The 44,990-nt window shown below is 33.2% G+C and carries 36 protein-coding genes and 2 tRNA genes; 13 read left to right on the forward strand and 25 right to left on the reverse strand.

The features are described 5' to 3' along the window. Positions 1 to 69: 69 nt before the first annotated feature. The 8 genes from NU08_RS20910 to NU08_RS20945 form a co-directional block, all read right to left on the reverse strand. Positions 70 to 996 (reverse strand): magnesium transporter CorA family protein, encoded by a 927-nt coding sequence (locus NU08_RS20910; RefSeq protein ID WP_129748988.1) that lies wholly within the window; start codon positions 994 to 996, stop codon positions 70 to 72. Positions 997 to 1,393: 397 nt separating this feature from the next. Continuing rightward, positions 1,394 to 2,281, reverse strand: coding sequence for a bifunctional 5,10-methylenetetrahydrofolate dehydrogenase/5,10-methenyltetrahydrofolate cyclohydrolase (locus NU08_RS20915; protein ID WP_119792934.1), 888 nt, complete (start codon positions 2,279 to 2,281; stop codon positions 1,394 to 1,396). 129 nt (positions 2,282 to 2,410) lie between these two features. Then, positions 2,411 to 3,775, reverse strand: coding sequence for a signal recognition particle protein (gene ffh, locus NU08_RS20920; protein ID WP_129748989.1), 1,365 nt, complete (start codon positions 3,773 to 3,775; stop codon positions 2,411 to 2,413). A gap of 312 nt (positions 3,776 to 4,087) precedes the next feature. Further along, on the reverse strand, positions 4,088 to 5,770 hold the full coding sequence (locus tag NU08_RS20925) for an MBOAT family O-acyltransferase (protein WP_129748990.1): 1,683 nt from the start codon (positions 5,768 to 5,770) through the stop codon (positions 4,088 to 4,090). Position 5,771: 1 nt separating this feature from the next. Next, the gene (locus NU08_RS20930; protein ID WP_129748991.1) at positions 5,772 to 7,193 is read right to left on the reverse strand and encodes a GDSL-type esterase/lipase family protein; all 1,422 of its coding nucleotides are present in this window, start codon (positions 7,191 to 7,193) and stop codon (positions 5,772 to 5,774) included. Beyond that, on the reverse strand, positions 7,190 to 8,668 hold the full coding sequence (locus NU08_RS20935; protein ID WP_129748992.1) for an SGNH/GDSL hydrolase family protein: 1,479 nt from the start codon (positions 8,666 to 8,668) through the stop codon (positions 7,190 to 7,192). The genes NU08_RS20930 and NU08_RS20935 overlap by 4 nt, the downstream gene beginning before the upstream one ends. A 273-nt stretch (positions 8,669 to 8,941) precedes the next feature. After that, positions 8,942 to 9,571, reverse strand: coding sequence for an HmuY family protein (locus NU08_RS20940; RefSeq protein WP_129748993.1), 630 nt, complete (start codon positions 9,569 to 9,571; stop codon positions 8,942 to 8,944). A gap of 28 nt (positions 9,572 to 9,599) precedes the next feature. Further along, a complete protein-coding gene (locus NU08_RS20945) occupies positions 9,600 to 11,666 on the reverse strand; it encodes a TonB-dependent receptor plug domain-containing protein (RefSeq protein WP_129748994.1) in 2,067 nt (688 codons plus the stop codon). A 102-nt stretch (positions 11,667 to 11,768) separates the two neighbouring features. Here NU08_RS20945 and NU08_RS20950 point away from each other — a divergent pair, with 102 nt between their 5' ends. Continuing rightward, positions 11,769 to 12,671 carry a DUF6607 family protein gene (locus NU08_RS20950; protein ID WP_129748995.1) on the forward strand — a complete coding sequence of 301 codons (903 nt, stop codon included), beginning with the start codon at positions 11,769 to 11,771 and terminating at the stop codon, positions 12,669 to 12,671. Between the two features lie 135 nt (positions 12,672 to 12,806). Here the strand turns inward: NU08_RS20950 and NU08_RS20955 are convergent, their stop codons facing one another. The 3 genes from NU08_RS20955 to argS form a co-directional block, all read right to left on the reverse strand. Further along, positions 12,807 to 14,249 carry a RagB/SusD family nutrient uptake outer membrane protein gene (locus NU08_RS20955; protein WP_129748996.1) on the reverse strand — a complete coding sequence of 481 codons (1,443 nt, stop codon included), beginning with the start codon at positions 14,247 to 14,249 and terminating at the stop codon, positions 12,807 to 12,809. A 3-nt stretch (positions 14,250 to 14,252) separates the two neighbouring features. Further along, a complete protein-coding gene (locus NU08_RS20960) occupies positions 14,253 to 17,444 on the reverse strand; it encodes a SusC/RagA family TonB-linked outer membrane protein (RefSeq protein ID WP_129748997.1) in 3,192 nt (1,063 codons plus the stop codon). Positions 17,445 to 17,878: 434 nt separating this feature from the next. Then, a complete protein-coding gene (gene argS, locus NU08_RS20965; RefSeq protein ID WP_129748998.1) occupies positions 17,879 to 19,657 on the reverse strand; it encodes an arginine--tRNA ligase in 1,779 nt (592 codons plus the stop codon). 333 nt (positions 19,658 to 19,990) lie between these two features. Between argS and NU08_RS20970 the strand changes: the two genes are divergently transcribed. After that, positions 19,991 to 22,411: a TonB-dependent receptor domain-containing protein gene (locus tag NU08_RS20970; RefSeq protein ID WP_129748999.1), complete on the forward strand. Its 2,421-nt coding sequence runs from the start codon at positions 19,991 to 19,993 to the stop codon at positions 22,409 to 22,411. A 97-nt stretch (positions 22,412 to 22,508) separates the two neighbouring features. On the opposite strand, the gene NU08_RS20975 is transcribed toward NU08_RS20970, so the two are convergent. The 3 genes from NU08_RS20975 to NU08_RS20985 form a co-directional block, all read right to left on the reverse strand. After that, a complete protein-coding gene (locus NU08_RS20975; RefSeq protein ID WP_129749000.1) occupies positions 22,509 to 23,180 on the reverse strand; it encodes a copper homeostasis protein CutC in 672 nt (223 codons plus the stop codon). Between the two features lie 179 nt (positions 23,181 to 23,359). Further along, entirely contained in the window at positions 23,360 to 23,683 is a 324-nt protein-coding gene (locus tag NU08_RS20980; RefSeq protein ID WP_129749001.1) for a GIY-YIG nuclease family protein, read from the reverse strand. A gap of 357 nt (positions 23,684 to 24,040) precedes the next feature. Beyond that, complete coding sequence (locus NU08_RS20985) at positions 24,041 to 25,048, reverse strand: 3-oxoacyl-ACP synthase III family protein (protein WP_129749002.1); 1,008 nt, start codon at positions 25,046 to 25,048, stop codon at positions 24,041 to 24,043. Positions 25,049 to 25,310: 262 nt separating this feature from the next. On the opposite strand from NU08_RS20985, the gene NU08_RS20990 reads away from it, so the two are divergent. After that, the gene (locus NU08_RS20990) at positions 25,311 to 27,722 is read left to right on the forward strand and encodes an alpha/beta hydrolase family protein (RefSeq protein ID WP_129749003.1); all 2,412 of its coding nucleotides are present in this window, start codon (positions 25,311 to 25,313) and stop codon (positions 27,720 to 27,722) included. 108 nt (positions 27,723 to 27,830) lie between these two features. On the opposite strand, the gene NU08_RS20995 is transcribed toward NU08_RS20990, so the two are convergent. From NU08_RS20995 to NU08_RS21005, 3 genes are all read right to left on the reverse strand, one after another. After that, positions 27,831 to 28,781 carry an ABC transporter ATP-binding protein gene (locus NU08_RS20995; RefSeq protein ID WP_008464491.1) on the reverse strand — a complete coding sequence of 317 codons (951 nt, stop codon included), beginning with the start codon at positions 28,779 to 28,781 and terminating at the stop codon, positions 27,831 to 27,833. Between the two features lie 107 nt (positions 28,782 to 28,888). Beyond that, positions 28,889 to 29,584, reverse strand: a complete 696-nt coding sequence (locus NU08_RS21000; protein WP_008464490.1) for an OmpA family protein — start codon at positions 29,582 to 29,584, stop codon at positions 28,889 to 28,891. 19 nt (positions 29,585 to 29,603) lie between these two features. Next, complete coding sequence (locus NU08_RS21005) at positions 29,604 to 30,110, reverse strand: lipocalin family protein (RefSeq protein WP_165352497.1); 507 nt, start codon at positions 30,108 to 30,110, stop codon at positions 29,604 to 29,606. A gap of 203 nt (positions 30,111 to 30,313) precedes the next feature. Between NU08_RS21005 and htpG the strand changes: the two genes are divergently transcribed. From htpG to NU08_RS21025, 4 genes are all read left to right on the forward strand, one after another. Then, a complete protein-coding gene (htpG, locus tag NU08_RS21010) occupies positions 30,314 to 32,197 on the forward strand; it encodes a molecular chaperone HtpG (RefSeq protein WP_129749004.1) in 1,884 nt (627 codons plus the stop codon). A 168-nt stretch (positions 32,198 to 32,365) separates the two neighbouring features. After that, positions 32,366 to 33,631 (forward strand): patatin-like phospholipase family protein, encoded by a 1,266-nt coding sequence (locus NU08_RS21015; RefSeq protein ID WP_129749005.1) that lies wholly within the window; start codon positions 32,366 to 32,368, stop codon positions 33,629 to 33,631. A 148-nt stretch (positions 33,632 to 33,779) separates the two neighbouring features. Beyond that, on the forward strand, positions 33,780 to 34,610 hold the full coding sequence (locus NU08_RS21020; RefSeq protein ID WP_129749006.1) for a hypothetical protein: 831 nt from the start codon (positions 33,780 to 33,782) through the stop codon (positions 34,608 to 34,610). A 132-nt stretch (positions 34,611 to 34,742) separates the two neighbouring features. Beyond that, a complete protein-coding gene (locus NU08_RS21025; protein WP_129749007.1) occupies positions 34,743 to 35,510 on the forward strand; it encodes a DUF4369 domain-containing protein in 768 nt (255 codons plus the stop codon). A 275-nt stretch (positions 35,511 to 35,785) separates the two neighbouring features. Here the strand turns inward: NU08_RS21025 and NU08_RS21030 are convergent. The 7 genes from NU08_RS21030 to idi all read right to left on the reverse strand — a co-directional run bounded on the left by NU08_RS21030 (position 35,786) and on the right by idi (position 38,895). Continuing rightward, a tRNA-Thr gene (locus NU08_RS21030) sits at positions 35,786 to 35,859 on the reverse strand. Between the two features lie 111 nt (positions 35,860 to 35,970). Then, positions 35,971 to 36,044, reverse strand: a tRNA-Thr gene (locus NU08_RS21035). A 76-nt stretch (positions 36,045 to 36,120) separates the two neighbouring features. After that, complete coding sequence (locus NU08_RS21040) at positions 36,121 to 36,387, reverse strand: hypothetical protein (protein WP_119792966.1); 267 nt, start codon at positions 36,385 to 36,387, stop codon at positions 36,121 to 36,123. 57 nt (positions 36,388 to 36,444) lie between these two features. Beyond that, the gene (locus NU08_RS21045) at positions 36,445 to 37,413 is read right to left on the reverse strand and encodes a type I phosphomannose isomerase catalytic subunit (RefSeq protein ID WP_129749008.1); all 969 of its coding nucleotides are present in this window, start codon (positions 37,411 to 37,413) and stop codon (positions 36,445 to 36,447) included. A gap of 60 nt (positions 37,414 to 37,473) precedes the next feature. Then, a complete protein-coding gene (locus tag NU08_RS21050) occupies positions 37,474 to 37,932 on the reverse strand; it encodes a peroxiredoxin (RefSeq protein ID WP_129749009.1) in 459 nt (152 codons plus the stop codon). Between the two features lie 3 nt (positions 37,933 to 37,935). After that, the gene (locus tag NU08_RS21055) at positions 37,936 to 38,346 is read right to left on the reverse strand and encodes a 6-carboxytetrahydropterin synthase (protein WP_066033610.1); all 411 of its coding nucleotides are present in this window, start codon (positions 38,344 to 38,346) and stop codon (positions 37,936 to 37,938) included. A gap of 21 nt (positions 38,347 to 38,367) precedes the next feature. Next, complete coding sequence (gene idi, locus NU08_RS21060; RefSeq protein WP_129749010.1) at positions 38,368 to 38,895, reverse strand: isopentenyl-diphosphate Delta-isomerase; 528 nt, start codon at positions 38,893 to 38,895, stop codon at positions 38,368 to 38,370. A gap of 294 nt (positions 38,896 to 39,189) precedes the next feature. Here idi and msrB point away from each other — a divergent pair, with 294 nt between their 5' ends. The 5 genes from msrB (at position 39,190) to NU08_RS21085 (ending at position 42,713) form a co-directional block, all read left to right on the forward strand. Beyond that, entirely contained in the window at positions 39,190 to 39,744 is a 555-nt protein-coding gene (gene msrB, locus NU08_RS21065; protein ID WP_129749011.1) for a peptide-methionine (R)-S-oxide reductase MsrB, read from the forward strand. A 7-nt stretch (positions 39,745 to 39,751) separates the two neighbouring features. After that, complete coding sequence (gene msrA / locus NU08_RS21070) at positions 39,752 to 40,357, forward strand: peptide-methionine (S)-S-oxide reductase MsrA (protein WP_202393946.1); 606 nt, start codon at positions 39,752 to 39,754, stop codon at positions 40,355 to 40,357. 185 nt (positions 40,358 to 40,542) lie between these two features. After that, positions 40,543 to 40,995 (forward strand): carboxymuconolactone decarboxylase family protein, encoded by a 453-nt coding sequence (locus NU08_RS21075; RefSeq protein WP_129749012.1) that lies wholly within the window; start codon positions 40,543 to 40,545, stop codon positions 40,993 to 40,995. An 83-nt stretch (positions 40,996 to 41,078) separates the two neighbouring features. Then, a complete protein-coding gene (locus tag NU08_RS21080; protein ID WP_129749013.1) occupies positions 41,079 to 41,417 on the forward strand; it encodes a YciI family protein in 339 nt (112 codons plus the stop codon). A 63-nt stretch (positions 41,418 to 41,480) separates the two neighbouring features. Then, positions 41,481 to 42,713 carry an RNA polymerase sigma factor gene (locus tag NU08_RS21085; RefSeq protein ID WP_129749014.1) on the forward strand — a complete coding sequence of 411 codons (1,233 nt, stop codon included), beginning with the start codon at positions 41,481 to 41,483 and terminating at the stop codon, positions 42,711 to 42,713. Positions 42,714 to 42,787: 74 nt separating this feature from the next. Here NU08_RS21085 and NU08_RS21090 read toward each other — a convergent pair whose 3' ends face one another. Continuing rightward, positions 42,788 to 43,225 carry an META domain-containing protein gene (locus NU08_RS21090; RefSeq protein ID WP_129749015.1) on the reverse strand — a complete coding sequence of 146 codons (438 nt, stop codon included), beginning with the start codon at positions 43,223 to 43,225 and terminating at the stop codon, positions 42,788 to 42,790. Positions 43,226 to 43,484: 259 nt separating this feature from the next. Here NU08_RS21090 and NU08_RS21095 point away from each other — a divergent pair, with 259 nt between their 5' ends. Further along, entirely contained in the window at positions 43,485 to 44,888 is a 1,404-nt protein-coding gene (locus NU08_RS21095; RefSeq protein WP_129749016.1) for an aminopeptidase P N-terminal domain-containing protein, read from the forward strand. The last annotated feature ends 102 nt before the right edge of the window (positions 44,889 to 44,990 follow it).

A 44,990-nucleotide genomic window follows, 5' to 3' on the forward strand; every position in this document is an offset into this window, starting at 1 on the left:
TTAATTTTAAATTTGTCTAAACTTTTGGGTGCAGTCTATAACGAACAGGCTTTTTAATGTTTTAAAGTTTTAGAACCATCTTCTGCGTTTGAACAAAAAAACTCCAAAAGTGGATAGAATTATGGAGACTAAAAGCAGAATCCAGATTCCGTATTTGCTTTCTTCTAATCCGTTTGGGACGTTCATTCCGTACAAACTGGCGATTACGGTTGGAATCATCAAAATGATTGAAATTGATGTCATTTGCTTCATGATATTATTCATGTTGTTTGAAATTACCGAAGCGTAAGCATCCATCATTCCTGTTAAGATGTTGTTGTAAATGTTGGCTGTGTCTTGCGCCTGATTTAATTCGATTTCAACATCCTCTAATAATTCTGGATCGTAACTCGCTTTGTGCGCTTTTAGATTTTTGATTCTTTGAAATAAAACGTCATTTGCTTTTAGTGACGTGATGAAGAACACAAAGCATTTTTCGATTTGTAGCAAGGCTTGCAATTCTTCGTTTTTAATCGATTTCTCTAAATTATCTTCTGCTAATTTTATTTTCTGGTTGATTTGTTTTAGATATTTCAAATACCATACGCTTGAAGACAAAAGCAATCTTAAAACTAAATTGAAATTATCTTCTATGTCGATGTTTTTGCGCTGTGAATAAGCCACAAAATCTTTTATGATTTCTGTTTTATAAAAACTGATGGTAACACAGATATCGTCTTTAAAAATGATTCCGAGCGGAACGGTATGAAATGGAATTTTGACATCGCCGCTTTTAATGGGAATGCGCATAATAATCAAAGTCCAGCCGTCTTCGATTTCGATACGAGGTCTTTCGTCGATATCCTCAATATCATTGTAAAAAGCTTCAGGAACCTGAAGTTCTTCTAATAAATAATTTTTATCTGATTCTGTTGGAGATTCGATGTGAATCCAGCAATTTGAAGTCCATTTTTGGATTTCTACTAATCCGTTGTTGTTTGTGTAAAAGGCTTTCATTTCAAAATACAGGTTTTTAGCGCAGCATTTTGAAATTTCAAAAGCTGCTTAATTTAATACTAACGAATAATAATAATCGTCCATTTGGAGAAGTGTTATTTTTTAAAGTGCTGCAAAAGTATCCTTTATTTTCAAGAACCGAAACTTTAAACTATTAATTATATATTAAAATGACTGTTTCTGTTAGATTTTTAAATACATAGAAACATAGATATTCTAAATGTAGAAAAGGCGTTTCACTTTTTGTAAATAAACATAGCTTGGCTATGTGAGAGAAATTTGTTTCTCTTTTATATTCTTTTTAGAAACCAATTCTATGTTTCTATGTGTTAGAAAATTTAAAACAATAAAAAAAGCCTGCTCGACAGAACAGGCTTTCATAATATTTAAAAAGAAATTATTGATTTCTTGCGCTTCTCATTTTTCTTGCTAAAAGTGTATTTTTAAGTAACATTGCAATTGTCATTGGTCCTACTCCACCTGGAACAGGCGTAATGAACGATGCTTTTTTGCTTACGCCATCAAAATCAACATCTCCCTTGATAACGTATCCTTTTGGATTTGATGCATCATCTACACGAGTAATTCCAACGTCGATAACGGTTACTCCTTCTTTTACCATATCTGCTTTTAAGAATTCTGGAACTCCTAAAGCTGTGATAATGATATCTGCGTTTTTAGTGAATTCTGCTAAGTCTTTAGTACGACTATGAGTCAAAGTAACTGTAGAATCTCCTGGATTTCCTTTACGGCTCATTAAGATGCTCATCGGACGTCCTACGATGTGACTTCTACCAATTACAACGGTATGTTTTCCTGAAGTTTCAACTTTGTAACGTTCTAACAATTCCATAATCCCGAATGGTGTTGCTGGAATAAAACTTTCCATTTCAAGAGCCATTCTTCCAAAGTTAGTTGGATGAAATCCGTCAACATCTTTATCAGGATCGATTGCTAATAAAATCTTCTGCTCATCGATATGTTTTGGCAAAGGCAACTGAACGATATATCCATCAAGGTTATCATCTTCGTTCAATTCTTTGATTTTTGCTAAAAGTTCGTCTTCTGTAATAGTTTCTGGTAAAGCAACTAAAGTTGAATCAAAACCGATTTCTTGGCATGATTTTACTTTACTTCCTACGTAAGTTAAACTTGCTCCGTTGTTTCCCACTAAAACTGCTGCTAAATGAGGTACTTTTCCTCCAGCTGCTTTTATAGATTGAACCTCGATTGCAATTTCATTTTTAATGTCGTTAGATGTTTTTTTACCGTCTAGTAGTTGCATGTGTTGTGTTTATTTTGTTTCAGGTTTCAAGTTTCATGTTACTGTTGAAACTTACTATTTATGTAATTAAAAAAGTTTCAAGTTTTGGCCTCTTAACTTGAAACCTTAAACTTGAAACTTTTTCTTATTTTATCTCGGCATTCCTCCTGGCATACCACCCGGCATCCCTTTCATACCTCCCATCATTTTCATCAGATTTTTTCCGCCTGGGCCTTGCATCATCTTCATCATCTTGCTCATTTGGTCAAACTGCTTCATCAGCTGATTTACCTGCTCGACTTTTGTTCCCGAACCTTTAGCGATTCTGGCTTTTCTTTTTACGTCGATAATGGCTGGTTTGCTTCTTTCAGCTGGCGTCATCGAATAAATGATCGCTTCGATATGTTTGAAAGCATCATCTTCGATTTCTACATCTTTCATGGCTTTTGAAGCTCCTGGTATCATTCCAACCAAGTCTTTCATATTACCCATTTTCTTTACTTGCTGAATCTGCGTTAAGAAGTCATCAAAACCAAATTCGTTTTTAGCGATTTTCTTTTGAAGTTTTCTTGCTTCTTCTTCATCAAATTGCTCTTGAGCTCTTTCAACAAGAGACACAACGTCTCCCATTCCTAAGATACGCTCAGCCATACGTTCTGGATAGAAAACATCAATTGCTTCCATTTTCTCTCCAGTACCAACAAATTTGATTGGTTTATTTACAATCGATTTAATCGAAAGTGCAGCTCCACCACGAGTATCACCATCTAATTTCGTTAAGATAACTCCATCAAAGTTTAAGATATCGTTGAAAGCTTTTGCTGTATTTACAGCATCTTGTCCTGTCATAGAGTCTACAACGAACAATGTTTCTTGTGGCTGAATTGCTTTGTGTACACGTGCAATTTCGTCCATCATTTCCTGATCTACTGCCAAACGTCCAGCTGTATCGACGATAACAACATTGAATCCGTTTGCTTTAGCATGTTTAATTGCATTTTGTGCAATTTCTACAGGATTTTTATTTTCTGGTTCTGAGTAAACCTCAACACCTATTTGATCTCCCACAACATGAAGCTGATTAATCGCCGCCGGACGGTAGATATCACATGCTACAAGAAGTGGTTTCTTGTTTTTCTTTGTTTTTAAGTAGTTGGCTAATTTCCCTGAGAAAGTAGTTTTACCAGAACCTTGAAGTCCTGACATCAAAATAACAGTTGGATTTCCTGATAAGTTAACACCAGCAACATCTCCTCCCATTAATTCAGTCAACTCATCTTTTACCAGTTTAACTAATAATTGTCCTGGCTGTAAGGTTGTCAATACGTCCTGTCCAATTGCTTTGTCTTTTACTCTTGCTGTAAAATCTTTAGCAATTTTAAAGTTAACATCGGCATCAAGTAAGGCACGACGAACTTCTTTTAAGGTATCGGCTACGTTTACTTCTGTAATTTTACCGTGTCCTTTTAATATATGGAACGCTTTATCTAACTTATCACTTAAATTATCAAACATATCTTTTTGTTTATTTGAAGTGCAAAGATAATCTAATTAGATATTTCAGGCAATTTATTTTTTAAGGTTCAAAGTGGCAAAGCAACAAAGGCGCAAAGTTTTTTCTTTGCTGTTAATTACACCGATTTCACTGATTATTTCTCTCGCAGATTTAGCAGATGATTCAGATTTCTATTTTAAATAATTAAAAATTAAAATCTGCAGAATCTGCGCGAAATAAATCTTTTTAATCCTTTTAATCAGTGGCTATAAAAAAGGCGCAAAGAATAAAACCTTTGCGCCTTTGTAACTATGTTCCTTTGAATCTTTATTTTAGAATTGAAAGTAAATGAAAGGCTGTGAACCTGCTACTGCTGTTGCGTAAACAATCCAGTAAACGAATCCTAAAATTATTGCTTTTACTAATAATGGTGTTTTGTCGAAAACAGATTTCATTCCGTTTGTGAAATTTTCTGGTAAGAAATGCCAAACGTAACCAAACAACATTAATCCGAATACATTTTTGTAACCTAGAATAATTGTTTTCCAAAGTTCTGGTTCGAATGTTAATTGTCCGATGTTATTAATTACTTGTAATGCTGTTTCAAAATCTCTTGCTCTGAAGAAAATCCAACAGAAAACTACAAAATGAAATGTAATTACGATTGAGAAAAATCTCCATAAGAAATTCGGGCTTTTATCTTTTTTAGAAGGAAAGAATTCCATGAAAATTTTATGAACCGCTAAAGCTAATCCGTGAAGTGCTCCCCAAACTATAAACTGCGCTCCTGCTCCGTGCCACAATCCTCCTAAAAGCATTGTAGTAAACAAGTTGAAATTGGTTACTAAAGTCTGTTTTATTTTGCTTGACAGTAAAAACGACAAAGCGAAAATTAAAATACTGATTCCTGCAATAACAAGTGGAATTACACTTTCATTATAACAAGACATTCCCCAAAGCAATAATCCGAAGAAGAATAAACTTGGAAATAAATATCCTGCAAAAGATCCATTACGATTTCCTCCAATAGAAATATATAAAAAGTCTTTTAACCAAGTCGAAAGCGAAATGTGCCATCTTCTCCAGAAATCGGTAATCGAAGTTGATTTATACGGTGTTCTAAAGTTGACAGGCAATTTAAATCCAAGCAATAATGCAATACCAATTGCCATATCTGAATATCCTGAGAAATCGCAGTAGATCTGAATCGCGTATCCGTAAGACGCCATTAAGTTTTCAAAAGAAGTATAACTCATTGGCGTATCAAAAACACGATCAACAAAGTTTACAGATATGTAGTTTGAAATTACCGTTTTCTTTATCAAACCTCCAATAATCAAAAACAAAGCATTGTTTACGTCTTGTTTCGTCAGATTCAATTTTTGGTAAATCTGAGGAAGAAAATCTTTTGCACGTACAATTGGCCCAGCAACTAACTGTGGAAAAAACGAAACGAAGAATAAATATTCAATGTAATTTTTTGTCGGTTTGATTTCTTCTCTGTAAATCTCAATAATATAACTCATCGACTGAAAAGTGTAGAACGAAATTCCAACAGGAAGAAAAACATTATGAAGTGCAAAATTACCATGAAACATGTCATTGTAAGTCACAATCAAAAAGTTCATGTATTTGAAATAGCCCAAAAGTGCCAAATTCAAAATAACACTTATCACCAAGTAAAATTTCTTAACGCTGTCTCTGCTTTCTCTGTAAATAATCTGGCTCAAACCATAATCTACTACTGATGAAAGCAATAAAAGCAGAAAGTAAATTCCGCTTGATTTATAGTAAAAGAATAATGAGAAGAGAATAACATATGTTAATCTCAAATAAAATGTTTTGCGTAAAAAACCATACACAAAATAGAAAACCAGAAATAAACCTAAGAATAAACCGGTATTGAATAAAAGTTTTTCGTCTTCATTATAAACGAACCAACTTTTAACTTGTTCTATTGTAATTGCACCAAAATTTTGAATGAACCAATTATTAATGCTCTCTATTGTCGTCAACTTACTTCTTTAATTTAAAATTATCGTATGATCTTAAAATCGCTTGAGTGAACAAATCTCCTTGTTTCTCGTATCCTTTTTTTGAATAATGAACCCAATCTGGTCCAATTAGCCCTTGTACTTTTAATTGTCTGATTCCGCTCATACCTCCAAATTCGTCGTACAAATCCCAAACGGCAAGACCGTCTTTTTGGGCTATATCTATAATTTGTCTCGCGTAATTATCAATGTAGTGATTTGGCTTTCGTCTTAACAATGATGGCGGAGGTGTCATTACAATTATGGGAGCGTCTATTTTTTGTGCTCTTACATTATTGATAAACTCTCGCAATTCTTTGATATAACTTTCTGGATCTAAGTGATCATAGCTTTCATTTGTTCCTAGTGAAAAAACCAGCAAATCGGGATGCAACGATTTCAATTGTTCAAAGAATAATGGATATTTATTGTAATCTGAATATTTAGCACCGTTTACTCCAATTCCGCTATAAATAATTCCTGGAGCATCTTTTTCTAAAACAATTCCATTTAGTTCATAATCTTTTGCTTCTTTGTTTGGAATCAAGAAAATTCGACTTAAAGCGTTTTCTGAATTGTAATAATGACTAAACGAATCTGATTCTATTGCTAACGGAACAAATTCTGACATTGAAATGGTCTTTGCTCTTGTCTCGTTTGTGGCAATTTTTAATGTTCTTCCTGCACGAATATTATTCCCTTTTAAACGATTGTCTCTTTTAATTTCAGCAACCGAAACATTGTATTTATCTGCAATTGTTCCAAGCACTTCGCCTTTTTTAATCTTATGGGTAATAACTCTTCGCTCGGTTGTCTGAATAGAATTGATTTTAGACGAAATTGCTAAATCGAACATATTCTGATTCTGAGGCGTAATAATTTTTATTGTATTGAATTTATACGCTGGATCTTTTACATTCATCTCCATTACAAATCCGCCAGAATCTCGCCAAAGCCCAATTCCGCTTATCCCAATCGGACATTGTTTAAATGGGTGAATATTTCTATAGCTTTCCCAAGTCCTGTTCGATTTAAAACGTTCGTTGTAAGACCCGTTTGTTTTGGCCAACTGATAAGGAAATACTAAACCGCGCCCCGCATTTCCAAACCTCTGCTGCAGTTTTTTTCTGATTTCATTGGTCATCAAGTCGCCTTGAATATGTGAATCGCCAATATGCACAATATTGATTTTTTGATTCTTCTGATCTTCATTTTTTTCCAGTTTCTCAAAAAAATCGCTTATCGCTTTTGCGTTATAAATCTGGCCATCAGAAGGAGCATCAATTGCTGCTGTATCCACTTTTTGAATCATACTTTCGTGTGTTGGCTGTACATCTGTTTTAGGAGTTTTTTCATTTGTTGTAAAAAAAAGACAACAAAAGAAAACCATAAGTTTATTTATCATACACTATCTTTTGTTACTGAAATGGAATCGGGTCTGGCTCTTTTTACTGGTTTTGACTTAGTTCCTTCAGCATCTCTTTTTTGTCTGAGTACTTTATATTCTTCGTAACCTTTATTCAATTGTTCGTAAAGCAAATTACCAATTGCTTTTGCACCGCGCTGGTTAAAGTGCGTATAATCTTTATTTGCTTTTGCTGGAGTCTCATCGACCCATTTTATCATAGAACCGTCTCCACCCATCAAAGTATATAAGTTTACAAACCCTGCATGAGTTTCTAAAGCATAATGTTTTTGTGCTTTCATTAAAGGAACTACCGCTGAATCGGTTTTCATCTCCAAATCATATTTTGTCGATTTATCAGCAGTTGAAACTATTAAAATTGAAACACCGGGGAAAGATTCTTTAATTTTATTAACGGTTTTTGTCATTCCTTTTTCGTACCAAGAATAATTTTTGGTTCCGTAATTTAAAACGTTAGTTCCATAATGAAGAATAATTAAATCGTATTTCAAACTATTGTTGAAAGCTCTCATTACATCGGCATTAAACATAGAAATTGGAAGTCCTGAATTTCCTCGCTGAGAGAAATTATCTACATGAACTCCGCTTCCGTTATCAAAATTAAATCCGTAAATCGGAATAGAATCTGCTTGAACAAAATTTGCCTTAAAGGCTTTTAAACTTCCTGATGAAACTTTCAATGTATTAACTAGACTATTTGGAGAAAGGCTTTTCTTAAGCGTATCTTTTCCTATAATGAAATTTACTTTTCCAACTTTAGAAGAACGTCCATAAAATAATGTGGCATTATCTAAAGAAGTCGAATATTTGTTCAATCCTGCTTCGTACTGAACCCAAGTTGGATTAGATTTATCATTTGCAAAAAACACATGCCCATTAACTCCGAAAGGACTTGTTGGTCTTTTTACATTTAAGTAAGATTGCGTTTTCCAGTTTTTAGAATAAGTTGATTTTACAGAACCTCTCGAAGCAGCAGATTCTGAAGTGATAGGAACAAATCCAACTCCATTTCCTCCAAAACGTTCCTGATAATTAGTACGAACATCTTGAACGATTAAATCGCCATCAGTCATAGAATCTCCGTAGTAAGCAATTCTAACTTTGTTCTGCGGATTTTTCTCTAACTGATACAATTTTTCATAGAAAGAAATCAGGTATTGATATCCTTTATAATTTTCGAATGTCTCAGCAGGAAATTCGATTCCTTCGGTTTCATCAAAAACAATTTTCTGCTGATTCAGCTCTTTTTCACTTTCAGCAATACTGTCCTTATCTAAAGAAAGAGAATCTTGGGCAACAGATTCTAAAAGTAAACTGTCTATTAATATATTTTTAGAATCTAACTTACTCTCAGAAAATATTTTGTCTGGAAGGATTTGTTTGAATCCAATAAAAGCCACCAATGCCAAAGCTACGATAGCAAAAGACTGAAAAAAATAAGACTTTGTATTCACTTAAATAATTATAATAAAGTATGAAGGACTGCATTCAAAAACTAAACCAATTAATAACGGCTTAGTTACTGCAGAAAAAATTTGTGCAAAGATAGAATAACATTTTGTTTCTATTTCATTTTAACAGGAAAGTAGAACAAAAAAAAGAGGTTAGAAAAATTCTAACCTCCTTATCAAAAAAAAAATAAAAAAAACAAAGCTAATGATTGACTAGATTTTTGATGTTTTTAAAAGTACCCTATATAAAAAATCTATTCGAGATTATTAGTTTTATTAGAATGTAGTAGTGCTATTTGCCTGGTAAGCGAAATTAAAAGTGTAGTATCTTGCTACAGCAGTGTTTGGGTCTGGTGTTACAGGTGCATCTTTATAGTAGCTTAAAAATTCCACTTTTGCATATTTCCCATCGTGAGTTTTGATAACAAATACTCTTCCTGCTTTTGCAGAAACAATATGAGTTGCTCCGTTATAATCGTACCAAGCATTATCTCCTGAAGAAGGGAATGCAGAAGCACCGCTAGCATCCTGAGCAAAAGTCGATGCTGCTGGAAAAGCTGTTACGTTTGCAAAAATACCTGAAACAACACTTACTGCGCCTTGTCCTTTTCTTTCTGGTTCTCCTGTATCAGTAGCGCTAATTTTTGATCCTCCATTAACAATAACTGATGTACCACGGAAAGCGATATCCCAACTATCGTCCGTTACAATTTTATTTTGGGAAAAACTGAATTTTGCAAATTCACCGCCAACTGGCTGTCCTTGTCCTCCAGTTTGCGGAGCATAAACATTAGAAACTTTTGTAGTTGCTACTGGTGCTACTTCTTTTTTATCATCATCGCTGCTGCAAGATGCTGTAAAAATAAATAATGCTAAAAGCGAAAGTTTTAAGAATTTTGTTTTCATTTTGAAAATGGTGTTAAATAAATATTGATTAAAAATTATATTGAATTCGTGCAAAAAACTGTCGACCTGCCAAATTGCTAATTTGGCTAGGATCTGTAAAATCAAATAGATTATTGGCTCCAGCTTGAAGCATAAATTTATCTGCTATATATTTTGAAATTGACAGGTTTGTTAAAAAGTAGCCATCAACAAATGTGTCATATTTGTCAAGTATCTGATTACCGTTTGTATCAAACATTCCGTATTTGCTTCTGTAAAAAACACGCAAATTGATGTCGGTCTTAATTTTAGGTATAGTGTAGGCTAACTTAAAATTGGCCGTATGCTTTGACCTGTTAAACAATCCAAAATAATCAGATTTTTTAATTTGAATGGTTTGTAAATCTGAGTTACGGATATATTGGTAATTTTCGAAATTATCTAGAACAGATTTGTCTTTTGCTGTTAAAAACTGATACCCAAATGATACTGATAATTGTTTTGTAAAATCATAAGTTGAATTAAACTCTAGACCATAAGTAAAGATTTTACTAATATTAAAATAACTGAAGACATTCTGACCATTCGTTTTTTGGGCAACAACTCTGGTATCAATCAAGTTCTCTATTGAATTATAGAAAGCATTTACGTCTAATCTTAATTTATTTCTCTTATAAAAAGTTCCGAAATTGACATTTATTGAGCTTTCTGGTTTCAACGGTTCTCCAAAATTTACTCCATCTACTCTAGACAAAAGTTGGCCTTGCTTTTCAAGCTGATTTAAACGGTCTTCTGCAACATTATATCCCAAAACCGTGTATCCAACTGATGGATTTGTAAAATCAAAATACAATTGACGAAAATCTGGCGCTTTATATCCATAGCCTACAGAAGATTTTAGAGAAAAATTTTCATTAACCTTATAATTGACTGCTAATTTTGGACTAAACTGGGAGGCATATTCACTATGATTATCATATCTAAATCCAGCAAGAACATTCCATTTTTCGGTTGGATTGTAATCGTATTGCAGATAAATATATTGGGAATTAAAATTTACTTGCTTTTCAAAATAAGTTCTGTCTAGAGTCTCATAATTTAATCCAACTCCACCCGTTAATTTATCGTTGTTTAATGAAAGTGTTGTTCGAATTTCTGGCCGAACTAACCATTGATTGTAATAGGCACTCTCATAAAGAGCGTTATTCTTATCATTTAAAAAGGAATCATTTTTGTAATTTGTAGTATAAAACTCATATTCAGAATACACTTTTGAGCTCCATTTATGCTCAAATTTAATTTGCGAATTCCATTCTTTTTCTTTTGCATCACCTTTGTAGTTTTCAGAATCGATAATTGCTACGTTATCCATTTTCATATCGTAAAAACGGTTGTTTACAATTAACTTTAAATTCTCCGAAAAATCGTAATATATCTTAGGTTGGATTGTAAAATTATAAAATGACTCTACATTTTTTAGTGGCGTACTTTTATCTAAATCATAACCGTCTGTAGAATAAAAATTAGCAAAAAGATTAGCTGAGAATTTTTTCTTTTTCCACAGCAAATTTGTGTTAGCATCATTGGTGTTAAAAGTTGCGTATCGATAAGAAAGGCTTCCTGTAAAAGTATCTTTCTTAGGCCTTTTTGTAATTACATTTATTACTCCTCCCATTGCTTCAGAACCATACAATGCTGAAGAAGCTCCTTTAACAATTTCAATTCTTTCTATATTTCCCACAGAAACCCTTGATAAATCCAAAACTCCTGCACTTCTTCCTACCAACGGCACTCCATCAATTAAAATCATGGTATAAGCTGCATCCAATCCCTGCATTTGAATTCCTTCAAAACCACTTTCGTCAGGAATTAAAATAATACCGGTTTGCTCGCTTAAAATTTCATTTAATCTTGTAACGCCAGACTTCATAATTGCTTCAGATGTAATAATTGTCATGGGCAAAGGCAATGACGAAAGCACTCTTTCCGTTCTAGTTGCAGTAGTAACTTTAACTTCTGATAATTCATTTGTTTCCACACTATCTCTTTGAACCTCTTGAGAAACAGAAATTTGACAAAAAAGCACAACAGTAAAAAGAGTTATTTTAATTTTCATTATTTTTATTCAGTCTTAATAATCGAAGCAAATATATAACTATTTTTAATTATTCTAAATAAAATTTATATATTTGCGAAAATTTAAACAAAACAATAAGTTATGATTTCAAAAAGCCTTTTTTTGTCAGCCGCTATGGCTTTAACATGTGGTCTTGGTTTTAGTCAGGACAAAAAACAACAAGACATAAAATCTATCAAATCAATGTGTGGTTGTTATGAGGTAAAGTTTAACTTCACAGAAACTTTCTCATATCCAAAAGATTCTCTTACTTATAAACCTTCTGAAACGAAACACGAATCTGCCTTAGAATGGGTAGAGTTATTAGAAGACACTCCTAACAAAATTGTGATGCAGCACTTATTGATTGTAAGCGACGATATGATTATCAAACACTGGAGACAAGATTGGCTATACGAAAACAAAGACTTATATACTTTTGATAAAGGCAATTCTTGGAAATACAAGAAATTAGACAAAAAAGCCGTTAAAGGTCAGTGGACTCAAAAAGTATATCAGGTAGATGATAGCCCAAGATATGAGGGATCTTCAACTTGGGTACATGTTGACGGACAAGATTATTGGGCAAACGTTGCTGATGCTCCTCTTCCAAGAAGAGAGCAGACAAAACGTAACGATTATAATGTTTTGAAAAGAAGAAATATTCACGAAATCACTGCTACAGGATGGAATCACGAACAAGACAATGATAAATTAGTTCGCGACGATGCTGGGAAAGATGTTTTACTAGCTCAAGAAAAAGGATTTGATGTTTACACTAAAGTTCCAGATGTAAAATGCATTGCTGCTCAAAAATGGTGGAAAGAAAATAATGCATTATGGAAAAACGTTCGCGATAAATGGCAAACTCTTTTTGACAGACATCAAGACTTAAACTTAGAGGCAAAAGTTGATAGAAAAGCACTTTACTCTCTTTTATTTGATTTAAAACCAGATACTGCAAAAGCAGAAACAGATAAAATCATTGACAAATTTGTTAAGTAATTAGAATTAGTTGTTAAAACAAGAAAGCGGGAAGTTTAAAAACTTCCCGCTTTCTTAATCTTGTTATTTTTTTTTTACTAAAAATTCATTATATCTAAAGTTATACTTAAAAAAGCATGACAATATTTATTAACCTTATAAAGGATTCTGCACAATCAGTGGGTTTGCATCTATTTCTGCTTGAGGAATTTGAAAAATAAATCTATTATCTCCCGCAGGAATATTAAATTTACCAAATGCTGGATGGTTTGAACCATCATAATCTCTTGTTAAAGAAACTCCTAAACGCTTCATATCATACCAAGCACAACCTTCTCCCCACAATTCAATTCTTTTTTGAAGAATTATTTCATTAATTAATGAAGAACCTGAATTTGTAGAAAGCGTATATGAAGGATCTCTAGTTATTGTTATCTCATACAATACTTGCTTTGCTGAGGCTTCATTTCCTGATCTTGCAAGTGCTTCTGCCTCTATATAATACATTTCAGAAGATCTCATATAAATATAACTACCTGCATCTATAGTTGGGTCTCTAAATTTTATATTTGCATAAGCTGGCAAAGATGAATAAGTTAAATTTCCTGATAGTGAAACAAAAGCTTTTTTTCTAAAATCAGTTTCTGAAATACTATTATATAAATTTTTGTCAATATTTTTATAGATTCCCATTCCACCTGCATATCCCGATGCGTTTGTATTATCAAAATGACCAAAGAAATTTGCAACAAAAGTACTAATTGAAGAATTTAATGTTGCTCCCCACATAGTTTCATTAGATTTTGTAATGTAAAAACCATTCATCCATTCTGCTTCATTAAGCAAAGTATAGTCCTTTCTTGCCAAATGAGCCATATTCGCAGCATCTGCATATTTTCCCATTTCCAAATATACTTCAGCTAAAAAGGCCTCTGCAACCGTTTGATCTACAGAATCATTATTCAATCTTTTATAAGATGCTAATAATTCTATAGATTCCTTTAAATCGCTTTCTATCAAACCATACACATCACCCACAGTAGATCTCGCCTTACCTTCTAATGTAGGCTCTACATATAGAGGAACACATAATTTAGTCTCATTACCAATATATGTAGGACCATATGTACGCGCCAACATAAAATAGAAGTAACCTCTTAAAGCCAAAGCCTGACCTCGAATTGCTTTTAAATTTTCATCTGCAGTATTTGAAGGAATACCACCAAGTACAATATTTGTCGATTTAATCTGAGGATAGTAAGTATTCCACACTAATCTAGATCTCGAATTAGTTTGCACTCTACCCGAGTAAGTATAGAAAGATTGGTACCAACTTGATTTTGTCATTAGCATATCATTAGACATCATATCCATAGCGGCAAGCACCGATTTATGACCATAATCTTCATGATTACTTCCAATTGCGAGTCCATAAGAGCGCAATGCAGAATAAATTCCACTGACAATAGCTTGATTAGCCGATGCAGAAGTTGCTAATTGTTCTTTATTAATTGTTGATTCTGGCACTGTATCAAGAAACTCTTTATCGCAACTTGCAAGAGGCAATAAAAATACAATTGCTATTATTATCTTTTTCATGTTTTAAAAATTTACTGTTAAACCAAATGAAACACTTCTCATCACACCATAAACATTAAGTGATTGTCCATTATTTACTCTTTCTCCTAATCGATTTAGTCTAGGATCCATTCCCGTTCTCTTAGACCATAATGCTAAATTTGATCCCATTAAAGTAAATTTTGTAGATTGAATACCTAAATCCCTGAGCCATTCGTCATTATAGTTATATCCTATCGAAACATCTTGAAGGCTTATGTAATCAGATTTTATCAAAAAATAATCTGAATTTGCCATTTGGTAAATCGATATATGATCAACTCTTGGAATGTTTGAATTAGGATTATCAATTGTCCATGCTTTTGTTACATCTTTATGATAATTCTGTCCTATATTATCAGATCCTGAGTACATTGCAGATTGGTAAACTCCATCATACATGTAGCCTCCAAATTGATAAGCAAAGCTAGCTTGGAATGTAATATTTTTATATCTAAATAGTGTTCCAAACCCACCGTATACATCTGGATTGGCGTCTTTTTTACTCAAATATGTTGTAGCATCTCCAAAAACATTTGTAGTTACTTTATTTCCTGTTAAGTTTCCATTAGCATCTTTCTCATCTTTATACCATAACGCATCCCCATTTGTTTTATCTACTCCAGCAAATTCTCTCAAAAAATAGGAATAAGCAGGAGCTCCAACTTCAAAACGATAAATTCCATCAGTAAATGCTTTTGGCAACGATGTTATCTTATTTTTATAGCTTGTTGCATTAGCCCAAATATTGAAGTCTACATTTTTATTTTTAACAACATCAACTCCTAAATTTATCTCTATCCCTTTATTTCCCATGTCTCCAATATTTTTAGAAACAAATGACGTTCCTGTAGACAAAGCGATAGGAAAATTATATATCAAGTCACTAACGTTTCTTTCAAAATATTCAGCTTCAATAGAAATTCGATCAAATAAGGTAATGTCAAATCCTGCGTTTAAGTTTTTAGATTTTTCCCATTTGACACTTTTATCTGCTTCAAAAACATTTAAAACACTTGCGTTACCTTCAGAGTCGGGCACTACTTCGTATTGAGTTTCGTAAGCATAATAGTTCCTTAAACTGCCAAAATAACTGCGATGACTAATTTGCGAAGTAATCGGATAGTTTATATTGTCATTTCCTTGCTCACCATAACTGCCTTTTAGTCTAAAATCTGTGATCCATTTTGTTTTAGGAAAAAATGATTCTTTAATCACAGACCATGCAGCTCCAAATCCATAGAAATTTCCCCATCTGTTTTCTGGAGCAAATACTGAAGATCCATCTCTTCTAAAGCTTCCGTTAACAAAGTATTTGTTTTTATAATTATAGTTTAATCTTGAAAAATAACCTTCTACTTTATACAAATCATTATAACCATCCAAATAACCATATTTAGTAGCGTTACTAATGATTGGTAAATCAGATATCACTACATTGCTTTTTTGTCCCGCTAGCATTTTTGAAGTAAAATCTGATGATTCATGTCCAATTAATACATCTAGTGAATGCTCTCCAAAAGTTTTTTTCCAAGATAATAATTGCTGATTCGTTAATGTATATTGGTTTTTAGTAGCAGTTCCTATTCTTCCATTAACCCCCATATCATCCCCGCCTTCACCTGTTGTACTTGTTAAGTAATAACCAGATAATAAATCATATCCAATATTATATCTAAAATTAAAATCTTTTAAGAAATCTATAGAAATGTAAGCTCTAGCACCAAATTTATTTTCTTCATTTAATTTTGTATTTAATAATGTAGTAGCATACGGATTCAAATTTGAACCATATGGTCTATCTCCCTGCTGATTAAAATCATAAGATTTAGCTCCATCTTCATTATAAATCATATTACCACTTGCATCTCTCTGCCAAACAGGATATATCGGAGCAATATTACGAGCCCAACTAAATAAATTACTATATGTTGAAGATGACGTATTTGCAATTGGAGCATTTTGATTTGAATGTGCGTAATTTATATTTGTTCCTATTTTTACTTTACTAGAAACATTATAATCTACATTTGCTCTCAATGTTACACGTTCAAAATTCGAATTGATAGTGTATCCATCATCTGATAAATACCCAATAGACAAATAAGAATTAAGATTATCTGTACTTCCTGATAAACTTAAATATTGTTCTTGTCTTATGGCGTCTCTAAATAATGATTTTGACCAATCGTCGTGATACAATAGCTTAGCATCTGGATTTATTTCACCTGTTGCTGGATTTATAACTTGATTATTGGCTACATTATAATTATTATATCCAAGAGAATAAGTATCCCCTACTATTAAATTTTGAGCCGCAATATTTGAAGCATTAGCAGGTGTTTGTCCTTGATAAATTAAACCATTTCTAACTCTATTATATACTGCTTTATAATAATCCGCTGGATTTTTAATCATATCATACTCAGGAACAGCTCGCGAATTAACTCCAATTTTAGTTTCGTAAGTAACTGTCAATTGTCCTTTCTTTCCTTTTTTAGTGGTAACAATTATTACACCGTTTGCCCCTCTACTTCCATATAATGCATTTGATGATGCATCTTTTAAAAAACTAATTGATTCAATATCCTGGGTTGATATTGAGTTGATATCGCCATTAAATGGTATTCCGTCTACGACATATAAAGGAGCATTTGAAGATGAAATCGAACCAATACCTCTAAATCTTACTTGTGGTGCATCTCCAGGCTGACCTGAATTTGCGCTAATTTGTACACCAGCAACTTTTCCAGTTAATGATTGAACCGCATTAGATGCCTGAGAAGTTTCTAACATTTTTGAATCAATTTTAGAAACAGCTCCAGTTATTTCCTGCTTCTTTTGTGTTCCAAATGCAACAACTACAACTTCGTCTAGTTCTTTACCATCTTCTTGCATTTTGACATTAATAGTTGTAGACGCTCCAACAACAGCAGAAAAATCTTTCATACCCATATATGAAAAAACTAAAACATCTCCAGTTTTAGCTTTAATCTTATACTTTCCATCAAAATCTGACTGTACCCCATTTTTTGTGCCTTTTACAATGATATTTGCATTTGGAATTGTTCCGGAGGCATCTGTTACAGTACCAGAAATCGTTTTTTCCTGAGCAAAAAATAATTGTGAAATCAGCACGAAAGCCAACAACACCAATCCTTTTAATTTTTGTTTCATTATTTTGTTTTTTTAATTAGAGAGGGCGAACTTAAAAAATTAAAATAATTTTAACAAGAATGTAATTACTTTTAACATTATATATCGTAACACAAATACTACATTAAATATTCAAAATTATAAAAGGAAAATATTTTCTAAGAAGAAAACTGAAAGCAGAAATGCCTTTAAGAATAAAAACCATCCAATAAATTAGACGGTTTTTTTTACTCTCTTTTCATCTTCACTAAAAGTGTACTAATTCAAAATAGTTAAAAATGAATATTAGAAGAATTGACTTAAAACTTTATCACTTGCATTGTAATACTTACAAAAGCCAGTGCAAAATTACCTAAGAATGAGACTACAAAAACGCCATAGAAGCCAAAAAAGCAATAAAAAAAGCCAATAGTTTAAAAACTATTGGCTTTTTCTTTTAACTGTATTTTAATTTCTTACATTCTTTCTGGAACTTCAATTCCTAGCAAATGAAATGCAGATTTAATTACCTCAGCAACTTTTTGAGAAAGCTGCACTCTGAATATTTTTTTAGTCAGGTCTACCTCTCCTAAAATATGTACTGATTGGTAAAACGAGTTATATTCTTTTACTAAATCATAAGTATAATTCGCAATTAATGCCGGACTATGATTTTGAGCCGCATTCTGAATTACTTCTGGGAAAAGCTCGATTTGTTTTACCAATTCTTTTTCTTTCTCGTGCAGTTCTTCAATTTCAATTTTGTTAGAAAAATCAAAGTCAGCTTTACGAATTATGGACTGAATTCTAGCATATGTGTATTGGATAAACGGACCTGTATTTCCAGCAAAATCTACAGACTCTTCTGGGTTGAACAGAATACGTTTTTTAGGATCTACTTTTAAAATGTAATATTTCAAAGCTCCTAAACCAATTGTTTTGTACAATTTTGCTTTTTCTTCATCAGAATAGCTGTCTAGTTTTCCTAAATCTTCTGAAATCTGTTTTGCTGTATCGGTCATATCTTGCATCAAATCGTCTGCATCTACAACAGTTCCTTCACGGCTTTTCATTTTTCCAGAAGGCAAATCTACCATTCCGTATGATAAGTGATATAAGCTTGAAGCCCAGTCAAATCCTAATTTTTTCAAGATTAAGAATAACACTTTGAAGTGATAATCTTGCTCGTTTCCTACAGTGTAAACCATTCCTCCAACATCTGGCATATCTTTTACACGCTGAATCGCTGTTCCGATATCTTGCGTCATGTAAACCGCTGTTCCGTCAGAACGTAAGACGATTTTACGATCAAGACCTTCGTCAGTCAAATCAATCCAAACAGAGCCATCTGGATCTTTTTCAAAAACTCCTTTATCTAAACCTACCTGAACAACATCTTTCCCTAATAGATAAGTATTGCTTTCGTAGTAATATCTATCAAAATCAACTCCTAGATTCGTATAAGTTGTAGCAAAACCTTCATAAACCCATTCGTTCATTTTTTTCCAAAGTGCAATCACTTTTTCATCACCAGCTTCCCATTTCTTAAGCATATCTTGCGCTTCGATAATAATTGGAGCTTGCTTTTTGGCTTCTTCTTCAGTTTTACCAGCTTCTACCAAACCGTTAATTTCGTTTTTGTAAGCTTTATCAAACTCTACATAATATTTACCGACCAATTTATCTCCTTTTAAACCAGAAGTTTCAGGAGTTTCTCCGTTTCCGAATTTCTCCCAAGCCAACATCGATTTACAGATATGGATTCCTCTATCATTGATAATTTGAGTTTTGTACACTTTTTTGCCAGAAGCTTTTAAAATCTCTGCAACAGAATATCCTAACAAATTGTTACGAACGTGTCCTAAGTGCAAAGGTTTGTTAGTGTTTGGAGAAGAATATTCTACCATAACTGCTTTTTCATCTGGACTTGGAGCCACAAAACCGAACTGCTTCTGGTCTTTAATTCCGTTAAAGAAATTGACATAATAACTATCTGAAATTACAATATTCAAGAAACCAGAAACTACATTAAAGCGAGCAACTTCAGAAACATTTTCAACTAGATAATTTCCAATTTTATTTCCCAATTCAGCTGGATTGCTTTTAATCACTTTCAGTAAAGGAAAAATTACCATTGTAATATCTCCTTCAAACTCTTTTCTGGTAGTTTGAAACTCGATTTTATCAACAGTAACATCAAATAATGCTTGTATTGCTTTTTGTATAGAAGGTGTAAGAATTTGTTGTAATGACATGTAAACTTATTTTAAAGTGAGCAAAGATACTGCTTATTCATCAATTAGAGAAAATCAAAAACATATTAAATTCGAGAAAAGAGTTGCAATTTGACAAAAAAGCGCATTTTTTAATTGTTAAAATTATCAAAAAATCAAAACCCTAATCTCTTACAAAACAGCCAATGAGAAAAAAAAATATTTTTTTTTCTATAATTTCTTGTAACATATCAACCGTAAAAGAGTCTTAATAGAGACTTTAATTTTTTGAAGTCAGGAAAAAACAAAAAAAAAGAAAAACTAACAAAACGAAATCATCATCAATCAAATCAAAAAATAATCAGTAAAAAAATCATGAAATTAAAATTCTTTCTGTTTGCGTTATTAGGAATAATCGCAACTGCACAGGCCCAGAATACTGGAAGTGTTTCTGGAAAAATTACAGAGAAGTCAAACAACGCACCCATTTCATATGCAACAGTTTCGCTAAAAGAAAATGGAAAAGTAGTTTCTGGTGTTAATACAGATGACAACGGGGACTTTTCATTTAAAAATATTGCTTTAAAAAGTTACACCATCGAAATCCAATACATTGGATTTAGAAAATATATCGGTTCTGTACTTTTGAGCGAAAACAAAAAATCGGCAACTGTAAATGTAGCTCTTGAAGAAGAAGCTACTCAACTTAAAGGTGTTAACATTGTTGCTGAACGTTCTACTATTGAACAAAAAATCGATAGAAAAGTAGTTAACGTTGGTAAAGATTTAACTACAGCTGGAGCTTCCGCATCAGATATTATGAATAATATTCCTTCTGTGAATGTAGATCAGGATGGCAAACTTTCGCTTCGCGGAAATGATAATGTTCGTGTATTAATTGACGGACGTCCAACGAATATTGATCCTGCTCAATTATTGAAACAAATTCCATCAACTTCTATCAAGAAAATTGAATTAATCACGAACCCAAGCGCCAAATATAATCCAGAAGGAATGTCTGGAATCATTAATATTATTTTGCATAAAAATGCAAACACTGGTTTTAACGGAAGCTACAGTGGCGGTATTACTTTTGGTGAAACTGCAAAATATAATCAGTCTTTAGATTTAAACTATAAAACTGGAAAAGTAAATTTCTTTGGGAATGTGGGACAAAACTTCGGAAAATATCATAACAAAGGTTTTATCCAAAGATTTGATCAAGATATTACTCAAAATATAGATGTACTAAATGATAATGATTCCTACTTATACAAAATCGGAATGGATTATTTAATCGATGACCACAATACTTTATCTATCTATACTAACCAGAATAAATCTACAGGAAAAGGTTATGTGGACACTGATATTGATTACAATAATGTAACTGGTTCTGATATTTCGAATATCTTTCAAAAATCAAGATATTGGGGGCCAGATCAGGTTGGAACATACAATTTAGCATACAAACACATCTTCAAAAAAGAAGGTCATACTTTAGATTTTGAAGCCAACTATAGTGACAATAAAGAAACTCAAAATGCTTCTTTTGATACTGAAACGACAAAAATAGACAATACTGCAGGGAATGTCTTCTATGAAGATTATTTGAAAGGAACCAGAAAATTAAGCACAATAAACGTAGATTATGTTAATCCGTTAAACGAAAAAACAACGCTTGAAGCTGGTGCTGAAGCAAGAATTACGAGAACAGAAAACGATTATATTACCGGAAATCCTTTGCTACCTGTTGCGGATCAAACGTCTCACTATACTTATGACACAGATATTTATTCTGCTTATGTAACATTTGGACAAAAATTCAAAAAACTAAGCTATCAAGTAGGTGCACGTTTTGAAAGCTATAAAGTTCAAGCCAACTTAAATTATGGTAAAGATAAATTTGATGATGATTACATTACTTTGTATCCATCAGCTTATTTAACATACAATATCACTGAGAAAAATACTTTACAGTTAAGCTACAGCCGTCGTGTTGACCGCCCTAGTTTAGAGCAGACAAAACCTATTCGTGAATTTGCTACTCCGTTAGTTACTTCGATAGGAAATCCTGACCTAAGACCTCAGTTCACCAACTCAATTGAAGTAAATTATACTAAAACTCTTGAAAAAGGAAGTTTTACGGCAGGGGTTTTCGTGAGAAGCATTAATGACCAAATTAGTAGAATTTTATATCCTGATCCTAACGATGCAAGTGAGCAAAAGCAAATTATGAGTTATACAAATTTTGATCATAATACTGCTTATGGATTTGAAATGTCATTTAATTATAAAATCACAAAATGGTGGGATATTCAGCCATCGATTGATTTCTCAAGCATTGATCAATCAGGAGTTATATATGGTTTTATTCCAGAAGAAAATCAAATTGGACCTAAGAACAAAACGGTTACTGTTGCCGCATTTAATGGACGTATGAACTCTAACTTTAAAGTAAACAAACGTTTAAGTTTCTTAGCTTTCGGATTCTATAGAGGTGCAACAGATGGACTTCAGAACAATAGTCACGAAATGTACAAAATGGATATTGGTACACGATATACATTATTAGACAACAAAATGAATTTAAGTGTTCGTTTCAATGATGTCTTTAATACTATGAAATATGCTTTTGATACTGAAAATCCTTACCCTCAAGCTGGGCAGTTCAAATGGGAAAGCCAAACAGTCTATTTTGGTTTAACTTACAATTTTGGAGGCGGAAAAATCAAAAATTTACAGCGTAAACAAAGAGACGACAATACTAACAAAGGTGGAGGCGGAATGTTCTAATCTTACCTAAAAAGATTTTTTTAAATAATTTTTAAATATTTCTTGTAAAAAAAGTCTGGAGATGCCACTCCAGACTTTTTTTGTTTTTAGTAGATATTTATAAAAAGTTTCTTAATTCTTTTATTTCTTCTGGATTTGCAATTTCAGAATTATCGGTGATTGCTGAAGAATGATAAAAAGTCAGATCTAATTTATCTTGCAACAATTTTATATTTGAAGATCGCAAACCACCACCTGGCATAATTTCTATTCGATCTCCAGCCAATTCCTGAAGTCTTGCTAGTGCCAAAATTCCTTCCTCTACATTTACTCCTTGACCAGAAGTCAGAATTGTTTTGAAACCGCAATCAATTACCGTTTCAAGAGACTTTTCAGGATTTTTAACCACATCAAAAGCGCGGTGGAAAGTACACGACAGCGGATGCGCTAGATGCACTAATTCTTTATTTTGCTTTTTATTTACTTTTCCGTTTTCCTTTAAGATTCCGAAAACAAAACCGTCAACGCCTAGTTTTTTATAGTGCTTAATATCCTGCTTCATTTCAGTAAGTTCTTCATCCGAATAAACAAAATCACCACCTCGAGGTCTTATAATAACATGCATTTTTATATTTAAACTTTCACGCACTTTCACTACCAAAATAGAATTTGGAGTAGTTCCTCCCAGTTTCATGTTTTCACATAGTTCAATTCTGTCCGCACCATTTGCTTGAGCAATTAATGCCGATTCGTAATTAAAGCAAGCTATTTCTAGTTGATTTTTTTTCATTTTGATTTTATTAAAGGGCTCCATTTCGCTCAGCCTTACAAACTTCAAAACAATTATGTCCAATCTTTGTCACCCTGAGCGGAGTCGAAGGGCGCTCCTATTGGAACGTGGGCTTCGACTCCGCTCAGCCTGACAAGTCGCTTATATTCTACTGAGCAAAATCGACTGCTAATTTACTACTAAACATCCTTTTTATTAAAATTTTCATGAGTTGTTTTATTCAAACATTGAGAAAGTTTTTTCAAATCTTCCCATTTATCTTTTATTATAGCTTCTTTCTTTTTTCTGCTCCAGCCTTTTACTTGCTTTTCAAATGCGATGGCTTGCGTTACATCATTGAACTCTGTGCAAAATACCAACTCTAAAGGTCTTTTATTAAATGTATAGCTTTCTTTGTTTAAACCATAATTGTGTTCATTTAGTCTTCTATTTATATCATTTGTCATTCCTGTATAATAACTTCCATCAGAACATTTCAAAATGTATACATAATATATTTTCATAATTTCTATTTTCAAAAAAAATAAAAGTAAGAAAATTAATTCAAAAAAAATGATAAAAGTGGGTACTTGGAACGAGGGCTTCGACTCCGCTCAGCCTGACATACCACATAACAATATGTTCAATCTTTGTCTTCCTGAGCGGAGTCGAAGGGCACTCCTATTGAAACGAGGGTTATACTCCGCTCAACCTGACAAACCACATACCAATATGTACAATTTTTGTCTCCCTGAGCGGAGTCGAAGGGCACTCCTATTGGGACGTGGGCTTCGACTCCGCTCAGCCTGACAAATCTCTATAAAAAAACCTGCTCCCAATAAGAAGCAGGTTTTAAAAAATATAAATGTAAGATGATTATTTTACCATTTAATAATAGCACTTGCCCAAGTAAATCCACTTCCGAAAGCTGCTAGAACTACAGTATCTCCAGATTTAATTTTTCCTTGTTCCCAAGCTTCAGTCAAAGCAATTGGAATAGATGCTGCCGTAGTATTTCCGTACTTCTGAATATTGTTGTGAACTTGATCGTCTGTCAATTTGAATTTATTTTGAATGAATTGCGAAATTCTCAAATTCGCCTGATGCGGAATCAACATATCAATATCTGAAACCTGAAGACCGTTTGCTTCCAAACCTTCATTGATTACTTCTGCAAAACGAACTACTGCATTTTTAAACACAAATTGTCCATTCATATAAGGATAATAACTTTCATCATTTGGATCATTATCTGCAATAATATCTGTTACCCAACGTGCCCCCATACCTGGCGCTTGCAAAGCTAATTCTTCTGCATGCTCACCTTCTGAATGCAAGTGCGTAGATAAAATCCCTTTTGTTAAATCTTCTTCACGGCTTAAAACCGCTGCTCCTGCTCCATCTCCAAAAATTACCGAAACTCCGCGTCCGCGAGTTGTCATATCTAATCCCGTTGAATGAACTTCAGAACCAATCACCAAAATATTTTTATACATTCCAGTTTTAATATATTGATCTGCAACAGAAAGTGCATAAACAAAACCAGAACATTGATTTCTTACATCTAAAGCTCCAACTGTTTTTAACCCTAAATCTCTTTGAACCAAAACTCCTGGCCCTGGAAAATAATAATCTGGACTTAATGTAGCAAAAACTACAAAATCAATATCTTCTTTGGCAACGCCAGAACGCTCGATTGCGATTTTAGCTGCTTTCACTCCCATTGAAGTTGTAGTGTCTTCTCCACGAATAATGTGTCTTCGCTCCTGAATTCCGGTTCTTTCCTGAATCCATTCGTCATTGGTATCCATTATCTTCGACAAATCATCGTTAGTAACCACATTAGCAGGAACATAATATCCTAAACCAGCTATTTTTGAATGATACATATTCTATTATTATTTATTAAAAAATTGGATTGCAAATTTACGCATACTTTAAAATATACGCATACAAAATACTATTTTTTTCGTTATTAGCAATTTAATATATTTTAATTATCTACTCCCTTAGGATCATTTACTTCTTGAAAAAACAATTTTCAGACACAAACACTGAAAAAAATTAAAAATCGGGCACAAAATGTAACAAGACAAAAGTATCTTAGACAAACATTTTGAATACCATTTACAAACCCATAAAATTCAGACTATGAAATTAAAGGTTACACTGTTTTTATTTCTAAATATAAGTTTTTTCTCTTTTGCTCAAGAGAATCTGACTTATCAAAAACCTTCTAAATCTATTTTAGATTTGGCAGATTACCAAAGAGCGCCTTCTGTATCTATGGATACAAAAAAAGAAAACATGCTCCTAATGTATCGCAACACCTATAAAACACTCGATGATCTCAATCAGGACGAAGTTCGTTTGGCAGGTTTAAGAATTAATCCCGTTACTAACATTTCAAGTACTGTAACTTATCTAAACAATCTAAAACTAAGAAAAATAAGTGGTAAGGAAGAAATTCAGGTTAAAGGCCTTCCTGAAAATCCGAAAATAACAAACATTCTTTGGTCGCCAAACGACAAAAAAATTCTATTCTCGCACACTACAAATTCTGGTGTTGAGCTTTGGGTTTTGGATGTGGCAACAGCACAAGCAACAAAACTTACAGAAGCTAGAGTAAACGCAAATCTTGGAAATCCGTTTAGCTGGTTTTTGGATAGTGAAACTATATTAGTAAAAATGCTTCCTAAAAATAGACAGCCACTTTTGGATTCTAAAAAAGATCTTCCAACAGGTCCGATTATTTCTAACACTTCAGGAGAAAAATCTCAAAACAGAACTTATCCTGATATGTTGAAAAACAAAAACGACGAGGCTAATTTTGAAAACTGCATCACTTCTGAATTATATAAAATAAAACTAAATGGCGACGCTGTTTTATATAAAGAAGCGGCTATGTTTGCCGGAGAAAGAATCTCGCCAGATGGCAATTACATCATGCTGACAACCATTCAAAAACCATTTTCTTATGTAGTTCCATTAAATAGATTTCCATCCAAAACCATTGTTTATGATTTAAGCGGAAGAGAAATTAAAACGGTAAATGAGGTTCCTTTAAATGAAATTATGCCTAAAGGTTTTATGGCTGTCCGAAAAGGAAAAAGAGAAATGGCTTGGAGAAACGACAAACCTGCAACTTTATCTTATGTTGTGGCTCTAGATGAAGGTGATCCAGCAAATAAAGTTGATTTTAGAGATGAAGTTTTTCTTTGGGATGCACCTTTCGACAAAGAAGCTTATTCATTAGCAAAAACACCGCAGCGTTTTAGCGACATTATTTGGGGTAATGATAATCTAGCCGTTCTTTCTGAAGAATGGTACGACACGAGAAACACCAAAACATTTTTGATAAATCCATCAAATCCAAGTCAGCAGCCAAAATTGATTACCGATAGAAATTCTCAAGATGTTTATTCAGATCCAGGAGTTTTCGAAACAAGAAAAAATGCCTACAATAAATATGTTTTAGCTATCGAAAAAAATAATCTGTACAGAATTGGTGAAGGTTATACTAAAGACGGACAATTCCCTTTTGTTGACGAATTCAATCTGGAAACTTTAAAATCAAAACGTATTTATACTTCTCCATACAAAGACAAAAAAGAAGATATTTTAGAAATTGAAGATTTTAAATCTGGAAAAATATTAGTTCAGATTCAGTCAAAGACAGAATATCCTAATTATTATTTCAGAAATATTAAAAAACAAAACAGCTTAACACAAGTTACTGATTTCAAAAATCCGTTTGAAAGCATTAAAAATGTTAGCAAAGAAGTAATTAAGTACAAACGTAAAGACGGTTTGGAACTTTCAGGAACCTTATATCTTCCTGCTGGTTACGATAAAGCTAAAAAAGAAAAATTGCCGCTACTGATTTGGGCTTATCCTGCAGAATACAAAGACAGAAATAGCGCTTCGCAGTCGACTCAAAATTCTAACGAATTCACATTCCCTTATTATGGATCGTTTGTATACTGGGTTACAAAAGGATATGTTGTTTTAGACGATGCTGCTTTTCCAATTATTGGAGAAGGAACTACAGAACCAAACGACAACTTTATTTCGCAATTAGTAGATAATGCAGCGGCGGCTATTGACGCGGTTGACGCTTTGGGTTATATTAATCGTAAAAAAGTAGCTGTTGGCGGACACTCTTACGGAGCATTTATGACAGCAAATTTATTGACGCATTCCAATCTTTTTGCCTGCGGAATTGCGAGAAGTGGGGCCTACAATAGAACTCTAACCCCATTCGGATTCCAATCTGAGCAAAGAAACTACTGGGAGGCCCCAGAAGTTTACAATGCAATGTCTCCATTTATGAATGCAGAAAAAATGAAGACTCCAATTTTATTGGTGCACGGAGAAGCTGATAATAACCCTGGAACTTTTACTTTGCAGACGGAACGTTATTTTCAAGCATTAAAAGGTTTAGGAGCGCCTGCAAGAATGGTTATTCTTCCAAAAGAATCTCATGGCTATGTTGCTAAAGAAAATATTCTTCATTTGCTTTGGGAGCAAGATCAGTTTTTAGAAAAGTATCTGAAAAACTAAATTCCTAATTTAATTCCAAAAGTAAACCCGACAGGTTTCGGAAACCTGTCGGGTTTATTATTTTAACAATTAGAAATTATCTAATTTTCTAATTAAGACATTCCCTAGTTATAAATAATTTAAAGCTAAAAACACTTCTTGTTCGAGCGGTAAATCTATTTCGCTTTCAAAGAAAATCAATTGCCTCTTATAAACCGTTTCAATCAAATAATGGCTTCCTCTAAAATAAGTTCTCCTAATTTTCACCATCAATTTTGATTCTGAAACCATTTTAAATTGGTGTGGATAAACTAATGTTTTATGAGTTTCGTCTTCATATGACAATAATAAATGAGTCGGAATTTCATTCACTTCACCAAACAAAGAAGCGACATATTTAATTTTCGGGTCTTCATATATTTTTGCGGGATCATCCTTAACTAGCACTTCTCCGTTTCGCATCACTATGGCCTGATCTGCAAAAGACAAAGCATCGGTACTGTCATGCGTTGCAATAATACAGGTAATTCCTTTTTGCTTTAAATAACGGAACAAGTTACGGCGTAAAGCATTTTTTCTAAAAGCATCAATCTGACTGAATGGCTCATCTAATAAAATGACTTCTGGTTCTAAAGCCAAAACTCTTACCAAAGCCACTCTTTGCTGCTGTCCTCCACTCAAGAATTTTGTTTTCACATTGGAAAACTGCTCCATTTCTACCATTTCCAATAATTCTTGAACACGAAGTTTTTTCATGTTTGCAAAACCATTTGATAGAAACTTACCGACGTTTTCTGCAACAGTCTCGTATGGAGACAAATCAAAATCCTGAGCCAGATATTTCATGTAAGGCATTCCTGGAATCAAATTAAACTTTGGTCCCAAAACTGGTTTATCCCCATAAAAAATCTTTCCCTCGTCTAGATCATAAAGTCCATATATAAGCTTGAGCAGCGTACTTTTTCCGCAGCCACTCTCACCAATAATGGCAATGTTCTGGCCTTTTTCAATAGAAAAAGAAATGTTTTTTATAACGGGACTTTCGGTGTACGAAAAAGATATATTTTGTATGTCGAGCATGAGTTGTAATATGAGACGTCAAATTTACAATGTTTAATTTCTAAAGTCAAAAAAAAGCTGCTTCAATTATTTGAAACAGCTTTTCTGATAATTTATTTTATTAGAAACTATTTTCCAGCTTCTGCTTTAGCATCGTTAACCATTTTGTCATTTGCTGTAATGGCAAATTCAACACGACGGTTTTGAGCTCTTCCTTCTGGAGTATCGTTTGTTGCAATCGGATCAGCGATTCCTAAACCTGAAGTTTTGAAACGGCTTGCTTTTAATCCTTTAGAAACTAAATAAGCCTGAACAGAAGCTGCTCTTTGACCTGAAAGCGTTAAGTTATATTCTGGTTTTCCTGTATTATCAGTATATCCAAAAATTTCAATATTAGTATCTCCGTAATCAGTAAATACTGGAACTAATTTGTCTAAGTTAGCTTTTGCCTGAGCTGTCAAAGTTGATTTGTTAGTATCAAAACGAACCGCATTTTCATTTAATGTCAAGTGGATTCCTTCACCAACTCTTTCAACATTAGCACCTGGTAAAGCTTGATCAATTTCACGAGCTTGTTTATCCATTTTGTTTCCAATCAAAGCTCCAGTCCCACCTCCTACAGCAGCTCCAATTGCAGCTCCTAAAGCAGCGTTTCCGCCTTTACCTAAATTATTTCCTAAAATACCACCAATAACACCACCTGCTACAGCACCAATTCCAGCTCCTTTTTGTGTATTATTTGCATTTTTTACTGAATCGCAGCTTGTAAAAAAGCTAGCTAATACTAGTAAACTACTTAATCCTAAAACCGTTATCTTTCTCATTTTTTTATACTTTAAAATATTAATTAGCTCTTTGAAATTGGTAAGTCACATCTTTTACTTGACCTCCAACATTAATGTTATCGATTAACTGAAAAGAGTTATCAGTCACACCAGCTACTTTTAGCAGATATCCTTCTTTAACGTTTTTAGATTTTGTTCCTGGATTTACAATTTTAAGAACAAAAAGCCCTTGATTGTTGATACTCCAAACAATTGGCGAATTAAAAGCTGTACAACTAGGAGAATTTAAAGCCATTGTACCTTTATTGTTGTTAGAAATAAAACTCCAAGAACTTCCGATAAAACACTTAGAATCAGCCAAATCAAAAGAAGTTACTTTGATATAATCTGAACCAGGGTAAGACACATTGGTAAGCACCCAATTTCCTTTTAACGCTACTTGAGTCGGTCTGTCTAGTTTTGTTGAAAGTGTAGTAGCCTCAGAGGACGAAGCTGCTGTCGACGAAGATGATTTACACGCAAAAAACAAAGCGGCAATCATACATATAAAAATACTCTTCTTCATTTTGTACAATTTTTTTAGATTAATAACTTGCCTTTTTAACAATTATTGTACCACAAATATACGATTCATTGAGATAATTTTCGTTTTAGAATCTATTTATTTTCTTTCAAAATTAACATTTCCGACATTTTGTCACCCAAAATACAATTGGTATTCTATTTGAATAAATGAAAATCATCAAATTAAATCAAAAAATAAAAAATATGGCAACAGGTAAAATTAATGTTTCAGTAGAAAACATTTTTCCTTTAATTAAAAAGTTCTTGTACAGCGACCATGAAATTTTCTTGCGTGAGCTTGTTTCTAATGGTACTGATGCTACTTTAAAATTAAAACACCTTATCAGCATTGGCGAAGCTAAAGTTGAATACGGAAACCCGATTATCGAAGTAAAAGTGGACAAAGAAGGTAAAAAAATCCACATTATCGATCAAGGTTTAGGTATGACTGCTGATGAAGTTGAAAAATACATTAATCAAGTAGCGTTTTCTGGTGCTGAGGAATTTTTGGACAAATACAAAGATTCTGCTAAAGATTCTGGAATTATCGGACATTTTGGTCTTGGTTTCTATTCAGCGTTTATGGTAGCTGAAAAAGTTGAAATCATTACAAAATCGTACAAAGATGAGCCAGCTGCACACTGGACATGTGACGGAAGTCCTGAGTTTACTTTAGGGCCTGCTGACAAAACTTCACGCGGAACTGAAATCATTCTTCACATTGCTGAAGATTCTTTGGAATTCTTAGACGATTCTAAAATCAGCGGTTTATTAAACAAATATAACAAATTCATGCCTATTCCGATTAAATTCGGAACAAGAACTGAAACGCTTCCAAAACCAGAAGATGCTCCAGAAGATTACGTTAATGAAACTGTTGAAACTGACAACATCATTAACAACCCTAATCCAGCTTGGACAAAACAGCCATCTGAATTATCTGATGAAGATTACAAAAACTTCTACAGAGAATTGTATCCAATGCAGTTTGAGGAGCCGTTATTCCACATTCATTTAAATGTAGATTATCCGTTTAACTTAACTGGTATTTTGTATTTCCCTAAATTAGGAAACGACATGCAGATCCAGAAAGATAAAATTCAGTTGTACCAAAACCAAGTTTACGTTACTGACAACGTAGAAGGAATTGTTCCTGAATTCTTGACGATGTTAAAAGGTGTAATCGATTCTCCAGATATTCCGTTAAACGTATCTCGTTCTGGTTTACAGGCTGACGGTGCTGTTAAGAAAATTTCTAACTACATTACTCGTAAAGTAGCTGACAAATTGAAAGCTTTATTTAACGAAAACCGTGCAGATTTTGAAGCAAAATGGAACGATATTAAAATCGTTTTAGAATATGGAATGCTTTCTGAAGAGAAATTCTACGAAAAAGCAGGTGCATTTGTTTTATATCCAACTGTAGATGACAAATATTTCACTTTAGACGAATTAAAAGAAAAACTAAAAGAAAACCAAACTGATAAAGATGGTAAATTGGTTGTTCTTTATGCAGGAAACAAAGATGCACAGCACTCTTATATTGAAGCAGCAAAAGATAAAGGCTACGAAGTATTGCTTTTAGATTCTCCGATTATTTCGCATTTAATCCAAAAAATTGAAAACGATAACAGCGGATTAACTTTTGTTCGTGTTGACTCTGATCATATTGACAACTTGATTAAAAAAGAGGAAAACACAATCTCAAAATTATCTGATGACGAAAAAGCAGCTTTAAAAACTTCTTTAGAAGCATACATTCCAAAAGCGTATAGCGTTCAATTGGAAGCTATGGATTCTCAAGCAGCTCCATTCATCATCACGCAGCCAGAATTTATGCGAAGAATGAAAGAAATGAGCCAAACTGGTGGCGGAGGAATGTTCGGAATGGGCAATATGCCAGAAATGTACAATTTGGTTGTAAACACAAATTCTGACTTGGCTTCAAGCATTTTAAATACTGAAGATAAAACACACCAAGAGCATTTAGTTAAACAAGCTTTAGATTTGGCTAAATTATCTCAAAACCTATTAAAAGGTGAAGCGCTTACTGCGTTTGTTAAGAGAAGTTTTGAAATGATTAAATAATCATTCGAAAATAATATTTCTGAAATCCTGCAAATTAAGTTTTGCAGGATTTTTTTTGTTCTAAAATAGCTCTTTAAAAAAGGGTCATTTTCCCCTTTTCTCAAAAACGAACATCACATATATTTGATTATCAAAATATTAAACAAAAAATCTAAAATTCTAGAAATCATGGACAAGAAGAAGTTTACAGAAAACGGGGAAGTTCTAGCAATTATAAAAGATTTAAAAGAACAGATTGAAGGCAAAAAATTCTCTGATATTATAGATAATAATAATTGCCAATATGTTGATCTTGTGCAAGAAGGCGGAGGTGTTCTTGGAATTGCATTAGTCGGCTATGTATATGTTTTGGAACAAATGGGAATTCGGTTTTTAAGTCTTGCAGGAACTTCTGCAGGAAGCATCAATACCATGCTGATGGCCGCAGCCGGAACATGCGATATCGAAAAATCAGAATGGATTTTGGAATGTCTTTGCAATAAAAACTTATACGATTTTGTTGATGGAGATCATGATGCCCGAGAATTTATCGACGCTTTATTAAGCGATGCCGGAAATCTAAAATTAATAATGAAAGGATGTCAGGTTGTGGATAATTTTAAAGATGATTTAGGATTAAATCCCGGGAACAATTTTCATCAATGGATGACCAATCTGCTTTCACAAAAAGGAATAAAAAATTATGCCGACTTGAGAGCTTTAAGAGAAAAAGGCGTTTCAGACAAGAATAAATTATATCGAATAAATCTGCCAAATCACGGAGATAAAGTAGAATATACTCGAGTAGATCATTGGAGCCAAATGGCAATTATCTCCGCTGATATCACTACCGAAAGTAAAATCATTTTCCCTAAAATGATTGATTTATTTTACTCCAATCCCGATGTCCAAAACCCAGCCGATTTTGTTCGCGCTTCTATGTCGATTCCGTTATTTTTCACTCCTTTTAAAATTAAAAATATTCCAGGCGGAATTGATGCTTGGAACAAGTGGAACGATGCAACTTGCCTAAGAACATCGGTGCCATCAGAAGTTATGTTTATGGATGGAGGCATTATTTCGAATTTCCCAATCGATATTTTTCACGAAAATATGAATGTCCCCGCCTCCCCTACCTTCGGAATAAAATTAGGTTATGACAAAAACGAAATCAATAAAAACGAAAAATTCTCCAATTTAATAAGTTCGATGTTTGACACAGCTCGATATGGTTACGATTATGAATTTCTGCAAAAGAATCCAGACTTCAAACACTTGATTGGATACATTGACACAGGAAGCCATAATTGGTTAAACTTTAATCTGACTGATGATGCAAAAATCGACCTTTTTATAAGAGGCGCTCAAAATGCAGCCACCTTCCTAAACCGCTTTAATTGGGAAGAATACAAAAAAATCAGAAAGGCTAAAAGCAATTATTACAAATCTGTATAGAATCATTTTTAATTTAAGCAGTCATAATTTTTACTTCAAAAAATCGTTATAAAATCCTGTAAATACCCATTACAGGATTTTTTAATTGTAATTTATTTTTTTGTTACATTTGAATGCCTTATTAATCTAATCCAAAAACAAAACCATTATGAAAAAAACTGCTATTTTATTAACAGCTATTTGTACAACAGCACTTTTATATGTTTCTTGTTCAAGTGATAATCACGAAGAAACTACTTCAACAAGCTTGGTAAACATCGGAGCTTCAGTTGCAGTTGACACTTCAAACGAAATGGACCTCAGCACAGGTCTTTTAATCAGTACAAGCACATCAACAACCGGAAAAACTGCCGAAACAGCTCCTGGAATTTGCGCAACAATTACGGTTACAACAAACGAAGGAGGCTATCCTAAAGTCTTTTTAGCAGATTTCGGAACAGTAGGATGCACAGACGCAAACAATCTTACACGCAAAGGAAAATTAAAAGTTACGCTTTTTGGACCAATCACTGAAACTGGAAGCAAAATGACAATTGAAAGAATTGATTACTCTATAAAAGGCATCAAACTTGAAGGAACTATTGAATACACCAATACTACAACTGTTCAAGCTACACCGCAATGGACTAGAAAAGTGACCAATGGTAAATTGACAGATTTACAAGGAGGTGTTTATACCAATTCAGGAATCTATACTACTAAACAAACAGCTGGCGTAGATACACCACTTGTCTTATCTGATAATGTATATGAAATTTCAGAAGGAACTCATACAGTAACGGCTTCAAATGGAGAAACGCTTACTTTGACTGTAAAAGAACCATTGATTAAAAAATATTCTTGCCTATTTATCTCTAAAGGACAACTAAAAGTACAAGGAGGCATTTTAAACGGCGTAGTAGATTACGGAAATAACGACTGCGATGCACTTTACACTTATACACACGAAAACGGTTCTTCATTCAATCTTTCGATGTAAGACCTTTTCCTATACGACTTTAAAATCCCAATTTAGAAATAGATTGGGATTTATTTTTTTTATAAAAATAAAACGGCTGTCTCTTTACATTTAAACTATTTTCTTTATTTTGCACCAAAATCTCAAAAACCAATGAAAAAAACATTAATTGCTTTTGTTACTCTTGCAGTATTAGCATCTTGCAGCAAAAAAGAAACTGCTGCCGATAACCTACACATTACAGGAAACATTAAAGGTTTAAAAACCGGAACTTTATATATCCAAAGAATTGTTGACACTTCTCTCGTTGCCATTGACAGCATCAAAATTGACGGAAACTCGGCTTTTGAAAGAGACATTAAATTAGAATCTCCAGAAATGTTATACCTATATTTAGATCGTGGTGTAACAAACTCATTAGACAATAACATTTTATTCTTTGCTGAACCAGGAAATATCAATATTGACACCAACTTAGATAATTTCATCGCTGGCGCAAAAATTACTGGATCTAAAAACCAAGAATTATACGAAGAATATCAAAAAATAAATTCTCGCTTTAGAGACGAGAACTTATCTATGGTTGAAGCAAAGTTCAAAGCTTTAAAAAGAAAAGACCAAAAAGCTCTTGACAGTCTTGACGCAAAACAGCAATCAAATATCAAAAGAAAATATTTGTACGCAACAAACTTTGCTATCAACAATAAAGATCACGAAGTAGCACCTTATATTGCTTTGGCAGAGATTTACGATATCAATTTGAAGTTTCTGGACACCATTCAAAAATCGATGACTCCAAAAGTAGCGCAATCGCTTTACGGAAAGAAATTGACAAAATATGTTGCTGACATCAAAAAAGAAGAACAAAAAGCTCCTGCAGCTGCTAAAGCTGAAACGACAACAACTGAAGCACAAAAATAATTTTTCGTTTACAAAACATTCAAAGCTCTGAGAAATTCAGGGCTTTTTTTATGCTCTAAATTGAAATTTCAAATTAAATAATGCAAACACCCACGCTATTAAAAAAAACCTCTTAAAAACAACAAAAGATCCCAAATATTTAACTATTGCCATTTACCACCCATTGAAAAAACTTTATAAGTTTAAAAATTGAAAGGTGATATTTGAAATTTAAAAATTGGATTTTTTTTCATTTTGGAACAAAAAAAACCACCACATTTCTGTGACGGTTTTTGAGCCGATAGAGGGACTCGAACCCACGACCTGCTGATTACAAATCAGCTGCTCTAGCCAGCTGAGCTACATCGGCCTATTTTGCGAGTGCAAAGATATAAATGTTTTTTAATATTCCAAAAAAAATTCACACCTCTCTCTATAATTAAAAAAACCACCACATTTCTGTGATGGTTTCCGTTTTTTGAGCCGATAGAGGGACTCGAACCCACGACCTGCTGATTACAAATCAGCTGCTCTAGCCAGCTGAGCTACATCGGCGTCATTACGGGTGCAAATATAAAGCGGTTTTTCAATTTCCCAAAATATTTTTGCACTTTTTTACGCTTTTTTTTGCTTATAGTGCGTTGATTTTTTCAATCAATTGATTAGCAGCTTGTTCTAATTCAACATTAATTTGTTTGAAATGTGCTTTTTTATTTTCAACGTTTTTAGCGTTCACTTTTGTAATCAAAGTATCAAATACAGCAATAGCTTCATCAACCAAAGCATTCGTTTCTGGAGTTGGACTTCCTGTTGTTGACATCTCAAACAAGTAAACCGCCTCAATAATATCTCCTAATACAAAGTTGATGTCTTTCTTTAAATTCTTAACGTTTGCCATTTTTCTTTTTATTTTAATTTGCGTCTGCAAAAGTACATATTATCTTTAAATTTAATGCTAAGAAATGTAAATTTCTAAAATTGAAGCTTTTCCGCTCAAGCTAAATGCATTTATTGCAGCTGGAACCAAAACAGTATCTCCTTTTTTGTAGGCCTGTTTGAATCCGTCATATTCAATTTCAAAATCACCATCGATACACATATATACCGTAAATGTTTCTCCATTTTTAGCAACTTCCAATTTATTTTCTAACGGAAGAAAATTAGTTGTAAAATAAGGACAGTCTACAACCGTATTTGAAGTATTTACTTTAGTCTCGTATTTTTTCTGTGTGTCTACTTTATTATAGTTAATTGCATCTAAGGCAAGATCTACGTGCAATTCTCTTTTGTTTCCTTGTGCATCAACACGGTCAAAATCGTATAATCTATACGTAATATCAGATGTCTGCTGAATTTCTGCAACTACCAATCCAGCTCCAATTGCATGAACAGTTCCTGTTTCTAAGAAGAATACATCTCCCGATTTTGCTTTCACATCGTCTAGAATGGAAACCAAAGTATTATCGTGCAAATGCTTTAAATATTCTTCTTTACTAGAATCTTCTTTAAAACCAACAATAATTCTAGCATCGGCATCGGCTTGCATTACGTACCACATTTCTGTTTTTCCGAATGAATTGTGACGCTCTTTTGCCAATTTATCATTTGGATGCACTTGAATAGAAAGATCTTCTCTTGCATCTAAATATTTAAAAAGAAGCGGAAATTGTTTTCCAAATCTTTCATAAACTTTAGTTCCCAAAATAGCATCTGGTGTTTCATCAATTAAATCCATTAAAGATTTTCCTTTTAAAACTCCATTTGCAACCACACTTACATCTCCTTGTACAGTAGATAATTCCCAGCTTTCGCCCGTAATTTTAGAAACGATTGGTTTGTTTAGAATTGTTTTTAGTTTTTCTCCTCCCCAGATTCTTTCTTTCAAAATCGGTTCAAATTGCAAAGGGTATAAATTTTGGCTCATGTTTTTTTAGGCTAATATATTTGTTTAATTAATTTTCTATTCTGATACTATTTTGATATTCTATGATACTAATTCCTGTACGGCTTCTAAGGCTTTCGGTATATGTTTAGCAGCATTTGCGCTATCAAATATCGAAATCACCAAACCATTTTTATCAATTATATACGTAACGCGTCCTGGCAGAAGTCCGAACAGATTATTTCGGACACCAAAAAGTTTTCTTAATCTTTTATCTTGATCTGAAAGCAAAATAAAAGGTAATTTATGTTTAGCGGCAAATTTATGATGTGACTTTACACTATCGCTGCTAATACCAATTACCTCAGCTCCCAAATCTTTAAAATCTTCGTATTGATCCCGAAAACTGCAAGCTTCGGTTGTACAGCCAGGCGTATTATCTTTTGGATAAAAATAAATCACCAATGGCTTTCTTCCTAAAACGCTTTGGCTTTCAAAAAGTTCACCATTGTTGTCTTTTGCAGTAAAATTCGGAACTATATCTCCTATTTTTAATGACATTTTTTATTCTCCTTTATAAGTTACAAAATTTCGTTCCGTTTCGTTCAGCACAACTTCAAGATCAAAGTCGGCATGAATTCGTTGTCTAATTTTATTCCATATCACAACAGCAATATTCTCTGCGGTCGGATTCAAATCTGCAAATTCTGGAACGTCCAGATTGAGATTTTTGTGATCAAACGGAATTTCTACCTCTTCTCGTATAATATCCGCTAATACTTTCACATCGAGAACAAAACCAGTTTCGGGGTCAATTTTTCCTGTAACACTTACTGTTAAACCATAATTATGACCATGAAAATTAGGATTGTTACATTTTCCAAAAACAGCATCGTTTTTTTCAAATGACCAATCTTTTCGATGTAGTCGATGTGCAGCATTAAAATGTGCTTTTCTTGATATGGTTACTCTCATTTATGCTTCTGGTTAGTTTGGCTATAATTTATGGTCTTCAAGATAATGATCAAATTCATCAAAAATTATCTTAAACCATACGGTATAAATTTCGGGCTGTTTTTCAATATCTGCTTTCACATCTTCAATACTCATCCATTTCCAGTCTTCTACTTCGTCTGGATTTATGTTGGGCTCCTCATTATAATAGCCAATCATAACATGATCCAATTCATGTTCTGTCAAACCATTGTCAAAAGGCGCTTTATATATAAAATGAAACAATTCTTTCAATTCAGCTTTAAAACCCATTTCTTCAAACAATCTTCGGCTTCCTGCTTCAATATTACTCTCGCCTTCTCTCTGATGACTGCAGCAAGTGTTAGTCCAAAGCAAAGGAGAATGATATTTATGATGCGCACGCTGCTGCAGCATAATTTCGTTTTTGCTATTTAAAATAAAAACCGAAAAGGCACGGTGCAAAAGCGCTTTTTCATGTGCTTCTAATTTTGGCATTAAGCCAATCTGTTCATCGTTCTGATTAACTAATATTACGTTTTCTTCTGTCATAAGGCTTCTTAAGCAAACAAAAATACGAAAAAAGAAATGGCTTAAAAATCCTAATTCTGTTTGGCAAAAGCCAACCCTTTTACTCGATCTCTATTTTACTGATTTCCAATACAATAATTATACGCTAAAATTTAAAAGCTGTTAAAATTAAGACATAAAAACTACATTGTCGTATTTTACGTAACTAATAAAAAGTTAAAACACACTTAAAAAAATCTCAATAATAACACTCCCTGTATTTTAAAGCTAATTCCCAACGTATCTTTGATGTACAGATTAATTCACCCAAGAACTATGAAATCTAAAAATCTAATTTTCAGCCTTTGTTTTTTACTTCCGCTTTTTGTTTTACAGGCTTGCGGACAAAACACAAAAAAACAATCTGCAAACACAGCTGTTACGGAAAACAAAATCAGCAAGCCCGGAAACCCTTATTATTCTAATACTGACACGAAGAAACTAAACGTGAGCAATGCCGAATGGAAAAAGGTTTTGCCTGAAGATGTTTATGCCGTAATGCGCGAAGCTGACACCGAAAGACCTTTTACGGGAAAATATTGGAATACCGATGAAAAAGGAACGTATTATTGCGCTTCTTGCGGCAACTTGCTTTTTAGATCTACAGCAAAATTCTCAAGCAGCTGCGGATGGCCAAGTTTTTTTGAACAAGAAAACAAAAAAAGCATTGTTTTTAAAGAAGATAATTCTCTCGGAATGGAAAGAATTGAAGCGCTTTGCGGACGCTGTGGCGGACATTTAGGCCACATATTTGATGATGGTCCTCCTCCTACTGGAAAACGCTACTGCATGAACTCAATTGCTCTTGACTTTATTCCCGACAACAAATAATTTACAAATGAAAAATATACTTTTAATATGTCTTTTTGCGCTTTCGCTAAATGGCATTTCTCAAAATAAAAAAGCGAACCTGGAAACTATTACACTGGGCGGAGGCTGTTATTGGTGCGTTGAAGCCGTTTACGAAAATCTTGACGGCGTAAAATCTGTTGTTTCTGGATTTTCTGGCGGAAAAACCGTAAACCCAACTTACGAAGAAGTTTGCACGGGAGAAACTGGCCATGCCGAAGTGGTTCAGATTACTTACGACAAAACAGTAACTGATATTAACGAAATCTTTAAAGTGTTTTTTACCGTTCACGATCCCACAACTTTAAACCGTCAGGGAGCTGATGTCGGAACGCAATATCGCTCTGTTATTTTCTATAAAAATGAAGAACAGAAAAAAGCGGCACAAAGCATTATTGCTGAATTGAATAAAGCAAAAGTTTACGACAGTCCGATAGTAACAAAAGTGGAACCTTTCAAAGTTTTTTACAAAGCCGAAGATTATCATCAAAACTATTATGCAAACAACAAAAATCAGCCGTATTGCAAAATGGTAATTCAGCCTAAAATAGAAAAGTTTGAAAAGGTTTTTAAAGACAAACTCAAAAAGAAATAACGATTATTATAGATATTATTCTAAAACCGTCCATTTAGGTGGACGGTTTTTTTTTATTTTGAAAACCCTAATAAACACTGGGGTTCTCTTTTAATTGAAAAAATATTTTACTTTTTTTCAATTTTTTTGTCCAATCCTAAAAGTTCGATTGTTATTAGAGTATAAACAATTAAAAATTATACATCATGGAAACTAGACTTAATTTATTCGAACAAGGTCAAAAAGCAGTTAGCACATTATTTGGAATTAGCGGTTACTTAAAAAAAGGAACAATTGAAACTTCTCTTATGGAGTTAATAAATTTCAGAATCTCTCAAATCAACAATTGCGGTTATTGTTTAGATATGCATTCAAAAGAAGCTTTAGCCGCTGGAGAAACAACACAACGTTTATTTGGATTAAGTGTTTGGAGAGAAGCTCCTTATTACACAAAAAGGGAAAGAGTTGCCCTTGCTTTGGCAGAAGCAGTGAACGCTTGCGATGTTCCAGACGAAATTTACGAAATTGCAAAAGCTGAATTCACAGAACAAGAATTAATAGATCTTACCCTTGCCGTTGCTGCAATTAATGCTTGGAATCGTCTAAATATTACTTTTGCTAATACACCAGGAACTTACAGAGTTGGACAGTTCGGATAAACAATAATTGATTTTTATTTTCTAAAAAACAATTAACTTTATACAACTTAAAGCAGATTATTCAATTGTAAAAACATAAAAAAATGAACGAGTTTTTATTGATTTTCAGAAGAGATTTTAAAACAAAAGAAGCACAGCCTTCACCAGAAGAATTGCAACAGCATTTACAGCAATGGCAAAACTGGTTTGGAAGTCTTGCTGCTCAAGATAAACTGGCAAGACCATTGCAACGCTGGGATGGTCAAGGAAAACTTGTAAATTCGAATAAAGGAATTACCGACGGACCTTTTGTTGAAATCAAAGAATCTATTGGCGGATTAATAATCATAAAAGCCAAAGATTATGATGAAGCAGCCGAAATAGCGCAGGGATGTCCAGTTTTAAATTTTGGCGGAAATGTCGAAATTAGAATGGCGGTTTAAAATTTTAAACTAACTTATATAAAATGCCTTTGTATCTTTAGTTAGGCATTTTTTCTTAAAAATATGGAGCACAAAGAACTTTTACCCAATTTATTCAGAACCGAATATCAAAAAATAGTTTCAGTTCTCTGCAGCTTATTTGGAATTCAGCATATCGAAATTGCAGAAGATATTGTAAGTGATACTTTTTTGACCGCTTCAGAAACTTGGGCTATTAAAGGAATTCCAGAAAACCCTTCAGCTTGGCTTTATACCGTTGCAAAAAATAAAACCAAAAACCACCTGAAAAGAAACAACGTTTTTGAAACCAAAATTGTTACCGAAATAAAACACAACACTCCATTAAACAATCCGGAAATAGATATTGATTTATCTGATCAGAATATTGCCGACAGTCAGCTCGCGATGATATTTACGGTTTGCAATCCATGTAATTCTGAAGAAGCTCAAATTGCCCTTGCTTTAAATTTATTGTGCGGTTTTGGAGTAAATGAAATTTCTGATGCCTTTTTATCTAACAGAGAAGTTATTTATAAAAGGATTAATCGCGCAAAAGAAAAACTCAAAGAAGAAAACATAAAAATTCAGCATCCGAGCAATTCTGAAATAAAAGACAGAATTCAAACCGTTCTAAAAACGATTTATCTCCTTTATTCTGAAGGCTACTACTCTATTTCGCAAAATACCACTTTACGAAAAGACCTTTGCACCGAAGCCATGCGTCTAACTTATTTATTAATTCAAAACGAAAGCACCAATTTGCCTCAGACTAATGCTTTAATGGCTTTAATGTGTTTTCATTCTTCAAGGTTTGATGCACGAACTGGTCTAAATGGTGAAATTATCTTATATGAAGATCAAGACCAATCGCTTTGGAATCAGGAATTAATTGACAGAGGAACTTATTTTCTAAGCCAATCCTCAACAGGAAATACACTTTCGAAATACCACTTGGAAGCTGGAATTGCTTATTGGCACACTATAAAAAAAGAAACCATCGAAAAATGGGAAAATATCCTAGAACTCTACAACAACCTGATTATTTTAGAATATTCGCCAATTGTGGCTTTAAACAGAACTTACGCTTTGTCTAAAGTAAAAGGTAAAAAAGAAGCAATCAAAGAAGCCGAAAAACTAAATTTAACCGATAATCACTTTTATTATTCATTACTTGGAAATCTCTATTCTGAAATTGACACAAAAAAGGCTTTAAACCATTTTGAAACCGCAATGAATCTAGCCAAAACTTCTGCCGACAAAGCCATAATCAGTAAAAATATGAAGCAGTTAAACTAAACTGTTTTGCCATAAAAACAAAAAAAAGTGAAATGATTGGTTTCATTTCACTTTCTTCCGTATTTATTTTTAGACTATTGTTTAGCTACTTTTTTAAATCGCATCATTGGTATATCACCTTGAATTAAATTTAGTTTGCCATCTTTATCAATAGAATAACTTGTAATTTTTTCCATTTGTTTTAAAAACGTTTGTTCTCCTCCGCCTTCACAAAACATCATTGTTGTTGGCCCAGGCTCTCCAAAAGTTAGAGATTTACCATTTAAAGTATATGGCGCGCTGTAACCATTACAGCCATTATTTCCATAAACCTTTGTTTCTTTTTTATCAAAAGTAATTTGTGGTTTTTTATTCGGATATAATCCTTCGAAAGCAATTCTTGGCCCCGAAATATATTCCAACTCCCAAGTTGTACCAAATAAATCATCTCCACTTGAAGCAGATTTTGATGCTGTACATGAAGCAAATAATAAGGTTAAAACTGAAAGGACTGCAAATGTGTATTTTTTCATAAAAATGTTCTTTAAAGATTTATAATTTGTTTTTTGAAGATTCAAACCATTCTATAAAAATTCTTTTCTCAATATCCATGCCCAGTTACAAGATTTATCGAAGTTTATGTTTTACCATAAGCTGTTATTTCTGTAACTAAGTTACTATATTTTTTTAAAGTTCTATAGTCCAAATGTTTAAAATAAAACAAGTGCCATTATTTTTTTTGTAATTTGCGTTGATCAAAAAGCCAAAAATCATCAATAAAAAACCAAAAAAATGAAACAATTTCTATGCTTGCTTGTATTTGCATTGACAATGCCATTTGCTCATTCGCAAGAAAACCTTCCAACAGATTATCTCGAAAAAGAATTTCATCACGGGCGTCGCGAAGCTTTTAGAGCTTTAATGCCTGCTAATTCGGTTGCCGTTATTTTTTCTTATCCAGAAAGAGTCTTTTCTAGAGACGTCGATTACAACTACCACGCAAATCCCGATATGTATTATTTATCGGGACACAAAGAACCCGATGCTGTATTATTAATTTTTAAAGAAGCACAAGGAACGGAAAAGTACAATGAAGTGCTTTTTGTTAGAGAGAGAAATGCAGCGTATGAAATGTGGACAGGTAGACGTTTAGGAATTGAAGGCGCAAAATCGAAACTAGGTTTTACAACCGTTTATAATGGAAAAGATTTTAATGGATTTGCAATTGATTTCGCAAAATTTGATAAAATTATTTATGATAAAATTCCAACAGATGTAGCAGAAAACAATAATCCTGATAATTTATATGCATTATTAAAATCATTTAAATCAAAAGCTGGAATTACGCAAGTAAATGAAACTTCAACAGATTTATTCCATAAAATTACCAGTTCTCTTCGTGAAATAAAAACTCCTGAAGAACTTGTTCTGATGCGCAAAACCGTAAAACTTTCTTGTGTTGCGCACAACGAAGTTATGAAAGCTGTAGGTCCAGATATGAGCGAAAACGAAGCTGACGGAATTCATGCCTACATTCATAAACATTATGGAGCTGAAGGAGAAGGCTATGGCCCAATTGTGGGCGCTGGAGCAAATGGATGCATCCTACACTATTGGGAAAACAATGCCACAAAAATCGACAATCAATTATTATTAATGGATGTTGGCTCTGAATATCATGGTTATTCTGCAGACGTTACAAGAACAATTCCTGCTAACGGGAAATTTACTGAAGAACAAAAAGCGATTTATCAAATTGTTTATGATGCTCAAGAAGAAGTTTTTAAACTTTGTAAAGAAGGAACTCCAATTCAGGATTTGAACAAAAAAGCAAAAGAAGTTATTGCGGCTGGATTAATTAAATTAGGAATTATTACAGATCCAAAAGACGCCCGAATATATTATCCGCACGGCTGCTCACACTTTCTTGGTTTAGATGTTCATGATAAAGGAAACTATATGGGAAATCTAAAAGAAAATATGATTCTAACTGTTGAGCCTGGAATTTATATTCCTGCAAACAGCAAATGCGATAAAAAATGGTGGAATATTGGTGTTCGTATTGAAGATGATATTTTGATGCTTAAAGATTCGTATGAAAACCTTTCTGCAGATTCTCCAAGAAAATGGCAAGACATCGAAGCTTTAGCCAAACAAAAAAGTACTTTTAATGACATGAAATTCCCTAAGATCTAATTTATATTTTCTGCCACTCCCTATAGTTATCGGGAATGGCAAAAAAATAACTAAAGCCTCAAAATGAACATGCCCCAAAAAGTTAGACACTATTTGGGGCAT

This window comes from Flavobacterium anhuiense (assembly GCF_004151235.1).
Taxonomy (GTDB): Bacteria; Bacteroidota; Bacteroidia; order Flavobacteriales; family Flavobacteriaceae; genus Flavobacterium; species Flavobacterium anhuiense_A.

Excerpts from the sequence above, each read along its gene's own strand:
- NU08_RS21045 (WP_129749008.1), bottom strand. The coding sequence starts at position 37,413 with ATGAGCCAAAATTTATACCCTTTGCAATTTGAACCGATTTTGAAAGAA.
- NU08_RS20915 (WP_119792934.1), bottom strand. The coding sequence starts at position 2,281 with ATGCAACTACTAGACGGTAAAAAAACATCTAACGACATTAAAAATGAA.
- NU08_RS21085 (WP_129749014.1), top strand. The coding sequence starts at position 41,481 with ATGGAGCACAAAGAACTTTTACCCAATTTATTCAGAACCGAATATCAA.
- NU08_RS21040 (WP_119792966.1), bottom strand. The coding sequence starts at position 36,387 with ATGGCAAACGTTAAGAATTTAAAGAAAGACATCAACTTTGTATTAGGA.
- msrB (WP_129749011.1), top strand. The coding sequence starts at position 39,190 with ATGAAATCTAAAAATCTAATTTTCAGCCTTTGTTTTTTACTTCCGCTT.
- NU08_RS21050 (WP_129749009.1), bottom strand. The coding sequence starts at position 37,932 with ATGTCATTAAAAATAGGAGATATAGTTCCGAATTTTACTGCAAAAGAC.
- NU08_RS21015 (WP_129749005.1), top strand. The coding sequence starts at position 32,366 with ATGGACAAGAAGAAGTTTACAGAAAACGGGGAAGTTCTAGCAATTATA.
- NU08_RS20955 (WP_129748996.1), bottom strand. The coding sequence starts at position 14,249 with ATGAAAAAGATAATAATAGCAATTGTATTTTTATTGCCTCTTGCAAGT.
- htpG (WP_129749004.1), top strand. The coding sequence starts at position 30,314 with ATGGCAACAGGTAAAATTAATGTTTCAGTAGAAAACATTTTTCCTTTA.
- NU08_RS20950 (WP_129748995.1), top strand. The coding sequence starts at position 11,769 with ATGATTTCAAAAAGCCTTTTTTTGTCAGCCGCTATGGCTTTAACATGT.
- NU08_RS20910 (WP_129748988.1), bottom strand. The coding sequence starts at position 996 with ATGAAAGCCTTTTACACAAACAACAACGGATTAGTAGAAATCCAAAAA.
- NU08_RS21025 (WP_129749007.1), top strand. The coding sequence starts at position 34,743 with ATGAAAAAAACATTAATTGCTTTTGTTACTCTTGCAGTATTAGCATCT.
- NU08_RS21000 (WP_008464490.1), bottom strand. The coding sequence starts at position 29,584 with ATGAGAAAGATAACGGTTTTAGGATTAAGTAGTTTACTAGTATTAGCT.
- NU08_RS20980 (WP_129749001.1), bottom strand. The coding sequence starts at position 23,683 with ATGAAAATATATTATGTATACATTTTGAAATGTTCTGATGGAAGTTAT.
- NU08_RS20990 (WP_129749003.1), top strand. The coding sequence starts at position 25,311 with ATGAAATTAAAGGTTACACTGTTTTTATTTCTAAATATAAGTTTTTTC.
- NU08_RS21090 (WP_129749015.1), bottom strand. The coding sequence starts at position 43,225 with ATGAAAAAATACACATTTGCAGTCCTTTCAGTTTTAACCTTATTATTT.
- NU08_RS20975 (WP_129749000.1), bottom strand. The coding sequence starts at position 23,180 with ATGAAAAAAAATCAACTAGAAATAGCTTGCTTTAATTACGAATCGGCA.
- NU08_RS21095 (WP_129749016.1), top strand. The coding sequence starts at position 43,485 with ATGAAACAATTTCTATGCTTGCTTGTATTTGCATTGACAATGCCATTT.
- NU08_RS20970 (WP_129748999.1), top strand. The coding sequence starts at position 19,991 with ATGAAATTAAAATTCTTTCTGTTTGCGTTATTAGGAATAATCGCAACT.
- NU08_RS20995 (WP_008464491.1), bottom strand. The coding sequence starts at position 28,781 with ATGCTCGACATACAAAATATATCTTTTTCGTACACCGAAAGTCCCGTT.
- NU08_RS20930 (WP_129748991.1), bottom strand. The coding sequence starts at position 7,193 with ATGATAAATAAACTTATGGTTTTCTTTTGTTGTCTTTTTTTTACAACA.
- NU08_RS20945 (WP_129748994.1), bottom strand. The coding sequence starts at position 11,666 with ATGAAAATTAAAATAACTCTTTTTACTGTTGTGCTTTTTTGTCAAATT.
- msrA (WP_202393946.1), top strand. The coding sequence starts at position 39,752 with ATGAAAAATATACTTTTAATATGTCTTTTTGCGCTTTCGCTAAATGGC.
- idi (WP_129749010.1), bottom strand. The coding sequence starts at position 38,895 with ATGACAGAAGAAAACGTAATATTAGTTAATCAGAACGATGAACAGATT.
- NU08_RS21075 (WP_129749012.1), top strand. The coding sequence starts at position 40,543 with ATGGAAACTAGACTTAATTTATTCGAACAAGGTCAAAAAGCAGTTAGC.
- NU08_RS21055 (WP_066033610.1), bottom strand. The coding sequence starts at position 38,346 with ATGAGAGTAACCATATCAAGAAAAGCACATTTTAATGCTGCACATCGA.
- ffh (WP_129748989.1), bottom strand. The coding sequence starts at position 3,775 with ATGTTTGATAATTTAAGTGATAAGTTAGATAAAGCGTTCCATATATTA.
- NU08_RS21080 (WP_129749013.1), top strand. The coding sequence starts at position 41,079 with ATGAACGAGTTTTTATTGATTTTCAGAAGAGATTTTAAAACAAAAGAA.
- NU08_RS20960 (WP_129748997.1), bottom strand. The coding sequence starts at position 17,444 with ATGAAACAAAAATTAAAAGGATTGGTGTTGTTGGCTTTCGTGCTGATT.
- NU08_RS21020 (WP_129749006.1), top strand. The coding sequence starts at position 33,780 with ATGAAAAAAACTGCTATTTTATTAACAGCTATTTGTACAACAGCACTT.
- NU08_RS21005 (WP_165352497.1), bottom strand. The coding sequence starts at position 30,110 with ATGAAGAAGAGTATTTTTATATGTATGATTGCCGCTTTGTTTTTTGCG.
- NU08_RS20940 (WP_129748993.1), bottom strand. The coding sequence starts at position 9,571 with ATGAAAACAAAATTCTTAAAACTTTCGCTTTTAGCATTATTTATTTTT.
- NU08_RS20985 (WP_129749002.1), bottom strand. The coding sequence starts at position 25,048 with ATGTATCATTCAAAAATAGCTGGTTTAGGATATTATGTTCCTGCTAAT.
- argS (WP_129748998.1), bottom strand. The coding sequence starts at position 19,657 with ATGTCATTACAACAAATTCTTACACCTTCTATACAAAAAGCAATACAA.